53 protein-coding genes, 1 tRNA gene and 5 pseudogenes (2 of these 59 cut by a window edge) are annotated in these 57,671 nt (G+C 31.0%); 27 read left to right on the plus strand and 32 right to left on the minus strand.

Features of this window, described 5'->3' with window-relative positions; translation table 11 throughout:
• The 6 genes from Q4528_RS01555 to Q4528_RS01580 form a co-directional block, all read right to left on the minus strand.
• Nucleotides 1-999, minus strand: partial view of a polysaccharide biosynthesis C-terminal domain-containing protein gene (locus Q4528_RS01555; protein ID WP_046466922.1) — the 5' portion only. The gene continues 138 nt to the left of window position 1, outside the view; the window shows 999 of its 1,137 coding nt (coding positions 1-999); it begins with the start codon at nt 997-999; its stop codon lies beyond the left edge, outside the window.
• Nucleotides 1,000-1,024: 25 nt separating this feature from the next.
• Nucleotides 1,025-2,047 (minus strand): SDR family NAD(P)-dependent oxidoreductase, encoded by a 1,023-nt coding sequence (locus Q4528_RS01560; RefSeq protein ID WP_046466921.1) that lies wholly within the window; start codon nt 2,045-2,047, stop codon nt 1,025-1,027.
• Between the two features lie 161 nt (nt 2,048-2,208).
• Nucleotides 2,209-2,976: a tyrosine-protein phosphatase gene (locus Q4528_RS01565; protein ID WP_017637272.1), complete on the minus strand. Its 768-nt coding sequence runs from the start codon at nt 2,974-2,976 to the stop codon at nt 2,209-2,211.
• Nucleotides 2,973-3,665, minus strand: coding sequence for a polysaccharide biosynthesis tyrosine autokinase (locus Q4528_RS01570; protein ID WP_017637273.1), 693 nt, complete (start codon nt 3,663-3,665; stop codon nt 2,973-2,975). Before Q4528_RS01570 ends, Q4528_RS01565 begins: the two co-directional genes overlap by 4 nt.
• A gap of 11 nt (nt 3,666-3,676) precedes the next feature.
• Nucleotides 3,677-4,348 (minus strand): Wzz/FepE/Etk N-terminal domain-containing protein, encoded by a 672-nt coding sequence (locus Q4528_RS01575; RefSeq protein WP_017637274.1) that lies wholly within the window; start codon nt 4,346-4,348, stop codon nt 3,677-3,679.
• A 306-nt stretch (nt 4,349-4,654) separates the two neighbouring features.
• Nucleotides 4,655-5,821, minus strand: coding sequence for an MFS transporter (locus Q4528_RS01580; protein WP_303520289.1), 1,167 nt, complete (start codon nt 5,819-5,821; stop codon nt 4,655-4,657).
• 386 nt (nt 5,822-6,207) lie between these two features.
• Between Q4528_RS01580 and Q4528_RS01585 the strand changes: the two genes are divergently transcribed.
• Entirely contained in the window at nt 6,208-6,351 is a 144-nt protein-coding gene (locus tag Q4528_RS01585; protein WP_017637276.1) for a hypothetical protein, read from the plus strand.
• A gap of 115 nt (nt 6,352-6,466) precedes the next feature.
• Nucleotides 6,467-6,556 (plus strand) — tRNA-Ile (locus Q4528_RS01590).
• A 110-nt stretch (nt 6,557-6,666) separates the two neighbouring features.
• Here Q4528_RS01590 and Q4528_RS01595 read toward each other — a convergent pair.
• Together Q4528_RS01595 and lip are read right to left on the minus strand one after the other, a co-directional pair.
• Entirely contained in the window at nt 6,667-7,005 is a 339-nt protein-coding gene (locus Q4528_RS01595; protein WP_017637277.1) for a hypothetical protein, read from the minus strand.
• A gap of 300 nt (nt 7,006-7,305) precedes the next feature.
• A complete protein-coding gene (gene lip / locus Q4528_RS01600) occupies nt 7,306-9,492 on the minus strand; it encodes a YSIRK-targeted triacylglycerol lipase (protein WP_072291844.1) in 2,187 nt (728 codons plus the stop codon).
• A 385-nt stretch (nt 9,493-9,877) separates the two neighbouring features.
• Between lip and Q4528_RS01605 the strand changes: the two genes are divergently transcribed.
• Nucleotides 9,878-12,136: an ATP-binding cassette domain-containing protein gene (locus Q4528_RS01605; protein ID WP_072291843.1), complete on the plus strand. Its 2,259-nt coding sequence runs from the start codon at nt 9,878-9,880 to the stop codon at nt 12,134-12,136.
• Between the two features lie 363 nt (nt 12,137-12,499).
• Nucleotides 12,500-14,065, plus strand: a complete 1,566-nt coding sequence (locus tag Q4528_RS01610; RefSeq protein ID WP_017637280.1) for a YfcC family protein — start codon at nt 12,500-12,502, stop codon at nt 14,063-14,065.
• A 55-nt stretch (nt 14,066-14,120) separates the two neighbouring features.
• On the opposite strand, the gene Q4528_RS01615 is transcribed toward Q4528_RS01610, so the two are convergent.
• Together Q4528_RS01615 and Q4528_RS01620 are read right to left on the minus strand one after the other, a co-directional pair.
• On the minus strand, nt 14,121-14,933 hold the full coding sequence (locus Q4528_RS01615) for an alpha/beta hydrolase (protein WP_017637281.1): 813 nt from the start codon (nt 14,931-14,933) through the stop codon (nt 14,121-14,123).
• A 54-nt stretch (nt 14,934-14,987) separates the two neighbouring features.
• A complete protein-coding gene (locus Q4528_RS01620) occupies nt 14,988-15,515 on the minus strand; it encodes a VOC family protein (protein ID WP_046467192.1) in 528 nt (175 codons plus the stop codon).
• A gap of 223 nt (nt 15,516-15,738) precedes the next feature.
• Between Q4528_RS01620 and Q4528_RS01625 the strand changes: the two genes are divergently transcribed.
• A complete protein-coding gene (locus Q4528_RS01625; RefSeq protein WP_017637283.1) occupies nt 15,739-16,254 on the plus strand; it encodes a YceI family protein in 516 nt (171 codons plus the stop codon).
• A 112-nt stretch (nt 16,255-16,366) separates the two neighbouring features.
• On the opposite strand, the pseudogene Q4528_RS01630 reads toward Q4528_RS01625, so the two are convergent.
• The 3 genes and pseudogenes from Q4528_RS01630 to Q4528_RS01640 all read right to left on the minus strand — a co-directional run bounded on the left by Q4528_RS01630 (nt 16,367) and on the right by Q4528_RS01640 (nt 19,388).
• A pseudogene (locus Q4528_RS01630) lies at nt 16,367-17,775 on the minus strand (DHA2 family efflux MFS transporter permease subunit).
• Nucleotides 17,776-17,936: 161 nt separating this feature from the next.
• Nucleotides 17,937-18,386: a MarR family winged helix-turn-helix transcriptional regulator gene (locus Q4528_RS01635; protein WP_017637285.1), complete on the minus strand. Its 450-nt coding sequence runs from the start codon at nt 18,384-18,386 to the stop codon at nt 17,937-17,939.
• A 30-nt stretch (nt 18,387-18,416) separates the two neighbouring features.
• On the minus strand, nt 18,417-19,388 hold the full coding sequence (locus Q4528_RS01640; protein ID WP_046467393.1) for an SMP-30/gluconolactonase/LRE family protein: 972 nt from the start codon (nt 19,386-19,388) through the stop codon (nt 18,417-18,419).
• 269 nt (nt 19,389-19,657) lie between these two features.
• Here Q4528_RS01640 and trhO point away from each other — a divergent pair, with 269 nt between their 5' ends.
• Nucleotides 19,658-20,620, plus strand: coding sequence for an oxygen-dependent tRNA uridine(34) hydroxylase TrhO (trhO, locus tag Q4528_RS01645; RefSeq protein WP_029056208.1), 963 nt, complete (start codon nt 19,658-19,660; stop codon nt 20,618-20,620).
• 127 nt (nt 20,621-20,747) lie between these two features.
• Nucleotides 20,748-21,728, plus strand: coding sequence for a choloylglycine hydrolase family protein (locus Q4528_RS01650; RefSeq protein WP_046467194.1), 981 nt, complete (start codon nt 20,748-20,750; stop codon nt 21,726-21,728).
• A 75-nt stretch (nt 21,729-21,803) separates the two neighbouring features.
• Here the strand turns inward: Q4528_RS01650 and Q4528_RS01655 are convergent, their stop codons facing one another.
• Both Q4528_RS01655 and Q4528_RS01660 read right to left on the minus strand, forming a co-directional pair.
• Nucleotides 21,804-23,177 carry an MFS transporter gene (locus Q4528_RS01655; protein ID WP_017637288.1) on the minus strand — a complete coding sequence of 458 codons (1,374 nt, stop codon included), beginning with the start codon at nt 23,175-23,177 and terminating at the stop codon, nt 21,804-21,806.
• A gap of 158 nt (nt 23,178-23,335) precedes the next feature.
• Nucleotides 23,336-24,526, minus strand: coding sequence for an NADH-dependent flavin oxidoreductase (locus Q4528_RS01660; RefSeq protein WP_303520297.1), 1,191 nt, complete (start codon nt 24,524-24,526; stop codon nt 23,336-23,338).
• Nucleotides 24,527-24,769: 243 nt separating this feature from the next.
• Here Q4528_RS01660 and Q4528_RS01665 point away from each other — a divergent pair, with 243 nt between their 5' ends.
• The 6 genes from Q4528_RS01665 (at nt 24,770) to pcp (ending at nt 29,742) form a co-directional block, all read left to right on the plus strand.
• Nucleotides 24,770-25,774 (plus strand): LLM class flavin-dependent oxidoreductase, encoded by a 1,005-nt coding sequence (locus Q4528_RS01665; protein WP_046467196.1) that lies wholly within the window; start codon nt 24,770-24,772, stop codon nt 25,772-25,774.
• Nucleotides 25,775-25,795: 21 nt separating this feature from the next.
• Nucleotides 25,796-26,128 carry a glycine cleavage system H family protein gene (locus Q4528_RS01670; protein ID WP_029056213.1) on the plus strand — a complete coding sequence of 111 codons (333 nt, stop codon included), beginning with the start codon at nt 25,796-25,798 and terminating at the stop codon, nt 26,126-26,128.
• On the plus strand, nt 26,129-26,926 hold the full coding sequence (locus Q4528_RS01675; RefSeq protein ID WP_046467197.1) for a protein-ADP-ribose hydrolase: 798 nt from the start codon (nt 26,129-26,131) through the stop codon (nt 26,924-26,926).
• The gene (locus tag Q4528_RS01680) at nt 26,913-27,803 is read left to right on the plus strand and encodes an SIR2 family NAD-dependent protein deacylase (protein ID WP_017637293.1); all 891 of its coding nucleotides are present in this window, start codon (nt 26,913-26,915) and stop codon (nt 27,801-27,803) included. Before Q4528_RS01675 ends, Q4528_RS01680 begins: the two co-directional genes overlap by 14 nt.
• 11 nt (nt 27,804-27,814) lie before the next feature.
• Nucleotides 27,815-28,837 (plus strand): lipoate--protein ligase, encoded by a 1,023-nt coding sequence (gene lplA, locus Q4528_RS01685; protein ID WP_070452902.1) that lies wholly within the window; start codon nt 27,815-27,817, stop codon nt 28,835-28,837.
• Between the two features lie 266 nt (nt 28,838-29,103).
• Nucleotides 29,104-29,742: a pyroglutamyl-peptidase I gene (gene pcp, locus Q4528_RS01690; RefSeq protein WP_046467199.1), complete on the plus strand. Its 639-nt coding sequence runs from the start codon at nt 29,104-29,106 to the stop codon at nt 29,740-29,742.
• A gap of 58 nt (nt 29,743-29,800) precedes the next feature.
• Here the strand turns inward: pcp and Q4528_RS01695 are convergent, their stop codons facing one another.
• Nucleotides 29,801-30,361, minus strand: coding sequence for a tubby C-terminal domain-like protein (locus Q4528_RS01695; protein WP_046467200.1), 561 nt, complete (start codon nt 30,359-30,361; stop codon nt 29,801-29,803).
• A 162-nt stretch (nt 30,362-30,523) separates the two neighbouring features.
• On the opposite strand from Q4528_RS01695, the gene Q4528_RS01700 reads away from it, so the two are divergent.
• Complete coding sequence (locus Q4528_RS01700; protein ID WP_303520299.1) at nt 30,524-30,991, plus strand: bacillithiol transferase BstA; 468 nt, start codon at nt 30,524-30,526, stop codon at nt 30,989-30,991.
• Nucleotides 30,992-31,165: 174 nt separating this feature from the next.
• Nucleotides 31,166-32,584 carry an anion permease gene (locus tag Q4528_RS01705; RefSeq protein WP_017637302.1) on the plus strand — a complete coding sequence of 473 codons (1,419 nt, stop codon included), beginning with the start codon at nt 31,166-31,168 and terminating at the stop codon, nt 32,582-32,584.
• 63 nt (nt 32,585-32,647) lie between these two features.
• On the opposite strand, the gene rarD is transcribed toward Q4528_RS01705, so the two are convergent.
• Nucleotides 32,648-33,550: an EamA family transporter RarD gene (gene rarD / locus Q4528_RS01710; protein WP_046467202.1), complete on the minus strand. Its 903-nt coding sequence runs from the start codon at nt 33,548-33,550 to the stop codon at nt 32,648-32,650.
• A gap of 153 nt (nt 33,551-33,703) precedes the next feature.
• Complete coding sequence (locus tag Q4528_RS01715) at nt 33,704-33,910, minus strand: zinc ribbon domain-containing protein (RefSeq protein ID WP_046467203.1); 207 nt, start codon at nt 33,908-33,910, stop codon at nt 33,704-33,706.
• Nucleotides 33,911-34,154: 244 nt separating this feature from the next.
• On the opposite strand from Q4528_RS01715, the pseudogene Q4528_RS01720 reads away from it, so the two are divergent.
• Nucleotides 34,155-35,162 (plus strand): annotated as a pseudogene (locus tag Q4528_RS01720) (HoxN/HupN/NixA family nickel/cobalt transporter).
• 71 nt (nt 35,163-35,233) lie between these two features.
• On the plus strand, nt 35,234-36,091 hold the full coding sequence (locus Q4528_RS01725; protein WP_303520303.1) for an SDR family oxidoreductase: 858 nt from the start codon (nt 35,234-35,236) through the stop codon (nt 36,089-36,091).
• A 351-nt stretch (nt 36,092-36,442) separates the two neighbouring features.
• On the opposite strand, the gene Q4528_RS01730 is transcribed toward Q4528_RS01725, so the two are convergent.
• Complete coding sequence (locus tag Q4528_RS01730; RefSeq protein WP_046467204.1) at nt 36,443-37,468, minus strand: SDR family oxidoreductase; 1,026 nt, start codon at nt 37,466-37,468, stop codon at nt 36,443-36,445.
• A 201-nt stretch (nt 37,469-37,669) separates the two neighbouring features.
• Between Q4528_RS01730 and Q4528_RS01735 the strand changes: the two genes are divergently transcribed.
• The 4 genes from Q4528_RS01735 to Q4528_RS01750 all read left to right on the plus strand — a co-directional run bounded on the left by Q4528_RS01735 (nt 37,670) and on the right by Q4528_RS01750 (nt 40,544).
• Nucleotides 37,670-38,719, plus strand: a complete 1,050-nt coding sequence (locus Q4528_RS01735) for an ABC transporter permease (protein ID WP_046467205.1) — start codon at nt 37,670-37,672, stop codon at nt 38,717-38,719.
• 15 nt (nt 38,720-38,734) lie between these two features.
• Nucleotides 38,735-39,397, plus strand: coding sequence for an ABC transporter ATP-binding protein (locus Q4528_RS01740; protein ID WP_017637309.1), 663 nt, complete (start codon nt 38,735-38,737; stop codon nt 39,395-39,397).
• A gap of 251 nt (nt 39,398-39,648) precedes the next feature.
• The gene (locus Q4528_RS01745; protein WP_046467206.1) at nt 39,649-39,999 is read left to right on the plus strand and encodes a DUF4064 domain-containing protein; all 351 of its coding nucleotides are present in this window, start codon (nt 39,649-39,651) and stop codon (nt 39,997-39,999) included.
• A 185-nt stretch (nt 40,000-40,184) separates the two neighbouring features.
• On the plus strand, nt 40,185-40,544 hold the full coding sequence (locus tag Q4528_RS01750) for a hypothetical protein (RefSeq protein WP_303520306.1): 360 nt from the start codon (nt 40,185-40,187) through the stop codon (nt 40,542-40,544).
• A gap of 72 nt (nt 40,545-40,616) precedes the next feature.
• Here Q4528_RS01750 and Q4528_RS01755 read toward each other — a convergent pair whose 3' ends face one another.
• From Q4528_RS01755 to Q4528_RS01800, 10 genes and pseudogenes are all read right to left on the minus strand, one after another.
• A complete protein-coding gene (locus Q4528_RS01755) occupies nt 40,617-42,311 on the minus strand; it encodes an ABC-ATPase domain-containing protein (protein ID WP_046467208.1) in 1,695 nt (564 codons plus the stop codon).
• A gap of 185 nt (nt 42,312-42,496) precedes the next feature.
• Nucleotides 42,497-43,274 (minus strand): annotated as a pseudogene (locus tag Q4528_RS01760) (tandem-type lipoprotein).
• Nucleotides 43,275-43,287: 13 nt separating this feature from the next.
• Complete coding sequence (locus Q4528_RS01765) at nt 43,288-43,902, minus strand: DUF5080 family protein (protein WP_303520307.1); 615 nt, start codon at nt 43,900-43,902, stop codon at nt 43,288-43,290.
• Nucleotides 43,903-43,950: 48 nt separating this feature from the next.
• Nucleotides 43,951-44,580 carry a DUF5079 family protein gene (locus Q4528_RS01770; protein WP_046467211.1) on the minus strand — a complete coding sequence of 210 codons (630 nt, stop codon included), beginning with the start codon at nt 44,578-44,580 and terminating at the stop codon, nt 43,951-43,953.
• Nucleotides 44,581-44,692: 112 nt separating this feature from the next.
• Nucleotides 44,693-45,273 (minus strand): annotated as a pseudogene (locus Q4528_RS01775) (DUF5079 family protein).
• A 54-nt stretch (nt 45,274-45,327) separates the two neighbouring features.
• A complete protein-coding gene (locus Q4528_RS01780) occupies nt 45,328-45,990 on the minus strand; it encodes a DUF5079 family protein (RefSeq protein ID WP_046467212.1) in 663 nt (220 codons plus the stop codon).
• Between the two features lie 221 nt (nt 45,991-46,211).
• The gene (locus Q4528_RS01785; RefSeq protein ID WP_046467213.1) at nt 46,212-46,604 is read right to left on the minus strand and encodes a DUF5084 family protein; all 393 of its coding nucleotides are present in this window, start codon (nt 46,602-46,604) and stop codon (nt 46,212-46,214) included.
• A 1-nt stretch (nt 46,605) separates the two neighbouring features.
• Nucleotides 46,606-46,995: a DUF4064 domain-containing protein gene (locus tag Q4528_RS01790; protein ID WP_046467214.1), complete on the minus strand. Its 390-nt coding sequence runs from the start codon at nt 46,993-46,995 to the stop codon at nt 46,606-46,608.
• Nucleotides 46,996-47,013: 18 nt separating this feature from the next.
• Nucleotides 47,014-47,388, minus strand: coding sequence for a cystatin-like fold lipoprotein (locus Q4528_RS01795; RefSeq protein ID WP_046467215.1), 375 nt, complete (start codon nt 47,386-47,388; stop codon nt 47,014-47,016).
• A 308-nt stretch (nt 47,389-47,696) separates the two neighbouring features.
• Complete coding sequence (locus Q4528_RS01800; RefSeq protein WP_046467217.1) at nt 47,697-48,155, minus strand: DUF1433 domain-containing protein; 459 nt, start codon at nt 48,153-48,155, stop codon at nt 47,697-47,699.
• Nucleotides 48,156-48,585: 430 nt separating this feature from the next.
• On the opposite strand from Q4528_RS01800, the gene Q4528_RS01805 reads away from it, so the two are divergent.
• The 6 genes from Q4528_RS01805 to Q4528_RS01830 all read left to right on the plus strand — a co-directional run bounded on the left by Q4528_RS01805 (nt 48,586) and on the right by Q4528_RS01830 (nt 54,651).
• Nucleotides 48,586-49,197 (plus strand): DUF5067 domain-containing protein, encoded by a 612-nt coding sequence (locus Q4528_RS01805; RefSeq protein ID WP_070452852.1) that lies wholly within the window; start codon nt 48,586-48,588, stop codon nt 49,195-49,197.
• 102 nt (nt 49,198-49,299) lie between these two features.
• Entirely contained in the window at nt 49,300-50,850 is a 1,551-nt protein-coding gene (locus Q4528_RS01810) for a DUF6583 family protein (protein ID WP_303520311.1), read from the plus strand.
• A gap of 79 nt (nt 50,851-50,929) precedes the next feature.
• Complete coding sequence (locus tag Q4528_RS01815; protein WP_046467220.1) at nt 50,930-52,096, plus strand: ABC transporter permease; 1,167 nt, start codon at nt 50,930-50,932, stop codon at nt 52,094-52,096.
• The gene (locus Q4528_RS01820; protein WP_046467221.1) at nt 52,093-53,013 is read left to right on the plus strand and encodes an ABC transporter permease; all 921 of its coding nucleotides are present in this window, start codon (nt 52,093-52,095) and stop codon (nt 53,011-53,013) included. The genes Q4528_RS01815 and Q4528_RS01820 overlap by 4 nt, the downstream gene beginning before the upstream one ends.
• A gap of 15 nt (nt 53,014-53,028) precedes the next feature.
• Entirely contained in the window at nt 53,029-53,703 is a 675-nt protein-coding gene (locus Q4528_RS01825) for an ABC transporter ATP-binding protein (RefSeq protein WP_046467222.1), read from the plus strand.
• 24 nt (nt 53,704-53,727) lie between these two features.
• A complete protein-coding gene (locus tag Q4528_RS01830) occupies nt 53,728-54,651 on the plus strand; it encodes a hypothetical protein (protein WP_046467223.1) in 924 nt (307 codons plus the stop codon).
• Between the two features lie 119 nt (nt 54,652-54,770).
• Here the strand turns inward: Q4528_RS01830 and Q4528_RS01835 are convergent, their stop codons facing one another.
• The 3 genes and pseudogenes from Q4528_RS01835 to Q4528_RS01845 all read right to left on the minus strand — a co-directional run.
• The gene (locus Q4528_RS01835) at nt 54,771-55,400 is read right to left on the minus strand and encodes a putative bacteriocin export ABC transporter (RefSeq protein WP_046467224.1); all 630 of its coding nucleotides are present in this window, start codon (nt 55,398-55,400) and stop codon (nt 54,771-54,773) included.
• A pseudogene (locus Q4528_RS01840) lies at nt 55,397-55,669 on the minus strand (YxeA family protein); the annotation flags it as partial. The gene Q4528_RS01835 and the pseudogene Q4528_RS01840, both read right to left, overlap by 4 nt.
• A 537-nt stretch (nt 55,670-56,206) precedes the next feature.
• Nucleotides 56,207-57,671, minus strand: the 3' portion of a protein-coding gene (locus Q4528_RS01845; RefSeq protein WP_231577506.1) for a glycosyltransferase. 44 nt of this gene lie beyond the right edge of the window; only the last 1,465 of its 1,509 coding nucleotides appear in the window; its start codon lies off the right edge, out of view — the gene reads right to left on this strand; it ends in the stop codon at nt 56,207-56,209.

Consider the following 57,671-nt stretch of genomic DNA (forward strand, 5'->3'; position numbering starts at 1 on the left):
ATCCGAAGACACTACATATTCAATAATTTGTTTGCTATCAGGTAATCGAAAGCGAATGATACCTTTCCCAGCTACGACTAAAAATTTTTCATTTTTAGTATGATGCCAATGATTTCCTTTAACTATACCTGGCTTAGAAACATTAACAGAAATTTGTCCTCGATCTGACGTTTTAAATATTTCTGTAAATGAACCTCTGTCATCTTTATGCATATGCAATGGATAGCCGAATGCATTATCAGGTAAATAACTTAAATATGTGCTGTATAACGCCTTTTCAAAAGGATCTTCTAAATAAGGAAGCGACAATGTTTCTCTCATTTTTTTGAAACGTCGTAATAACTGTTCAATTTGACCTAACGTTTTACGATGTACATTGGGTACAATTGCAAATTCTGCTTGCTTCGTTGGATGGCCATTAATCGCTCTTATTAATTCACGAATAACATCATCAATATAATTCAATTTAAGTTCTTTAGTTGAATCAGTGACATGGATAGGTTTATTTCGAGCAATGTTATAACAAAATGTCGCAACCACTGAGTTATAATTAGGCTTACACCACTTACCAAATAAATTTGGCAACCTGTATATAATAACTTCATTTCCATGGACTTGTTTAAATTGTTGTAGTAACAATTCTGCTTGTAATTTACTTCTTCCATAATGATTATCTAATTCTGCTTGTATTGACGATGTAAATATAATCGATGGTCTTTTTTTATTTTTACTAACGATTTGTAACCAGTCTGAAAGTTGATTCACATTACATTTATTAAATATATCTTGTCTCTGTGTATCACTTATATCTTTTGTGGAATTAAAGCGATTCAAAGCAGCTAAATGAACGATAATATCAGCATTTAATAGATATTGTTCTACTAATTTGGAGTTAGTTTCACGAGATATTTCATAGACTTGATATTGACTATAATTTCTCAATTCAATACAAAGGTTTCGTCCTATAAATCCTTTCGCACCAGTTACTACAATATTCATTCTTAATGTTCCTTCCCTGCAGTTGTTATTGAGTCTGATATACTTTTAATTCATTTCTTACATACTCTAAAGTTAATAATTTTTCTTTAATTTCTGCTACATTTAGTCTTTGTGTATTATTAGAATTATATTCATAAATTGTTTTGTCATGATGTTGTCCTTCATCAAAGTACTTATCATAATTTAGGTTACGTGCGTCTACAGGTATTCTGAAATATTCTCCTAAATCCTCGCAGCGTGCATATTCTTCTTTAGTTAACAAAGTTTCTGCCTCTTTTTCTCCATGCCTTGTACCTATAATTTGGATATCATTATTTGCCTCAAACAATTCTAATAAAGCTTGTGCTAAGTCTTGAATTGTACAACTAGGTGATTTTTGAACCATAATATCCCCATTTTCAGCATGTTTAAAAGCATAAATAACAAGTTCAACAGCTTCGTCCAAGCTCATTAAAAATCGAGTCATTAAGGGATTTGTAATTGGTAACGGCTCTCCTGCTTTAATTTTTTCAATGAATAAAGGAATAACTGAGCCACGTGAAGCCATGACGTTACCATATCTTGTTCCACATATAACAGTTGCTAACGGGTCGACCTTTCTCGATTGAGCGACAAATGTTTTCTCCATTAATGCTTTAGACATGCCCATAGCATTAATCGGATACGCTGCCTTATCTGTAGATAAACAAATAACCTTTTTTATTTTGTGATTGATAGCACTTTGTAACATATTAGCAGTACCTAAAATGTTTGTTTTCACCGCTTCTAATGGAAAGAATTCACATGAAGGAACTTGCTTTAATGCTGCTGCATGAAAGACAAAATCAACACCATTCATAGCTAATTCAATACTGGATAAATCACGTACATCTCCAATATAGAATTTTAATTTTTCACTTTTGTATTGTTTTCTTAAATCATCTTGTTTCTTTTCATCTCTTGAAAATATTCTAATTTCTTTAATACCGGTGTTAAGCAACCTTTGAAGAACAGCGTTTCCAAAAGATCCAGTACCACCCGTGATTAGTATCACTTTATCTTTAAACATAATAAAAAATCTCCTATTTATAAGAATATTCTGACTAATAATCTTAAAATGACTTCCACCATTATCCATTCACAGATCCATAGATTCATTTGACTACGAAATAATAACATTTAGTATTTTGAATGTTATTATTCAGAGGTGATACACAACCATTTCTTTTATTAAAACCATTTTAAAAATCGTTTAATTGTTTCCGGTTTACATGGTCTATCTGAATATATCACTTCGTTATTTACAATTGCTTTAGCATTTTGAATCATTTCTTCTATTTCATTACGATATGATGATAGCTTTCGCTCATTAAATAATCCATTTAATGCGAAGGGGCGTTGTTCTATAGAATGTGCATCCGAAGCAATAAAGTGAGCTAGATGACAGTCAATTAAACGTATAGATAACCTTTGAATATTTTTACCAAATTGACCTAATAACGAATCTGCTGTCAATTGACTCAACGCACCATTGCAAATTAACTCGTATAAGATACATGGATTTTTAGCAATCATTTTATTCCTTTCAGGATGAGCTATGATAGGTATGTAACCTCTGGTTTGTAATTCAAAAAATAAACGTTTGGTAAAATGAGGAACTTCTCCAAAAGGAAATTCAATTAATAAATATCGAGATCTATTTAATCCTTGAATACTACCCTCTTCAATACCCTGTATAATTTCATCAGTTATTCTTATTTCCTGACCTGGATAAAACTCAATCCCTAATGATTTAATTTCAGGTAATTGTTTTAATTCCGCTAATTTAAGTGACGTTTGTTGAAAGCTATTTTGATATTTAGGATGTAAATGATGTGGCGTAGCGATGATGCAAGTAATTCCTTCTTGTTTTGCTTGTTTAAGCAATTGGATCATTGCTTCTTTTGATTGTGGGCCATCATCCATATTAACCAATATATGGTTATGAATATCAATCATGATTTGTCATCTCCGTAGTAAGCATAATATTTAGAGTTCTTCTCTTGAGGTGCTTTATTTAATACGATACCAATAATTTTTGAACCACTTTTTTCAAGTAATTGTTTACCTTTCTTAACTTCTTCTTTATTATTTGATTCAACGTTAACGACATATACTGCATGTTGCGTATAGTTAGAAAATAATTGTGCATCTGTGACTACATTTACGGGTGGCGTATCAATAATGACAAAATTATATTTTTCCGAAATATGATCAAACATATTTTTAAACGATCTTGAGGTAATGAGTTCTGAAGGATTTGGCGGAATAGGTCCTGACGTAAGTACATCCAATCCTTCAATGTGAGTAGATTGAATCGCACTTTCATAATCTGACCATTTAAGTAATAAACTAGACAATCCTTCATTATTAGGCAACTTAAAAAGATAGTGCTGTGTCGGTTTACGCATATCACCGTCAATAAGTATCGTTTTATAACCAGCTTGGGCAAATGAAATTGCAAGATTAGCAGATGTGGTTGATTTACCAGACCCTGGTCCATCTGACGTAACGACAACACTCTTAATAGGATCATCTGCACTTGCAAATAAAATATTTGAGCGAATACCTCTAAATTTTTCACTAATAGGAGATTTCGGTTGTTCATTAACAATTAATTTGGGATATTTTCTTCTTACATTTGACATTGTACTTCCTCTTATACTTTAAATTTTTGTATGACACCTAAAACTGGTAACTGCAATTCATCTAAAACATCTTGTTCAGTTTTAATGCGTCTATCTAAAATATGTTTTAAATAAATGATAAGCAATGTTAAACCTAAAGCCGCAAGACCAGTAAGAAGCATATTATTAGTTATATTCGGTGCTACTTTATTCTCAGTATCGCTCGCTTTAGATAATACAGATACATTATCTACATCCATAATATCGGGCACTTCTTTAGCAAAAACTTTTGCAACTTTATTTGCTATCTTCGCCGATACCTTGGCATTTTCTGTCACTATAGAAACATTAATAATTTGAGAATTCGATTGATTCGTCACTTTTACAAATGAACTTAATTCCTTAACATCGTATTTATAGTCTAGTTCTTTTGAAACTCTCTCAAGTATCCTTGGACTTTTAATTATTTCTGCATATGTATTAACTGACTGCAAACTATTTTGCACATTATTTGGGTTTACGACATTGTTCTCAATTTGTTTCTGATTAACTAAGATCTGTGTCGAAGCCGCGTATTTCGGGGTTACGAATAATGATGTAAAAATTGCACTTAAAATCATAAAGATAACAGGGATGGTGATAAGTTTTTTAATATTTTTACGTAATACTTTGAAAATGCGACTTAAGTCTACCTTTCCTTCCATCATAGGCCTCCTCAATTAGACGTACTATCATTGCTGTGTTGAAGCGCTATTTCGACTATTTGTTCTATTTATAAAATTGTGCCAACGCCCACTATTATAAAATGAATTTTATAATAAATATATCTAATTTTATTATATCATGTTTTTGAGCGATATATATTCAAAAAATGTATTATTAGGTCTCTTTTTTTCGAATAATTCGTATCATTTTCTCTAAGCCATAAAATATGTGAATCAATTTATACTCAGTTCTATCTTATATAAATAAAACACCTACTCGATACAACTTCGAGTAGGTGATCTCACTTAATTATGAAATTGTATATGTTTTTTCTCATAAAAATGGTTCACTGTATTGAGTAAAATACCTAAAATAATGATGCTTCCTGAAATAAACGTAATCGTCAAATAAGGTAAACCTATAGATAGTAAAATTGATCCTAATATAGCTCCAATAAAATTAGCAACGTTAAATATAGATGCAGCTAATGTACTTGCAAGTAATGGTGCTTCTTGAGCACTTAAAATAATTTTACTATTAAGCAATGGTGTTGTTCCAAATGTACCAAAACCAAATAAAAAGCAGATTAAAAATGCTAATATCGCATAATGCACGAATGTTACAAATAAAATGATTGTGATAAATAGCAATAAGAAAGTATAGAATAAATATTTAGTTAATGCATGTTCTGGTACACTTCCTGTGACTAAATTGCCTATTACCCCACCGAGACCAAATAAAAATAAACATATTGTTAAGCCGACGATTTTGAATGGTGCAAACTCATGTATCATTGGTTCCATAAATGTATATGTTGTAAATACACCTGAGTAACCAAAGACAATGATTGCTATAATGATTAAGATGTGAGGATTTTTGAATACTGTTAATTCTTTAGAAATATTTACTTCTGAACTTAATGATACATGTGGCGTGAATTTCATCATGCCTAGCATTGTTATGACAGCTAACATAATCATAATGCCAAAAACAACTCTCCAATTTGCTAATCCACCTAAAAATGATCCAAATGGTACGCCTATCATTACTGCTATAGTCAATCCAGCTTGCACTAAGGCAATGGCTTGTGGTTTTTTAGCAGGTGGTGCAACTGCTGCTACACTCATACAAACACCAAAGAAAGGTGCATGCATTGCCGCAGACAATACTCTAGATAATAATAATACATAAAAATTAGGTGCTAACATTCCTATTACATTACTAATAACAAATATCGCTACGAGAAGAGGTAATAGTCGATGTGCATGTACTTTCATAGTAGAAATTCGCATGAAAGGACCTATTACTGCAACACTAATGGCATAAACACTTACTAATAAGCCTGCACTTGAAATAGATACACGCATATCATTGGATATTTGAGTTAATAATCCTGTTACGACATACTCAGCCATTCCTACAGTAAATGTACCTAACATAAATATGAAAAACATCATTTTATTTTCTCTCATCACTGCTTCCCCCTTTAATCGTTTCGTTAAAAAATCAACATGCGTGATATATTACAAAAAAATTGGAGGTACGTGAAGAAGGAAATTGATATTTTTTTAAATACTCCAAGCGAGTTCTCATAAGCTTTCATTTTATTTTCATTATATTAAAATTAAGACAATTTTTAATTAAGCATTCTAAAGCATCATCTTTAAAAAATCATAATTCTTCTCTCTGAATTACTTTGCATTATAATGTATATTTTTTAAAATTGACGATTATGTGACACTAAGTAATTTTTACTACATACTAAATAAGCAGGATTATTCATTTAATATACAGTAATATGTATAAACGTTATAATATAAGAAAATATATTAGGAATTATTGTATAGGAGGTATAACATTGGGAAACCAACGTAAAGATCAAGATGAAAAAGTAATTGATCAAGAAGATAAGAAGTATAAGCAATCGTTTTGGGCAGATGTATTGAGCTTTATCCCCGAAATAATGAGTGGTATTGCCCGTGTTATTCGTTCTTTATTTTAAAAAAATTGGAGTTGATACCTTGAAATTTACTTATTTTTTACAAAAACTTAATTTTTTCACCATTTGTCTTTACAAATCGTTTAAATTATTATATACTAGTTTCTGTTATTGATTTGGAGGGATACTCAAGTCTGGCTTAAGAGGCCAATCATTTATGATTGGTAGGAGCTTTTAGCTCGCGTTGGTTCAAATCCTTCTCCCTCCGCTACTTATATTAAAGCAAGTTCTTCATTGAAGAACTTGCTTTTTTTATTACCTAATTAATTAACGAGGAGTATCGAATAAATCGATACTCCTTATTTGGTATATTTAAATTTATTTATGAGGATGGAATGTTTTTTGTGGTGTATAAATTGTAACACCATATTTATCTGCAATTCTTTGTGTTTCTTTATTAATTAATTGATTATATTCTTTTACTGAAACTTCACTCGCTTTAGGTAATCTACTTTCTAATTCTTGATATTGTTTTTCAGTCATACCTTTAGGAGCAATACCACCATATGGGCGTTCACCTTGTTTTGTTTGTTGTGTATGTTCTACTTTGTTAGTATCTTGCTTTTGAACTGAGCTTGCATCCGCCACACTAGATACTCCTGCCATAGCAATTGTTCCAGCCAATACAGATCCTGCTAACATTGTCATCTTTTTCATTGTTAAAATCTCCTTCCAAAGTGAATAATTAACTACATACTCATCATAACAATTTTTTAATTTTAAATCATTTATTTTTATAATTTTTACATAAATTTAACTTTTATATTTTACTATAGTCACTATTAATTTTTAAATATAAAAGAGCACCTAACAAATATATTAAATTTTGTTAGGCGCATTTTTAAACTTTTTTATTTAAATAATTCTTTTAACACTTTGAATAATGAACCGATTAATTGGAAGAAGTCTCCAGACATATCGCATTCTCCTTTCTTTATTTTCTATATAATTACTTATTTAAGCATGTGCCTTTTCCTCTGATGTTAGTTTTTCACTTTCTACTAAATCAGCTGCTAAGCCATGCCAGAATTGTTGTAATTCTTCTCTAGTTCTCACTGTATCAGAGCTATCTTGTCCGACAAAGTCAACGTGGTCCCAATCGTGTCTTGTTGGTGTTACTTGCCAAATGCCCTTTTGATTTTTATCTGTAGCATTTGTATATTTTTGATTAAATGGGTGTTGTGAAGAAATAACTGATACAAGGCCATCATTTTCACGCCATTCTTTTTCAGTTGCTTTACCAATTACGTTACCAGTTAAAGTAAACGGCAAGAACATATTTAAATCTGCTTTTTGTCTACCAAATAATCCTTTATGCGTTGCTTCACCTGTATATGTTTTATAGACAATGTTTGGATTTAATGATGTTTTACGGTTTAAATCTGTAGCACCATCTCTAGTTAAATCGTATAACCCGCTATCTTGTGATTTCCATAATTTAGAATTTTTAACACGTTTAACATAGTCAATGTATGATTCGTTAGGCTTTTGTTTTAAGCCCCATTGAGATAATCCGAAATCCACTCTTGAGTCTTTATTACCAAATGCTTTACCTATATCATAAACCACTTGTCTTACAACCGCTTCATTTCCGATTAAATCAGATGCATGTGTACCATTATGTGGCGTTCCTAACGTTGTAATTGAAGATACCATGTTATCATTATTACCTTTATACAATGGAGAGATGTTACCGCCATGTTTCTTCTGATAATCAATTTCTTCTTGATTACCATTTCTTAGTAGTTCTTCAAGTTGACGAATCGTTTGACCACCCATACTATGTCCAACTAAATGAACTTTTTGACCATGTTGCCAATCTTTATAAACACCTTCGTACGTTTTACCATAGCGGTCATGACCATATTTCGCAGCGTGAGCAGCACCGTAGTCTACACGACCACCTTTAATATAATAGTAAAGTTCTACTGCTCTATCATAGTTACTACCAAAAGCACTGATACTTGCTTCGTACGATTTATAACCATTTTCTTCTAAGTCTTGGCGAATATTCATTTTGTCGCCACCCCAATAGTGTGAAAGTACTGCTGGGTTAATATCATCTGTAAAACCATTGAATCCATGTACTAGAATAATTGGATCATGGTTTTTATATTGATCCTGTTTAGCCTTCTTGTTTGTTTGATCTTTATTAGCAACCGTGGCATTATTTTTAGATTTATTGTTTAAGGTTGCTACTGAATTTGATTTTAAAGCTTTCAAACCATCTTTTTCTTCTTTATCTTTTTTACTTGGATTATCTTTTGATAGTGTAGTAGTACCATTTTCTAATTCATCTAAAGAAATAGCTTGTTTCTTTTGTTTTGTTGATTTAGAGGCATCTGTTTGATTTAATCCTTTATTATCTTTCGAAGCAGTTTGTTGAGCAGTTACTTTATTTTGTGGCTGTGTTGTTTTACCTACTCTACTGAATTCTGGATCCACTTGCTTCTCTTTATCTGCTTTGTTGTATTCCGGATCCACTTCTTTATCTTTGTCTGCTTTGTTGTATTCCGGATCTACTTGCTTCTCTTTATCTGCTTTGTTGTATTCCGGATCTACTTCTTTATCTTTGTCCGCCTTGTTGTATTCCGGATCTACTTGCTTCTCTTTGTCCGCCTTGTTGTATTCCGGATCTATTTGCTTCTCTTTGTCTGCTTTGTTATATTCCGGATCTACTTCTTTTTCTTTGTCTGCTTTGTTGTATTCCGGATCCACTTGCTTCTCTTTGTCTGCTTTGTTGTATTCCGAATCTACTTCTTTTTCTTTGTCTGCTTTGTTATATTCTGGGTCGACTTCTTTGTCTACGCTTTGTTCATTTGTATTATTATTTTTTAACTCAACAGATGATTCATTATGTAAATTTGATTTTACTTCTTCATTTTTATTATTATTCTGTACTTCAACATTATCATTATTATTTTTTGATTCACTAGATTGATTTAATTGTTCATCTTTAACATCATTCCCATGTTGTTCCCCAATAGATTGTGCTTGTTTAGCTTCAGAATCTAGATTTCCCTGATCTTGATTTTCAGCTGCTTGTGCAGAACCGCCACCGATAAATAATAAGGCTGCAATTAAAATCGATGATGTTCCTACGCTAAATTTACGAATACTATATTTATTTTCTCTATTTTTCATATTCAGCACCTCTATTTTATTTTTAATTTTCAAATCAATTCTATGTTACTAGATAAATAAATTAATGATTGCACGTGGTAAAAATTCAAATAGTTTAGTAAACCAAGCTTTCATAATGACCATCCTTTCTCATTTAATAGTAAGCGCTTTCAAAAGTATTAAAATAAAAAATACTTTTTACATTAAAACCAACACTTACTTTAACTGGTTATTTATTAAAATGTTACGAATTTTTGTACAAAAAGTCAATCATCAATTCCAATTTTATATAATTTTTATTTTTTAACTAGATATACTTTATATATTAATAGTTAATCTTAAAATACAAACATTAAACGAGTTGGATAACAATTTTAGGGTAAAGTCGACTAAGAGGTGAAGGCATATGTCAGATATTAAAGTCATTGGCGCCAAACAAAATAATTTAAAGAATATTGATGTTACTATTCCTAAACATCAACTTACAGTTTTTACAGGGAGGTCTGGCTCCGGTAAGTCTTCTTTAGTATTTAATACACTAGCAGCTGAATCTGAGCGTTTACTCAATGAGACCTATTCAAGTTATATACAACATCAATTGAGTCAATTTTCAAAACCTGATGTTGATCAAATTCAAAACTTACCTGTTTCAATGATTATTAATCAAAAACGATTAGGAGGAAATTCTCGTTCCACAGTTGGGACGATTTCTGATATTTATGCATCAGTACGTTTATTATGGTCACGTATAGGAGAACCATTTGTAGGTTATTCTGATGTCTTTTCCTTTAACAATACAAAAGGTATGTGCGAAACTTGTTCAGGATTAGGTTATGTAGAGGATATTGATTTAAATGAATTAATTGATTTTGATAAGTCTTTAAATGAAGATGCTATCAATTTTCCATCTTTCCGACCTGATAGTTGGAGAGGGAAACGTTATTTATATACTGGATTGTTTGATAACGATAAAAAGTTAAAAGATTATACTAAGGAAGAATTAGATACATTTTTATATACTGAACCAACAAAACTTAAAAATCCTCCTTCTAATTGGCCCAGAACCGCAAAATTTGAAGGTTTAATTCATAGGTTCAGACGCTCATTTTTACTAAATGATAATTTTGAGAAAAAGAGATTTGCTAAAGATATAGAACGTGTTGTTCATAAACATGCATGCCCAGATTGTCATGGTAAACGTCTCAATGATAAAGTACTAAGTTGTAAAATTAATGGTATGAATATTGCTGATTTTACTGATTTACAAATTGATGATGCGTTAGACTTTTTACATAAGATTCATTCTACTAAAGCACAAGTAATTATCGAACCGTTAAAAAAACAGCTTGAATCACTTAGTTATGTAGGTCTCAATTATCTAACTTTATCTCGTGAAACCACGTCATTATCTGGTGGTGAATCGCAACGTATCAAACTTATTCGTCATCTCAACAGTCCATTGAGCGATTTAGTTTATATTATTGATGAACCAAGTGTTGGACTGCATCCTGAAGATATTCAACGAATTAATGATTTAATTCAATCTTTAAAAGACAAAGGAAATACAGTACTCGTCGTAGAACATGACCCTGATGTCATTAAAACTGCCGACCATGTTATCGATATTGGGCCATTAGCCGGTAAAGATGGCGGACAAATTACTTTTGAAGGTAGTTACCAAGACTTACTTAAATCTAGTACGAGTACTGGACAAGCGTTGCATCGCTCTCATAATCTAAAAGAAAATATAAGAGTATCATCTGATATGTTAGATATTAAGGATATTTCTAAAAATAATTTACAACATATTACGACTCAATTACCTAAATATGCGATGACTGTTGTTACAGGCGTAGCTGGTTCTGGTAAAAGTTCTTTAATTACAACAGCATTTGAAAAAGATGAGCAAGCTATATTTATCGATCAGAAGCCTGCTCATGCTTCAAACCGTTCGAATCTACTAACTTATTTAAATATCTTTGATGATGTAAGAGCGTTCTTTAGTGAGCAAACTGGCTTAAAGAAAAGTATGTTTAGTTATAATTCAGAAGGTGCATGCCCAGAGTGTCATGGTAAAGGAGTTATTAAAACTGAATTAGCATTTATGCCCGATTTTTCTCAAACATGTGAAATGTGCGGTGGTACAAGATATCGTCCTGAAGTGCTTGAAGCTAAAGTAAATGGCTATTCTATTGCAGATATTTTATCTTTAACAGTTCAAGAAGCTATTGAGAAATTTAAAGATGACAATCATATTGTGCAACCTTTACAAGCCCTAGCCAACACTGGATTGTATTATATGACACTTGGACAGTCCCTTGATACATTGTCTGGTGGTGAAATTCAACGTGTTAAATTAAGTAAATATTTAACAGAAACTGTACATGATGCGATATTTATTTTTGATGAGCCCACTACTGGACTTCATGAAGATGACCTGCCCATTTTAATTGAATGCTTTAACCATTTAATTGAAGAAGGTAATACCGTTATTTTAATTGAACATAATTTAACAATGATGACTCAAGCGGATTGGTTTATAGATATTGGCCCTTATGCTGGCGATAAGGGCGGACAATTACTATATAGTGGTGAGCCAAAAGGATTACTAGATATAGAACAATCCGTAACTGCCAAACATTTGAAAAGATATATTCAATCCTAGTTAGGATATCAATATAACAACCAGTACAATAGTGACATTTACACCCTTGTATTAGGTTGTTATTGTTTTTAATAAGTAATTAGTATACAAACTTCAAACTTACTTATCTTTAAAAAAAGACTTTGTCAGTCATATTAATAATATATTCTTATTCATAATTTCTTATAGTCTCTTACTTTTATACTAAGTTAAAGTCTTATCCTCTATTTTTTACAAATTTTTAAATTTATAAATATTTGCTCATAAATGTTAAATTTTCCTCACTGTTTATCTCTATCCATGTTATGCTTAAATTGTTTGGAATTAAATGCATATTTATTTATAATAATTCATCAATATAGAATTTGGGTAGGAGGAGATTTTATGAAAGCAGAACAAATAAAAAAAGAAAAGCATACATCTTCACCTAAGAGAAAGTTCAAGTTGAAAATGCCTGGTGCCTTTGCAATTTTATTCATTTTAACCATTTTAGCTGTATTAGCAACTTGGATGATTCCAGCAGGTTCGTATTCAAAATTATCTTATGAAGATCACTCATTAAAGGTCGAAAATCCTCAAGGTAAAGTTGAAACACATAAAGCAACACAACAGGAATTAGACAAAATGGGTGTCAAAATTGATATTAATCAGTTCACTTCAGGTGCGATTAATAAGCCTGTTTCTATTCCAAATACTTATGAACGTTTAGATCAACATCCTGCTAAATTAACTGACATTACAAGTAGCATGGTTAACGGAACAATTGAAGCTGCTGATATTATGGTCTTTATACTTATACTAGGTGGTTTAATTGGTGTTGTTCAAGCGAGTGGTGCTTTTGAATCCGGACTTCTCGCGTTGACTCAAAAGACAAAAGGGAGAGAATTTCTTTTAATCTTCTTTGTTTCTATATTAATGGTACTTGGTGGAACACTATGTGGTATAGAAGAAGAAGCTGTAGCCTTCTACCCTATTCTTGTCCCTATCTTTATCGCTATGGGATATGATTCTATTGTTTGTGTAGGAGCTATCTTTTTGGCGAGTTCTATGGGATCAACATTCTCAACAATCAATCCATTTTCAGTGGTTATCGCTTCTAATGCAGCTGGTACAACTTTTGCTGAAGGATTGTACTGGCGTGTTGCCGGTTGTATTATCGGAGCCATGTTTGTTATAGGTTACCTCTATTGGTACTGTAAAAAGATTAAAAAGAACCCTGAAGCCTCATATAGTTATGAAGATAAAGATACATTTAATCAACAATGGTCTGTCATGGAGCATGATAATCAGCAACAAACATTTACTACACGTAAGAAATTAATTTTATTACTATTTGTTATACCCTTCCCTGTGATGGTTTGGGGCGTCATGTCTCAAGGTTGGTGGTTCCCAACTATGGCTTCAGCATTTCTAATATTTACCATTATTATTATGTTCTTAGCTGCGACAGGTCCAAAAGGATTGGGAGAACAAGGTGTTGTAGATGAATTTGTTAAAGGGGCATCAAGTTTAGTAGGTGTCTCACTTATTATAGGGTTAGCACGTGGTATCAATTTAGTATTAAATAACGGAAGAATATCAGATACGATTTTACATTTTTCTTCATCACTTGTTGAAAATATTCAAGGTCCATTATTTGTTATCGCATTACTATTTATCTTTTTCTTCCTAGGATTTATTATTCCATCATCATCTGGACTAGCTGTATTAGCGATGCCTATTTTTGCACCATTAGCCGATACGGTGGGTATTCCTAGATATACGATTGTTACGGCGTATCAATTTGGTCAATATGCAATGTTATTCTTAGCCCCAACCGGTTTAGTCATGGCTACATTACAAATGCTTAACATGCGTTATTCTCATTGGTTCCGTTTCGTTTGGCCAGTGGTTGTCTTTGTACTTGTATTCGGTGGTGGCATGTTAGTAACTCAAGTTTTATTACATTAACTATATTTTATGAAAAGGGATAATACATCGCCATTGATGTATTATCCCTTTAACTCTATTTATTAATTTCACGTGTTAACCACTCAACAATTTCCCGGAAAATATTTTTATTATATGATGACTCATTAAATATTTCATGTTGAAGGCCGTCATAAATGTGTATTGATTTATGTTTAGAACCAATTTCATTATACAATTCTAGTGAATCTTGATAACTTACTAATCCATCATCTTTGCCATGCAAGATCAATATCGGTTCAGTAAAATATGCTGCATTTTCTTTCAATATCTTAACACCATCTAATAACGTATAAATTAAACCCATTGATATATCTTCAGCAATTAAATCATCCGTCTCATATATTTGAACTACTTCTTCATCAGAACATAAGCCTTCTCCTAATTCATTAGGTATATACATATCATAAGGGTGATTACTATCAAGGTCTCCAAACAAATTTAAATGATTCCTCGTTAACGCTCCAGAAGTAATAATACCATCAACAAGCCCAGGATGCTTCGTTCCATATAGAGTAACTGCATAACCACCCATACTATGACCAATCAAATAAATGTTACCTGGACAATTTTCCATCACACATTGTACGGTTGCATCCAAATCTTCAATAATTTCATTTTCATTATTATAATATACAGGTTTTCCTTCTGAACGACCATGCCCTCGTTGATCATAACGAATAACATTAAATTGATTATCGTTCAAAAAAGCCGCCAACTCATCATATCTATCAAGATACTCTGCTAAACCATGTACTATAATGACATTAGCTTTTGAGTTATTAACCGTGTTAATTTTACCGTACAAATTTGTACCATCTGCTGATTGTATATATTTTATAAAATTCATGGTCATCGACCCCTTTATATTATTAATACCCCTTTTTCGAACAATCATAACTCATCACTTAATTTCGTTCGGAATGTAAACTTCTGATTCACTATCAGGAGGATAATAATATCCGTTAGGAATCGTTTGTAATTCAATTAAACTGCCCCATGGTGTTTTGATATAAACTGTTTGATTATCGTTCGTATCTTCATAACGTGTATTTAAATGTGGTTCTGAAATTGGCTCGCCACCAGCAGATTTAACTTGTTTTACAGCATGCTCAAAGTCATCTACATAAAAAGATATGTGCGTATAGCCAATATCTTGCAATGTCTCTGCTTGACGTTGTGTTGCATCTTTAAACTCAAATAGTTCAATATTAGGTCCATTTCCAAATACCATCATTCGTTTTTTAATAATTTTGGCACCGTGTTGTAGTCCTAAGACACGTTCAACAAATTCTCCTTCTCTAGGGTTGTCGTATTTTGTTTGGCTATCATAAGCAATTTTTCCATCTAAACCTTCTTTAAAAAACTGTGTTGCTTCTTCAATATCAGGAACAGTAAGTCCAATATGATTAATACCTCTTGAAATTGTCATATTTAAACACCTCTTTACTTTTATTTTTCCCGTATTTTAATTTTTCTACTTTTTTATTCTTATCATTTGACACTTTTTGTTAATAAATATACTTTTAAAGTAGAAAAAGCCTAAAACTTTTAGATATTTAAGCATTAAAAAGTTTGCTTTTCTAAAAATAGTGTAGTATATTATTTATATCAAGTACAAATGATATATTAAAAAGAAAACGGAGGAGTTAATTATGACTCAATTTACATTCGATAGCGTACACAGTTCTTTAGAATTCCAAATCAAACACTTAATGGTATCAAAAGTTAAAGGAACATTTGATCAATTTGACGTAAATGTTGAAGGCGACATTAACGACTTAAGTTCTTTAAAAGCAACAGTAACAATCGATCCAAAATCAATCAATACTGCTAATGAAGATCGCGACAATCACTTAAAATCAGGAGATTTCTTCGGTACTGACGAATTCGACAAAATCACTTTCGTAACTAAAGAAATCAGCGAAAACAGTGTTGTTGGTGACTTAACTATTAAAGGTGAAACTCATGAAGAAAAATTTGACGTTGAATTCAATGGCGTAAGTAAAAACCCTATGAACGGCGAACAAGTTACTGGTTTCATCGTAACTGGTAAAATTAACAGAGAACAATACGGGATCAACTTCAACCAAGCATTAGAAACTGGTGGCGTAATGTTAGGTAAAGACGTTAAATTCGAAGCTTCAGCAGAATTCAGCGTACAAGACTAATTTAAATATATTTTTTTAAAACGTCTGGGTATAAACCTAGACGTTTTTTTATTTTATAACTAAAAAGGTTTGCACACTTAAATTAGTATACAAACCTTAATACTTATTTTTCTTAATTATCTACCTTTGGCTTTTTAACAAATAATGAACAAATTAAACCAATGAATGCTAAGACTACTAAATACCAGAATGCTTTTTCTGCTCCATGTGCTATTAATATTGTTTCTGATATTTTTTCATGAGTTTCTGAAAAATGTTTCATTGCAATAGTATATATTGTAATAGCAATTGTGGTACCAGCTGAACCAGCCACTTGTATTAATGTAGTAATCGTTGCAGAACCATCCGGGTATAATTCTTTTGGTAACTGATTTAGTGCATTTGTTTGAGCAGGCATCATAATCATTGTTATTCCTATAAACATTAACATGAAATTACAGATAATCACCCAAACTGGTGTATGCGCTGATATGGTAAAAGCGAAGATTAACATAGAAATAAATAAAATAACAAAACCAAATATACCAAATATTTTCGCCCCAAATTTATCAAATAATTGACCTATTATAGGGGACAAAATTAAATTCATAATATTGCCTGGTAATAAGATAAGGCCTGCCATAATAGCGCTAAACATTAACGATCCCTTGATATATATCGGTAGAATAATACCTGATCCTAGAATACATAATATAACAAGAAAAACCATAAGAGCCCCTAAATTAAACATGCCATATTTAAATACTCTTAAATTTAACATTGGAGATTTAAGTGTAAATTGACGTCTAACAAAGACTATTAATGCAAGAATACCAATCAACAACGGTCCCCAAACAACTATATTCATGAATGGTTGTTCTGCCATCATATTTAATCCAAAAATTATTCCAGAAAATCCAATTGTCGATAAAATAATAGATAATATATCAATTTTCGGTTTCGTAATTTCTGAAACATTCTCTACTTTATTGATAGCTATAATTAAAATAACGACATATAATACTGCACTAATCCAAAAAATATAGTGCCAACTAAGAGATGAAATGATGATACCAGCAATAGTTGGTCCTAAAGCTGGTCCTGCAGTCATTACAAGTCCCATAATCCCCATAACTACCCCTCTTTTTTCAATGGGGAATATAAGCATTAACACTGTAACCATTAACGGCAGAATAATTCCAGTACCTAACGCTTGGACAATACGACCTAATAGTAAAAAGGAAAATGCAGGTGCTATTGCAGCAATTACAACCCCTATAAGAGATAATATGATACCTGATATTATCAATTTTTTGTGCTAAACCATTTAGTTAAATAGACAGATACGGGTACCATACATGCCATCGTTAATAAATATCCTGTAGTCAACCATTGGGCTAAAACAGCACTAACATGGTAATCGCTCATTACATTTGTTAATGCCATGTTTAATGCTGTTTCACTAAACATTCCCATAAATCCACCTATCATTAATACAAAAGCAAACATTTTGGGACTTTTTACTTTTACTTGAGTCGTCATTCTATACCTCTTCCCTTATAACATTCTTTTTTTAAAGCATTAGCACTAACTTTAGCAAATGCGTTTCAATTTTGTCAACTTAGTTGACAAAAATAAGGCATAAAATAACTGTTGAACTACAATCTGTGTAAATTCAACAGTTTAATTAACAAAAGATATATTCAGTTATTTTTAAACTCCTTTAAGTTCCAATCTTCACTTAAAAGTTTCTTTAAGGTTTTCATATTTTCAGTACCAAGTTGTTTTTCAATATGCGATTCTAATTGTTGATTAATTTTTAAATACTGTTCATAACATTTTTCTCCATATTTTGTGAGCTGTACACTTTTCTCTTTTTTATTACCTTCTACATCTTTTATAACAGCTATTTCTTTATCTTGTAATTTATTTACAACTTTATGAATGGCTTGACGTGATAAATTCACTGATTGATTTAATTCTACAAAACTTAATTGCTTTTTATAAATTCTAAAAATAACGTACCACTCAGAACTTGATAATTTGCTATCAGTTATTTCTTGATTCGTTAAGTCTTCAACTATCCCTCTTAAATGGCTATGGCGCTCACTTATTAAATCAACAAAATCTAATTTTTCATAGTCTTCATACATATTTTTCACCCGTTAACTTAATCTATTTTCTTATTGAAATTGATAACTGTCATGGCCTTTTGCGAATCCATTAACTGTATACAACATAGAACCGCCACCCATTTCTATATCATTCGCACATATGATTAATTGATTTGTACCAGGGATAAATTGAGGGTGTGTAGAACGTAACATATGACCTTCATCTCGACCTGGCATTAATATTTGTCCAATCGGATAGCCTTTTTTATTAAATACTAATACTCTACCTTGCCCATACATTGCTACATATAAATTATCATCACTATCTATACAACATGAGTCTGGTCCTTCATGACCTGTGAAATAATATGGAATCGTCGCGCCAAATGGTGCAATCGTCACTCCATCTTCTTCTAAGTCTATTCGATGTAGACGATTAGTAGTTGTTTCAGTTACCCAAAGAGTGCGCTCGTCAGTACTTAAAGCAATACCATTAGCAACACTAATATTTTGTATCACAGGTGTTACATGTTGAAAATCTGGTGATACGTAATATACACCGCCTTGAGGATTAGTTGAATACCCTCTAAAATCTGTAAAATAAAATCCACCTTTACTATCAAACACCATATCATCAATACAATATTCAGTAGTTAATTCAGCAATAATTTCTTCAAACTGTTCCCCTTTTTCAGTAGTAGCAAATATTCCGCCAGTTGATTTGAAATCACCTAAATAACAAATAAACAAGCGACCATCTTTATGAATTTTAATTGCTGCTGGATTGTCTTTTTCTGATTGGAATGGAGGTGTTACTTCTTTAGATTCGGGATTTACTTTAAAAATATTACCTTTAAAAACATCTAGTAAAAATAATTGACCATCACGATCAAACTGTAGTCCTTCAAGTTGTAGTCCTTTATCGGAAATTTCTACCCATGGTTCAGCCGTAATTGTTTGAAGTTCACTTTCAGAAACAATCGGTGCGACACTTGCTGATTTTCCTTCATATTTTAATGTTGGTAATCCATTTTGTTCCATATCCATACCCCTTCTTTCTTTAATATTAATCACTCCTATTTTATCTGAAATTATTTTTAAAGTCATTGAATGGCTAACTCATTTTAAAATTTAATATATAAAATAATACATAATCATTTTTAATTTATAAGCTGAGATATTGAATCATTTGCTAATTTTGGTACAATATTATAATGGTATAAAAAAATGCACAGACATTAACGAAACAAATGATAAATAATCATATATGATGTAGAAATAATTAGATTAATATTTAGAGGAGAATAAGAATGGATTATAGAGTACTTTTATATTATAAATATACAACTATTGATGACCCCGAAACTTTTGCAGCTGAACATTTAGAGTTTTGTAAAAACAATAACTTAAAAGGTCGTATTTTAGTATCTACAGAAGGTATTAACGGTACATTATCAGGTACAAAAGAAGATACTGATAAATATATGGAACATATGCATGCAGACGAACGTTTTAAAGATATGACATTCAAAGTTGATGAAGCTGAAGGTCATGCTTTCAAAAAAATGCACGTACGTCCTAGAAAAGAAATCGTTGCACTTGATTTAGAAGACGATGTAGATCCACGTGAAACAACTGGTAAATATTACTCACCTAAAGAATTTAAAGAAGCACTTGAAGATGAAAATACAGTCATCTTAGATGCTAGAAATGACTATGAATTTGATTTAGGACACTTCCGTGGTGCAGTACGTCCAGATATTACACGTTTCAGAGACTTACCAGATTGGATTCGTGAAAACAAAGATCAATTAGATGGTAAAAACATCGTGACATATTGTACTGGTGGTATTCGTTGCGAAAAATTCTCTGGTTGGTTAGTTAAAGAAGGCTTTGAAAACGTAGGTCAATTACATGGCGGTATCGCTACTTACGGTAAAGATCCTGAAACTAAAGGCCAATATTGGGATGGCAAAATGTACGTTTTCGATGAACGTATTAGTGTAGATGTTAACCAAGTTGAAAAAACGGTTGTCGGTAAAGAACATTTTGATGGCACACCTTGTGAACGTTACATTAATTGTGCAAATCCAGAATGTAATAAACAAATTCTTGTTTCAGAAGAAAACGAAGAAAAATATTTAGGCGCTTGTTCATATGATTGCGCTAAACATGAACGTAACCGTTATGTAGCAACTCATGACATTAGTGATGAAGAATGGAATCGTCGTTTAGAAAACTTTAAAGACGTACCAGAACACGCTCACGCATAAATAATTATTGATTGGACCCATTAAAAAAAATGTGGTCCTTTTTTATTTTGCAAGTTCATTGAATTAAATGTTTATCAAGAATATAATTGATAATAGTTATCAATTAAAAGATGTGGAGGTTTGCTTAATGTGTACTGGTTTTACGTTTCAGTCTTATCAAAATGAGACTATTTTAGGTCGAACAATGGATTATGATTGGCCTTTAACAGGTCATCCAGCAATACTGCCTCGTCATTATACTTGGGAGTCTCGCGCTGATTATCAAGGTACTACTTTATATGGTTTTGTAGGCACAGGAAGTGACATGGAAGGCTTTATGTTTGGTGATGGCATGAATGAACATGGTCTTGCTATTTCTACACAATACGACAGAGATTATTGCACCTACGCTTCAGAAATACTAGACGATTATATTAATATTTCTCAAAATGATGTATTAATTTGGGTACTTGGATATCATCAAACGATTGAAGAACTCATTCAACATACAAGCAAAGTTAATGTCGTCGCCGTAACACTTAATGATATTAATGACGTCCCACCGCTTCATTATCATGTATCCGACGCAACTGGACGTTCTGCAGAAATCACTTTTGAAGACGGACGTATGGTAGTTCGTGATAATCCAATTGGCGTATTAACGAATCATCCAGACTTAAATTGGCATTATGAGAATCTCAAACAATATATTAATATCACACCTTATCAACCACAATCTCAATTAACCAATGGAGCTACATTACAACCTTTAGGAGCAGAAAGCGGTACACACGGCTTACCTGGTGGTTATACATCAACTGAAAGATTTGTCCGTGCTGCTTATTTAACACGTCATCTTAAACCATCACCAAACGATAATCCTATCTTAGATGCTTTTAGAATTTTAGACACAGTGAGCATTCCAAAAGGAGCTGTGCGTCCTAAAGGCAGTGATTTTTACTATACGCTATATCAAACTGTATTTAATTTAAGTACTAAAACGATGTACGTCAAATACTATCAATCTAATCAAATTTTAGAATTACAGCTCAATGAAGATCTTTTAAATCAACATGATTTAATCATTTATGAACCCATACAAGGCATTTCAACAACGTCTTTAAATTAATATATAGCATATATAAAGGCAGTACTGATACGTTTTAATTTGTATCAATACTGCCTAATTTATTATTATTTGTTATTATGCTTTTACATTTTTTGGAATAAGTATGAACGCAGAAATAACACCTAATACCATCATAACTGCACCTGTTAAGAATGAAATCGATGCAGCAGTGGCAACTGGATAAAATTGCGAACAAACAGTAAAGATTGTGGTGTTAATTGCAACACCAAATGCCATACCAAGCGTTGCTCCCATTTTATATAAACCAGTGGCAAAACTTACTTTATCATCAGGCATATTAAATACTGCAACAGTTAGACCAGGTGTAGCAACTAAGCCGTTACCAATGGCACATATCACAAACGCTACCACTACTACTCCAACATACCAATGTGGCACAAAGAACGTCATACTAATTAAAATGATTCCTAATGTTGGGAATAGTGGACCGGCAATTAACATACTTTTACCACCGAAACGTTTAATCGCAAGCTCACCGAAACGAATCATCAGTATCGCCATAATTGTATAAGGTACGATGACTAATCCCGTTTGTGCTTCGTTTAAGCCAAGTTGTTGTTGAGCATAGCCGTTAAATACAACTGTTGTACCTGTACCAGTATTAACAACAAAGTTATTAATCGTTGCTCCTAAAAATGATTTATTTTTTATAATTGAAAAGTCAATAAACGGTACTGTCTTTTTCTTTTCATAAAAATAAAATATTAATAATGCAATGACAATAATAACGACAAGTGTGATTGTGAATTTCCCAATGCCGTATGTATATCCTTGAGTCATTAGAATCATCAATGCCGCGATAAATATGCCAAACAACACCATACCAACATAATCAAATGGTTGATGATTACGTTCTTCTCGAGGTGCTTCTTGTTTATTTCGTAATATTATTAAAGCAATGATTGATAACACGATAGAAACTATAAATATAGATTGCCAGCCTAAGTGACCAGATAACCATCCACCCACATATGATGTAAGTCCTATACCACCTACCGTTGCAATCATTAAATAGCTATATGCTTTACGTAATTGTTGTCCTTTAAAATGATCTGTAACTAACCCTATCGTCGACGGTAATAAAATCGCCGCTGATAAACCTTGAAATGCACGTCCAATAATTAAAAACGCAGTAATATGCGTACTAATCAGACTTAAACAACCAATAATACTAAATAATAGGCCTAATTTCGTCATTCTTAAGTTTCCTATTTTATCGGCAACATCCCCTGCACAAACCATAAATATACCAGTTACAAAGCCTACTAGACTGATAGATAAGTTTTTAGTTGCATCCGTTGTATCAAATGTTTGTTGCACACTAGAACCTATATTGATAAACGATTGTGCGAACATCCAATATGTTAACACTGCAAAGCACGCAGCTAATACGAGACTGCCATCAAATTTATTTACCTTGATAGACACATTTGTCACTCCTTATATTTTAAATGAGAATTATTATCAATTAAGACATAAGTTATTATAGCATGCTTCACTCTCATTAAACATATCTTTTTTATCATTTTTAAAGGTATAAATAACTTGATTACGATATTTATACCTTTTCATCTCATCATGTAAGATTATTCATCATAGTTTTGTTCTAATTTGCGAAGCTCATCGCGAGTTTGTTTTTTTAATCCTTCTCCATAATCCATCATTTTCACTATATCTTTGAATGCAGCATGTGGTATCGCTAATGCATCGAATTCTTCCGGTTGTACGTGTAAATTGATTTGTTCAGGGTGACCTTCTTTTAACTTACTAACAAAATCTGGCTCAGTCACAAATGGTGATGACATACCTACCATATCTGCATTTTGTAATGCGTCTAAAGCTGTTTCAACGGAATTAATACCACCACTAGCAATCATAGGAATTCTACCATTTAAATGTTCATAGACAACTTGATTCACACGTCGTCCAAAGTTCTCGCCAGGTGTACGTGTCGTATTTTGATATATATGACGTCCCCAACTTGCGATAGCTAAATATTGTATATCAGCAACTTCCATTACCCAGTCTAGATGTTGATTAAATTCATCTACCGTGTAGCCTAAGTCACTACCACGTGTTTCTTCAGGAGTAGCCCGATAACCTAATATAAAACCTTCAGGCGCTTCTTCATCTATCACTTGTTGCACAGCTGACATCACTTCTAAACAAAATCGTGTACGGTTTTCCAGTGAATCTACACCATATTTATCATGACGTTGATTGGAAAAGGTAGAAAGGAATGTTTGTAGTAACAATCGTTGTGCTATAGAAATTTCAACACCATCAAAGCCCACTTGAATTGCTCTTGAAGTCGCATCTGCATATTGTTGAATGACCTCTTGAATTTTTTCTTGTGACATTTCTAATACTTCATGTTTGATGGGTGAATGTAATGTCATAGGACTTGGACCATATACTTGTCCGTAATTAAGAATAGCTTGATTCGAAAAACGTCCTGCATGAGCTAATTGTATAATTGCTTTGTTGCCTTCTTTTTTCATTGCTTGAGCAACTTTTTTCAAACCTGGAATACATGCATCATCCTGAATGTTAAATCCATATTCAAATAGTTGACCATAAGGTTCAATGTACGCAGCACCCGTCACTTGTAATGCTGCCGAATGTGCACGTCTTTCAGCATATCGTAAGTCTTCATCGGTGATATGTCCTTCTTTCGTTGATGAATTAGTTGTCATCGGTGATAAAACAAATCGATTGTTAAGTTGTAAACCATTAGGTAATTGAATAGGTTGTAACAATGCTGAGTAATCTTCCATGTCGTATCCTCTTCTTTCGTTCACATTTATTAAACTCAACGTATCACTAACATGCCCAATAATCAATTTAAGAAATTGTGTCACCCATTAATATGATTTTTATATTTTAACTATGGCGCTTTTAGTACGAATATACTTTAACAATTATTTTTTATTTTTTAATCCAAAAATTTAACAAATTAGGGCAATGACAGTTACAATAAGGATGGGTATATAAAACGGAAGTAAGATGGAGATGAGTCTTTGGTGGAACTAAGTATTCTTGATTATGCAATGATTGATGAAGGAAAAAATGCACAACAAGCTTTAGATGATACAGTCCGATTAGCTAAACTGGCTGATAAATTAAATTACAAACGTTTTTGGATTACAGAACATCACAATGTGCCTGCCTTTGCATGTAGTAGTCCAGAACTATTAATCATGCAATTGTTAGGACAAACATCACATATTAAGTTAGGGTCTGGTGGCGTAATGCTTCCACACTATAGTCCTTATAAAGTGGCCGAAAACTTTCGTATGTTAGAAAATTTTTATCCTAATCGTGTCGACTTAGGTATTGGTAATAATGTGGGGACGCCTATAGTCAAACGTGCTATGGATGAAGATAAAGCTGATTATCTAGATTATCAACAAAGCATTATCGATATCAGACAATATATAACGGATCAAACAGCGGAACAACGTTTTCCATCTATTATTGCACAACCACAAATTTCACATCATTCAGATATGTGGTTACTAGCTATGAGTCAACGTTCAGCTAAGATGGCAGCAGAACAAGGTATGGGCTTTGTCTTAGGTACATTTTTATTACCTAACGAAACTGCTATTCAATCAAGTAAGTTAAGTATTCAAACGTACCATGATCACTTTCAAACAACATCATTACAAATGGAACCAAGAGTCATCATCACTGTTTTCACTATCGTTACTGATACAGAAGAACAAGCTTACAACTTACAACAAGCTTTAGATGTCTGGTTATTAGGAAAGGAAAACTTTTCAGAGTTCGACAAATTCCCTTCTCCTGAAACAGCAGCAGCATATCAATTATCCGACCGTGACCGAACACGAATACAAGATACACATGCTTCGATATTAGCTGGTACAATTGATACTGTTAAACCAAAACTAGATAAAATGGTTGAAGATTTTAATGCAGATGAAGTGTTAATTGTTCCACTTTTACCAGGTATTGATAATCGTTGCCGTACTATCGAATTACTAGCACAAGCATATTTATAAATATTGAAAGGAAGATGCAAAATGGCTAAATTAGCAAATTATATCAAAGTTGAAAAAGAAGGAAATCAATACGTGTACTATATGACTCCAGAATTACAAGATGACGTAGGTACTGTTGGTTATGTAGAATTCATGTCTCCAGATAAAGTCGAGAAAAATGATGAAATTGTAAGTATTGAAGCTTCTAAAACAGTATTAGATGTTCAATCACCTCTTGCAGGAACAATTGTTGAGCGTAACACTAAAGCAGAAGATGAACCTGCTATCTTAAATTCTGAAAAACCTGAAGACAATTGGTTAGTTAAATTAGAAGATGTTGACGAAGACGCATTCAATGCATTACCAGAGGCATAAATGATACAGACACAACAAGAGCGACTACATTATCTCATTCAATATCTGTGGCAAGAAGCACATGGTGATAAGTCTTTAAACATACCTTCTAATGAACAAGACCAATGGGAATTATTTAGAGGATTAGTAAATGTACGATCACCTAAACCAATTGACGATGAATTCCTTAAGATACAAGACGCGTATTTAAGCACTTTAAACAATGAAAATCCGGTTAACATCGATGAGTTATCACCTATTTTAGGAAACAATATTTATTTATGGCAAGGTGACATTACTCGTCTTAAGGTAGATGGTATTGTGAATGCTGCAAACAGTCGTTTATTAGGCTGTATGCAAGCAAATCATAACTGTATAGACAATATCATTCACACTAAAGCAGGTGTTCAACTTCGTTTAGCATGTCATGATATTATCGAAGAACAAGGTCGTAAGGAAGGCATGGGCAAAGCCAAAATAACGTCTGCTTATAATCTTCCATCACAGTATGTGTTGCATACAGTTGGGCCTCAAGTTCGTAAATTGCCTGTTTCTCAAATGAATAAAGATTTGCTGGCTAATAGTTATCTTAATTGTTTAAAATTAGCTGACCAATACGACATGAAACATATCGCTTTCTGTTGTATATCTACCGGTGTTTTTGGTTTTCCTCAACAGGAAGCGTGTGATATTGCTATTGAAACAGTTTTAGATTATTTAAAAGAATCTCAGTCATCGTTAAAAGTTGTATTCAACGTCTTTACTAATGAAGACCATGCATTATATAAGGAGGCGCTTAGTCATTATGAATCAAACTAATTGGAAAGCGCTCCAACTTGCTCAAAGCGAAGCATCACAATCAAGCATTTTAGCACAAGCCATCGATGAAGCCGATGCAGTGGTTATCGGTATCGGTGCGGGTATGTCCGCATCAGATGGTTTTACATATGTTGGAGAACGTTTCACGTCTAATTTTCCTGATTTTATCGAAAAATATAACTTCTTCGATATGCTTCAAGCCAGTTTATATCCGTATGGTAGCTGGCAAGAATATTGGGCGTTTGAAAGTCGCTTTGTCAAACTCAATTATTTAGATCAACCAGTCGGTGCTTCTTATGTAGCACTTAAAAATATATTAAAAGATAAAGACTACCACATCATTACAACAAACGCCGATAATGCTTTTCTCGTAGCTAATTATGATTTAAATAAAGTATTTCATATTCAAGGTGAATATATTTTATGGCAATGTAGTCAACACTGCCATGCACAGACTTATCGTGATGATGATGCCATTCGTGAAATGGTAGCCAAACAAGAAGATATGAAAATTCCTTGGGAACTTATTCCTCATTGTCCTAAATGTGATGCCCCTATGGAAATTAATAAACGTAAAGCAGAAGTTGGCATGGTAGAAGATGCAGATTTCCATGCACAACTAGACCGTTATAATGCTTTCCTTGAAGCACATCAAACGGGTAAAGTATTGTATTTAGAAATTGGTATCGGCTATACGACACCTCAATTTGTGAAACATCCATTCCAACGCATGACACGTCAAAACCCAGACGCTATTTTCATGACTTTAAATAAAAAGGCTTATCGCATTCCAAATACAATTAAAGATAAAACAATTCATTTAACTGAAGATATTTCGACATTAATTACAGATGCACAACAAAAATTAACAACTTAGGAGCTAAAAATATGTATTTAATTGAACCTATTCGAAACGGCGAATACATTGCTGATGGCGCCGTAAATCTTGCGATGCAAGTATATGTAAACCAAAACATTTTCTTAGATGAAGACATTCTATTACCTTATTATTGCAAACCTAAAATAGAGATTGGACGTTTTCAAAATACTGCTGTTGAGTTAAACCAAGACTATGTTGATGATAATAATATTAAAGTCGTACGTAGAGATACTGGTGGTGGCGCTGTTTACGTAGATGAAGGCGCAGTGAATGTATGTTGTATTTTAGAACAAGACACATCTATCTATGGAGACTTTCAAAGATTTTACCGTCCAGCGATTGAAGCATTACATAATTTAGGTGCTACTGATGTTATTCAAAGTGGACGTAATGATTTAGCACTCAATGGTAAAAAAGTTTCTGGTGCGGCAATGACTGTTATTAACAAACGTATTTATGGTGGCTATTCATTACTATTAGATGTTGATTATGAAGCAATGGTTAAATCACTTAACCCTAATCGTAAAAAGATTGAATCAAAAGGTATTCAATCCGTGCGCGCTCGTGTAGGTAACATAAGGGACTCACTTTCACCAGAATATCAAAATATCACGATTCAAGACTTTAAAGATCTTATCATTACGCAATTAATGGGTATAGATGATATCAAAGATGCCAAACGTTATGAATTAACAGATGAAGATTGGGCTGGTATTGATCAATTAGTAGCTGAAAAATATGATAATTGGGAATGGAACTATGGTCGTTCTCCACGTTATGAATATAATCGTAACGACCGCTTCGCATGTGGCACGATTGATATTTCTCTATCAATTGCCGGAAATCGTATAGAAGGATGCAGTATCTTTGGTGATTTCTTCGGTCAAGGTGATATTAAGGATGTAGAAGACCAATTGATTGGTACTCGCATGGTCAAAAGTGATTTACTCGATTGTCTTAACAATATTGATTTAAACTTCTATTTCGGTAAAGTAACCGCAGAAGAATTAGTCACATTAATATTGAGTTAGAATTAATAAAATTTTTTCAAAGGCATAAGTCCAAAATAAAAGCCAGTAAATGAACTATTGTTAAATTCATTTACTGGCTTATTTATAATACTACGTAACAACATGTGTTTTTAAATGAAAAGTACTTTTCTATTTTCAAAAATTATAAACTATAACTGTTTCTTAAGATGTTGTTCTAATTTTTTGTCTGATTTATTTTTAATAAATATTACTAACTCATGTTATGATTTATTAAAATAACTACGTCGATTGGATGGGATATTTTTATGAAAATATTGGTCACTGGATTTGATCCGTTTGAGGGTAATGAAATGAATCCTTCTTGGGAGGCTGTCAAACAATTATCTTCTCAAATCGGGGAGCATGACATCACTAAAATAGAGATTCCTACTGTATTTCATAAAGCTATTGAGGTCATTGAGCAAAAATTAAACTCAGAGCACTATGATGCTGTCGTTGCTATTGGGCAAGCTGGAGGACGCGCAGAAATCACGCCTGAACGTATTGGAATTAATATTGATGATGCGCGAATTGCAGATAACGATGGGAACCAACCTATAGATATACCTATACGAAAAAATGGAGCTGCCGCTTACTTCTCAAATTTACCTGTTAAACGTATGACAGAAAGTATAAAAAATAATGGAATCCCCGCCAAACTTTCGAATACTGCAGGAACATTTGTATGTAATCATATCTTGTATCAATTAGGATATTTAAATGCGACACAATACCCTAATTTATTATTTGGATTTATCCATGTCCCTTATTTACCAGAGCAGGTTACTGACAAACCTGGCACACCTTCCATGTCTTTAAATACAATTGTTCAAGGATTAACCGCTGCTATTAAAACTATCGACCATTTACCTGATTTAAAAGCAGCTTTAGGCGAAACACATTAGTTTCATATATAAGAAAAAACCGGAAATGAAAAGCACATTCATTTCCGGTTTTGCTATTTTATATTGTAGGTGGTCCTAACAATGACCATGCTTTTTGATGTCTAACATGATTATCAGCAAAAATATGAAGCATAGCGATACATAATAAAGTATGTTCTTGGAAAAATGAATCTTTGCCCGCTCGAACTTCTGCATAGTCTCCTACTTGCTTCCAACTTGCAATATCTGTATCTAATTTCGCATCTTTAATATGTGCATTTTGATTTTCATCGGCATAAATATTCAATATCCTATCATTGAGTTTAATAATGCCATACGTATCTTTACTTCCACTACTCTTTTTATCAAACAATACTTTTTGTTGCGTATTATCGTGATAGTAATCCAATGCAAAATGCTTACTATCTATCATGGATTTAGCATTTGCTTTAATTATCACATTACCCTCATGATTACGAACTTCATATTTTCTAAAACGTAACGACAACGTTAAAATACTGATTAACCTTTGTATTGGGTTATTATAAACTTTTCGAATATAAGCTATGTCTTGATTAGTTTCATCATATACAACAGATGCTTTGGTTGAAAAAGGATTCCTTTTTTTATACTTATACATCAAGTTACCACCTTATAATTCTATTTTAGCTACTTTTCTTAATATCATCTTACTATAAATCTCCTACAACTGTACAAGCTTCTAATGCATACAACTTATTAATTACGGGTAAACATTACTAGAATAATAAGTATACTTTTTATACAAAGGAGAATAACTAATATGACTAACACAGTATATGATGTAATAGATACAGGTGTTCACTATTTATTAAATATGTACGAAGATTGGAAAATTGAAGACGTATTAGATAAAGATAGCGACGTATTCCCTAATAATTTACATTGGCAATTGGGTCATGTATTAACTGTTTTTGAAAATGCATTATCTAAAGGTGACCAAAATGTCGTAGATTTAGATCTTTATAGAAAACTATTTGCGCCAGATTCTAAACCTGCAGATTGGTCTAACATTGACGGTGACGTTCCTGACATAGACAGTATCTTAAATGATATTAAAACAATTCCTGAACGTGCCAGAAAATTAACAGATGAACAATTAGCTATAGAACTAGAGCAACCGATTGCTGGTTTCTCAACTGTTGAAGGTTTATTAATGTTAAATACCATCCATATTCCGCTTCATGCTGGTAAAATGGAAGAAATGGCACGTGTATTAAAAAACAACTAAATTAGACTAAATTTAAGCTGATTTCACAATGGTGTGAAATCAGTTTTTAACGTTTTAGGCATATGTGCTATATCACTTATCAATTAAATTTAAAATCCCTCTGTACATTAATTTCAATTAGGATTATTCTGATGTTGTACATATGAATTCTCTACAGAAAGAAGGACACTTATTGTGGAAAACTCAGTAAAATATAAAAAATTCATTTTACCAATTGTTGTTGGTTTACTGATTTGGGCTTTAACCCCTCTTAAGCCTGACTCATTAGATACACAAGCTTGGTATATGTTTGCGATATTTGTCGCTACGATTATCGCATGTATCACTCAACCTATGCCAATTGGTGCAGTATCAATCATTGGTTTTACATTAACTGTATTAGTTGGCGTAGTCGATATTAAGACGGCTGTGCAAGGCTTTGGGAATACGAGTATATGGCTGATTGCGATGGCTTTCTTCATTTCTAGAGGTTTTGTCAAAACTGGGTTAGGTCGTCGAATTGCACTACAATTCGTAAAATTATTTGGTAAAAAGACGCTTGGTCTAGCATATTCACTTGTAGGTGTTGATTTAATATTAGCTCCGGCAACTCCAAGTAATACTGCTCGTGCTGGTGGCATCATGTTCCCTATTATTAAATCCCTTTCAGAATCATTTGGCTCAACACCAAAAGATGGCACAGAAAGAAAAATGGGTGCTTTCCTGATTTTCACTGAATTCCAAGGAAATCTGATTACTGCTGCAATGTTCTTAACCGCAATGGCTGGGAATCCTCTTGCACAAAACTTAGCTGAAAAAACTGCTCATGTACATATAACATGGATGAATTGGTTTTTAGCAGCACTTGTTCCTGGATTAGTTTCACTCATTGTAGTGCCATTTATTATTTATAAAATGTACCCACCTACAGTCAAAGAAACACCAAATGCTAAAAATTGGGCAGAAAACGAACTAGCAAAAATGGGTTCAGTTTCTCTTGCTGAAAAATTTATGGCAGCTATCTTTGTCATTGCATTAGTGTTATGGATGATAGGAAGTTTTATTAATTTAGATGCTACATTAACAGCATTTATTGCTTTAGGCTTACTTTTACTTACAGGTGTCTTAACTTGGAAAGATGTATTAAATGAAACAGGGGCATGGAATACATTGGTTTGGTTCTCAGTACTTGTATTAATGGCTGATCAATTAAACCAACTTGGATTCATCCCATGGTTAAGTAAAGTAATTGCTCAAAGTTTACATGGCTTAAGTTGGCCAATTGTTATTGTGTTATTAATACTGTTCTTCTTCTACTCACATTATTTATTCGCAAGTTCAACTGCACATGTGAGTGCAATGTATGCAGCATTATTAGGTGTTGCCGTAGCAGCCGGAGCACCACCATTATTCAGTGCATTGATTCTTGGTTTCTTCGGTAACTTAATGGCTTCAACAACACATTATAGTAGTGGTCCTGCACCAATTCTTTTCGGTTCTGGTTACATTACACAAAAACGTTGGTGGACAATGAACATCGTATTAGGCTTTGTTTACTTCATTATATGGATTGGTTTAGGTTCATTATGGATGAAAGTTTTAGGTATATTTTAATCCTTTAAAATAAAGAAAAGTCATCACCTTACTCACTCGAAATAGTGTTAAGGTGATGACTTTTTATTTATTAATTGGTCTTCTTTTCATTTTTAAATATTGAGAGATACTATATAAAATAATACCTATCCATATAAAGACAAATGTAATGAGTTGATGAACATCAAATGGTTCATTAAACAAGAATATGCCTAGAACAAACATAATCGTTGGTCCAACATATTGTATAAATCCTGTTAAAGATAATGGGATACGTTTAGCTCCCGCAGAAAATAAAATTAAAGGGATTGCTGTAATGGCACCTGAAAACAGTAACCAGAATGAAGACATATTCATACCAAACGTTAATTGATGTTGTTGCCATAAATAACCTACATAAATTAGTCCTGCAGGTGCAGTAACAATACACTCTACCGCAATACTACTAATCGCATCGATATGAACAACCTTTTTAAGTAGTCCATAAATACCAAATGAGAATGCTAACATGAGTGAAACAACTGGAAATTCTCCAACTTTCAATGTCATATAAAGTACGCCGATAAATGCGAATAAAATGGCTAGCCATTCAAATTTATTGAATCTCTCTTTTAAGAAAATCAATGCTAATAAAATACTCACTAACGGATTAATGTAATAGCCTAAACTAGACTGTAATACGTGGCCGTTTGTAACTGCCCATATAAATGTACCCCAGTTAACTGTAATAACATAGCCAGCAACAATAATTGCTAAAAGTTGTATCGGATGTGATACTAACTGATTCACATCTCTCATAAAGGATTCTCTTTGATGCTTTCCGACAGCTAAGATAAATACCATAAATATCGCCGAAAAAATGATTCTAAAAGCTAAAATTTCAAACGCACCGATTTGATCGATCAATTCCCAATAAATCGGTAAAATTCCCCATAATACATATGCGCCTAACGCGAAAAATATCCCTTTTTTATATTCGTTACTCATCAAAGTCCTCCCTTCACTCTTTTAAATAGTAATAATATCAGTCTACTAATAATCACCTAGAAAAAACAATAGTTTGTTTACATAAAAAATAGCGTGTATAAATATCGTACACGCTACTCAAATATCATATTTAATTTACCCTGTTCTCTAAATTTAACCGAAGAATAAATCAACGATATCCATTTTATTATTTTTAGTATCTTTATAAAACCCATTATAACCACAGTTTTTACAAGTAATTGTTTTAAAATTATTATGCTGTAAATCAAATACTTTAGACAGACCTGAGCCTGTTGCAGAAAGTGTACCTTCTTCTACTTCAGTATGACCACATTTAACACAACCATTTTGTTCAGCCATTTCTCATCTCTCCCTTATTTAAAATGTTTATCAATATTACAATACCTATCGATATAATTAATTAAACGTATAGTTAATTGATAGGTATCATTTAATGGATAAAATATTTAACCAATCATTAAATTATATGTATTTTTTCCATAACAATTTTGTTATACGAATCAATTTTTCTTTGAGGTTAGTATAAAACAGAGTATTATTAATTTATTCTGTGTATTAGAAAGAAGGTACTATTTTGAAATATATGAATCGACAATCATTAAGTTGGTTACCATACATAAGCATTGTTATTATACTTCATATCATAGGATTTAGTTTTTTATGGTTTGCAGGTAAAGATCACCATATTTTATTTGGCATGGGAATATTGGCATATACATTAGGTTTACGTCATGCCTTCGATGCTGATCATATTGCAGCAATTGATAATACTGTTAGAAAGTTAATTCAACAGAAACGTGATCCAGTAGGTGTTGGATTTTACTTCTCAATTGGACATTCAACTGTTGTATTTTTAATGGCAGTTTTACTAGGTATTTCCGTAAAATGGGCTAAAAGCGAGCTACCACATTTCCAAGAGATTGGTGGCACAATTGGTACTTTAGTATCAGGATTTTTCCTAGTTTTAATTGGCGTATGAAACCTTATAATCCTAGTGTCTTTAGTTCAACTGTTTATGAAATTACGAAAACAAAAAGGCGTTAATGACGAAGAAATCAATGATTTATTAGAATCTCGAGGATTTATTACAAGATTTGTTGGCCCTTATTTTAAAGTCATTAGTCGAAGTTGGCATGTATTACCATTAGGATTTTTATTTGGTTTAGGCTTTGATACTGCTAGTGAGATTGCATTACTTGCTTTATCATCAGGTGCTTCTCAACAAGCTATTTCATTTATTGGTATTTTGTCATTACCTATTTTATTTGCAGCAGGTATGAGTTTATTAGACACATTAGATGGTGTCGTTATGAAATCAGCGTATAATTGGGCATTTTTCAATCCTATCCGTAAAATTTATTACAATATTACGATTACGACTATTTCAGTAATTGCTGCATTAATCATTGGTTTAATCGAATTATTACAAATCATGGCTGACAAATTTAAATTATCTGGAGGCTTCTGGTCATTTATTGAATCTATACAATTTGATTATTTAGGCTATATTTTAGTCGCATTATTCTTAATCACATGGTTAATTTCTACATTGATTTGGAAATTTGGTAAAGTTGAACAACGTTGGTCTTAAATCTTTGCGATTCTATCAATAACAAAGTAAACTAAGTTCAATTAAAAAATAGAAACTTGGGGTATTTATTCATGAATCAAAAAGTAGCATTAATTACTGGCGCATCAACTGGATTAGGATTTGAAACATCTATTTTATTAGCTAAAAATGGTTATAAAGTATATGCAACAATGCGTAATCTTGAAAAGCAAGAGGATTTAATTAACAAAGCACAAGAATTAAACTTAGATATATATACTAAACATTTAGATGTCACTAATGTAGATAATATTAATCGAGTTGTGAATGATATTGTTGAAACTGAAGGTCGCATTGATATTCTTGTAAATAATGCAGGTGCAGGTTTTGTCAAAACAACAGAACTCGCTACTGATGAAGAAATTATGTGGCAAGTGAATTTAAATTTAATGGGTGTTATTCGTATGACTAAAGCAGTATTACCTACTATGAGAAGTCAAAGAGATGGTCGTATTATTAACATTTCTTCTGTAGGTGGTTTAGTTGGGCAACCGTTTAATGAAATATACTGTGCAACGAAGTTTGGTGTAGAAGGATACACTGAATCTATGGCGAGTTATGTTCAACCTAAATTTAATATTAAGTTTACCGTTATTGAACCTGGTGGCATTCAATCAGAGTTCACGAATAATGTGATGTCACAACTTCAGTCTACGGGTGGTCTTAAAGACGACGAATACAAACCAATTCTTGATAAATATTTAGGTGGTTTGAAGGAAAATTACGGAACAGGATCTTCTCAAACATCTGAAGAGGTTGCAGAAGTTATCCTTAAAACATTAGAAATGAATGAGCCACCAATTCGTAAACGTACTTCTGAATGGTCAGAAACATTTACTCAATTAAAAACAAAAGCCGATCCAGATGGTAAAGAACAACAACAACGTGTTGTTAAATTACTTGGGAAATAAAAAACAGAGAGGCTAGGACATATATCCAAAATAATAGCACTAAGATAATTTATTTTAATCATCTTAGTGCTTTCTTTATATCCAATACTTCGTATTGTATGGCTTCGCATTCCTAGGGTACAGTTTCAGCCAGAAATGCTACACAGATAAATCTGTGAGAATTTCTAAGGTCTTCAACTAGTACTGTTCCCTTAGGAGTCTTGCCATAAATACTACGTATTTGTACATAATTTTATATTAAAATACTAAAAAATAATGAAAAGGATAATTTCTATATTACTTCAATAGAAATTATCTTTTTTCACTTGTCTAAGAACTTTATCTTTCGGTTACTCTTTTTCTTCGTCTTAATTAAAATAAGTTATATTTCGACATGCTATCTACAGCTTCTAGTACTGCATCTTCTTGTGAACCAATCGGACGCCAACCAAGAATAGATTTAGCTCGTTCATTACTTATATTTCTATTCATATTTAATAGTAATTTACCCTCTTTAGCTTCTTTGTTGAAATAAGCACCAATATTAATTGCAAAGTTAGGTAAAGTTTTAGTTGATACCTTTTCTGAAAGTTCAGGACGTTTATTTTTCACTAATTTAGCAATTTCTGCTAAGGTAATTTGACCATCTGCAGAAGCAATAAATCGTTTACCATTAGCATCGTCTGATTTCATTGCTAGAACGTGTAAACGAGCAACGTCTCTGACATCAACTACATTTAAAGGTACATTTGGCACACGTTTCATTGATCCATTCATAATGTTTTTAATCATATCAAAGCTACCAGAGACATGGGAATCCATTGATTTCCCTAACACAGCAACTGGATTAATCGTCGCAAATTCAATTTGGTTGTCTTTATTATTAACAAAATCCCAAGCTGCTTTTTCAGCTAATAGTTTTGATTTTTCATAAGCAGAAAGACCTGGTTCATCTTGATTTGTCCAATTTTCTTCAGTTGTAATAGTTGATTTATCTTTGTTACTGAATCCTACTGCACCAAAGTTAGATGTCATAACTACTTTTTTAACATTTTCTTTTTCAGCTGCTCTTAAGATACGTTGAATACCTTCTATCGCTGGTCGAATGACTTCACTTTCATCTTCAGGAATTTCGAAAAATACTGGAGAAGCCACACTTAATACGTATTTACATCCACGCATTACTTCATTCCAATGTTCATCTTTAGAAAGATCTGCTTCAGCAAATTCTAATTTATCAGTATTGATATGGTTATTTTGCAATGTTTTGATTACTTGTTGTTTTTTATCTAATTTACGTACAGTTGTACGTACTTCATAGCCGTCTTTTAATAATTCAGAAATGATACGCATACCTAAAAATCCAGTACCGCCTGTTACTAATACTTTATCATTCATAATTTAACCTCCTCAGGTTATCCATTTGAGATTTTAGTATAACAGTTTAAAAATCTATCAACTAACTAATTATATGTTAAATACCTAAATATCAATATTTTTATTTTTTCTCATCATCTAAACTTATACTTCATACTAAAAAATGGTATCTTTAAGAAATAAAGGTGATGGAACTAATGTATAAAAGGAGGTTAAGTATGTATGTTCTTAGCTTGGAATGAAATTAAAAGAAATAAACTCAAATTTAGCTTAATTATTGGGATCCTAGTACTCATAAGTTATTTATTATTTTTACTATCTGGCTTAGCCAATGGTTTAATTAAAATGAATACAGAAGGCATTGAAAAGTGGCATGCAAATGCTATTATTTTGAACAAAGATGCTAATCAAACTGTTGAACAATCAGTATTTGATCGATCTAAAGTAAGCGATGACTTTAAAGATGCAACACCATTAAAACAACAAGGCGTTATTGTTTCAAATGATAATAAAGAAGAAAATGCTTTACTCTTTGGTGTTACTTCAGATTCATTTTTAATACCCAAATTAGTTGATGGTAATAAAGTTAATAAAACAAATGAGGTAATCATAGATCAAACGCTTAAAGATAAAGGTTTTAAAATTGGTGATACATTGTCATTATCCCAATCAGATGAAAAATTAAAAGTTGTTGGTGTCTCAGAAAGTGCGAAATATAATGCATCTCCTGTTATTTTTTCCAACAACAAAACTATAGAAAAGATTAATCCAGCTTTATCTAAAAATCAAACAAATGCCGTTGTAGTTAAAGATAAAAATTGGAAAAATCATAAGTTAGATAGTGAACTTGAAGGGGTTTCAATTGATCAATTTATTGAAAATCTACCGGGTTATAAAGCTCAAAATATGACACTTAATTTTATGATTTCTTTCTTATTTGTGATTTCAGCAACTGTGATCGGCGTCTTTTTATATGTTATGACGCTTCAAAAAACGCAGTTATTTGGCGTATTAAAAGCACAAGGGTTTACGAATGGATATTTGGCAAAGATGGTGCTTGCTCAAACATTTATATTATCACTCATTGGTACTGCAATTGGACTCGCACTCACACTATTAACGAGTACTATTTTACCAGATGCTGTTCCTATACAATTTAATATGGTTACATTATTAATTTTTGGCTTAGTACTTATCATTATTTCATTATTAGGCAGTCTATTTTCAGTATTATCTATTAGAAAAATCGATCCACTAAAAGCTATTGGATAGAAAGGAGTGTGTGCTTTGTTAGAGTTCAAAGGAGTTACAAAATCTTTCAAAGATGGTAATCATATTATTGAAGCAGTTAAACCGACTGATTTGAAATTTAACCAAGGTGAATTAATCGCAATTGTTGGCCCATCTGGTTCTGGTAAGAGTACATTTTTAACTATGGCTGGCGCGTTACAAACACCAACATCTGGTGAGATATGGATTAACGGTGACAATATTACTAAATTAAAGCAAAAAGCATTATCACGAATCAGAATTAAAGAAATTGGATTTATTTTACAATCGACTAATTTAGTACCTTTTTTAACGGTAAAGCAGCAATTTCAGTTATTAAAAAAATATAAAAGAGACACACTTAATAAAGAAGAATACCAAACATTGTTGGAACAATTGGGATTAGTTGAAATAGAAAATCAATTGCCGAGCGAAATATCAGGTGGACAAAAACAACGTGTCGCTATAGCTAAAGCGATATTTACAGACCCATCACTCATTTTAGCTGATGAGCCAACCGCTTCACTCGATACTGATAACGCTATGGCCGTCATGAAAATATTAGAAAACCAAACAAAACAACGAAACAAAACATGTATCATCGTTACACACGACGAACGTCTCACACAATTTTGCGATAAAGTTTATCATATGAAAGACGGCGTGTTAAAAGAGCAATGATTTAAAATCACATTTTTTATAACGTAATAGTTAGAGTTAGTTAATGATTTAATACTTTTTTTTTTTGGAGTTACATTATCACCCATCATTAAAGAAGTTGTTCTCGTCTTTAAAGTGAGAACAACTTCTTTTTGTTTATTAATTTGTTTCGTAAAGAATTTTTGATTTTAATAAAAATAGTTGTAACAAAACTATTTATTTTATTTTTTATATAGGATATATTAATAGTATGCATAAAATGAGGTGAATTAATGAATAATTATCAATTTGAAAGACAAACAAATCGAGTAGCCGAAATGGTATTGGGTATTATGGGAAGTATTTTTGGTATGCTTGGTGGACTATTTGCAATAATGGTTGGTAGTATTGGCAATGAATTTGAAGCATCTGATAGTGGTCAAGTTTATGGTTTAGGCGTAGCTGTCATACTCACTTGTATCATTACATTAATCTTAAGCTGTATCATCAATAAGAAAAGAGTATTAATGGGTGTTCTTTTAATTATTGGTGGAATTTTAAATTTTGTTTTCATCAGCTTCTTTGGTATCTTATCAGGTATTTTAATTTTAGTTGCTGGTATTTTAGCATTAATAAGAAAGTAATATTTTTAACCTTCATTCAGTATTGGATGAAGGTTATTTTTATTTAATGTCATTTGTCATCAATATCATTGAGGAGAAATTTTTATTTTTTGATATAACCGCCTCTCCACAACTCATTTTATAAATAAAATCAATAATTTTGTGATATTATTTTTATAATAAGTGATATAGTAAGGGGTGGTCATGTGAGAAGAGATGAATTGAAACCTTTTCGGAATAAATCAGTAGTTGTTACTGGTAGGCTTGAATATATTGGATATAAAAATAAATTAGATCGTGATTTACCATATAAACGAAATGTACGAATTTTACTCAAAGATGTTCAAATTAATGGCATTTCAATAGATCATTTATGGCTTTTCGAACGTCAAAAGTATTTTAAAATAGGTTTTTCACTTCTCTATAAAAGAGTAAAATTCAGAGCTATGGTTGTGCCTTATTTAAAACTTGGTGAGCGATTTTATATAGAAGATTATGGCATTCAAAGAAAAAGTACGCTCATGACAGAAGAAGAATACAATGAAAATAAACCATTCAAAAGATAATCGATGATACATAAACAATGCGCATGCTATCATGGTACATAACGTACAATATGATACATGCGCATGTTGTTATTACTTCACATTCAACCCACGATAACGGTTTAATGTCCCTATGAGTTCTTGTTTACGAGGTAATGCTAAATTACCTGGATGCCCTTGATGATGTGATACTGCTTCTAGCCCTTTTTGTTCAATAAGTTGATATACATCATCAACGATATCATTGATTGTCTTGTCGTTACCTAACTCATGTTGTTGGATATAATCAATCATCATCGCGAGTCTGTTCGTCTGACTATCATCTACTAATTGTTCTAAGCCATTAATATCAATCGTTTCTTTGCCATACATGACTGCATGTTGTCCTTTAGCTTTAAGTCGACTATCTTTTCCTTTTTTATTAAAACTATTTTTAAGAGGGATACGAGACGGAATTTCACCAAATGTCTTATGAGAAGTATCTTCACGTTCATATCCTACCGTTTGTGCAATTTTTTTAGCTTCTTCAGTAACATCTTTCAGTACATATTCATCCATCATTAATACTTGATCAGCGACTTCAAAGTAGTCACCAGAACCTCCAACGATTAAAATAGTTGATACATCATAGTCATCGTATAGCGGTTTTACTCGATTTGAAAATGGAGTAATCGGTTCTTTCTCAGGTGCAATTAACTTTTGCATGCGTCCATCGCGAATCATAAAATTCGTTGCCGATGTATCTTCATCAATTAATAATACTTTAGTACGTGCTTCTAATGCTTCCATCACGTTGGTCGCTTGTGACGTACTACCACTTGCATTATCAGTTGAAAATTGACTTGTATCTTTCTTACCAGGTAAGTGATCAATAAACGGTTGAATATTCACTTTTTCTACACTTCTACCGTCTTCTGCACGTATTTTCATCGCACTATTATTTGTAATTACATACTCACGACCATCGCCATCAATATGATCGTAAGCACCTCGTTCGAGTGCTTGTAATAAAGTGGACTTACCATGATAGCCACCACCAACGATTAAAGTAATACCTTTTGGAATTCCCATACCTACAACAGGCTTACCATATGGTACCTCCATTGTTATTTCACATGATTTTGGACTGGTAAATGCAATAGCTTGAGACATCGGCCAATCTGATACGCCATTTTTTCTAGGTAATATGGAATCATTAGCGACAAATGCGATTAAGTTTTGTTGATCTAGTTGTTGTCTAATATATGTTTGATTGAGTTTCAATTCAATTTGGTGTTTTAAAGCTTGTTGATCCATATGTTGGTATTTGAGCGCTTGATCAACGACTTGTGGTAACACTTGAGTCGTTGTTGATGCTGCAGCTTTCCCTAAAATTTTACGTCCTGTAGCAGGTAGACCTACCTCTAGACGTACCTCTATGACGTCAGCATTAATAACTACAGATGTGCGTTGAAGCATCTCTTGATCACAACGATCGATAAAGATTTTATGTTGTCCTTTTGCTTTTGATAATATGCTTTTTAATTTTCGAGCTACATTTCTTGTTAAAAAGTCAGCAACTGCAATACGTTTATCTTTTGTATCTAAAAAGTCAGCGGGTATGCCAACTACTTTTCTATCTATAATTAGTCTCATTTTTGAGGGCGATGCAAAAGGATCTACTTGGACATGGTCGATGGCTAATCGAAAGTCATCAAATTGATACATCCCTTTTGTACGTTTATAAGCACCATATTTTTGTCCATCTAGTTGAGTTAACATCTTTTTTAATTCTTGTGCTTGTTTCATTAATTATTCTCCTTAAGAACATGACATCTATCTGTACACATTACCCGTTAAGCATTTTCAATTAAACGTTCAATCATCAATATAAAAAGCCATTTTTAGCATAATATTAAACAGTGGAATATACAAAATAGCCCCCAACACCATTGTTTATAATAAAGGTATCGGACGCTATTCGAGTGGTTTGTTTAATTTTTCGTTGGTTGATATTCAATAGAATCTGTAAAATATATATTATTTTTCTTACCTTCTTCAAAAGTATATTCTATTGACTGATCTCCTATAGAATCTCCGCTTAATTCCCCTGTACCTTTCATAGTAAATTTAGGTGCTTTTTTTGTTGGTACTTTATATATTTCTCTAATTTTTTTCACATTAAAATCGCTATTTGATAGTTGGTACTTTGCTGAATAACTAGGAACCTCTGGATTATATTCAATATTACCATTTTTATATTTCTTTAAATCTTTAAAGTTTGCATATTGAGCGAAAAATTTAAAATGTTCAATTTTGTTTTTCAATTTTTTTATCTTGGATTTCCTTATTAATAATAATTTTATTATTTTTTAATTTAATTGGGACTTTAATCTCCTTCTGTTTAAGTCTCCCATTTTTATCATCATAAACTTTTTCAATATTGTATGATCCTTGGGTTTCTTTAGTATTTCTATTCATGTAAATAACCATGCCTTCTGATACTAATTCACCACCATCCTTTTCAACATTCATTGTTGATTGTATTATCCACTCACCTTTATCATCTTTATCAAACTCTTCATCTCGATATCCTTCTTTGTCATATAGGTCTTCTAAATTTTTGATTGGATACATGTTCAACGTTTTCGCAAAACTGTCTTTGATTTCATTTTCTTTTTTGAGTTTCCATGAATAATAAATCCCAACTATAATGAGTACAATTGCTAAAGGTACGAGAATAACTAACAACCATTTTTTCGATATATTCATATCTTCACCTATCTTATCTTTGTATTAGTAATATCATTATGAAAATAAATAACCATATCGACATCAGTAATGGTCTTATAGATATGAGTCTCCATCGTCCTTTTATTATTCTTAAAATGGTATCTATGATTATGTAAATAACAAATATTGCGATAAAAATAAAGAGTATGATAATGTTGCCAAATGCAAAATCTTCTTTATATTGTGATGAAGCTTTAATAGACATCGTTATCATAAATATCAACGACATCACTAATGATATTATGCCTTTATATTTATCTATTTCTAAATTAATTTTCATACTTTCAATTTTGTCATATTTCTGTTGTGTAATCATGCTATCTGATGACTTCGTCAACTCTTGAATCTTTACTTTTAGAGGTCTAGACCATAACCCCCTTACACCCATAATTCCATACAACAGCACACCTATATTTAATATGAGCATCAAGTTTTCAAACTGGTTTGCACTTTCTTCTTTTATAAAAATTACAGGAATTAAATATAAAATAAGGGCTATAATATAGGTTATTATTGGCAATACTTTAAGCCCTCCTGAATGCATTACAGATGTAAAATGCACTAAATAAAATAAGCCAAATACAATAATAATCAACAATATATCCATCGTGTTTAATCTTCCTCCACACAATTAAAATATGATTCATTTACTCTACTAAGAATCATTAACTTCGTTATATACTTCACCATAGAGCATATAAAAACTAGTAACCATAAAATTACACGCAAAAATAAATAGTAGTGATAATAAAAATATAAAATGTGATTCTGCAATATTTGGAATAATAAAATATTCCACAATTTTTTGAATATATATCAATGAAGCTAAACCCTTCAGGATAATGATAGCTATAACCTTATTTCCTTTTAACCAATTGGGGGAAAATCTCATTAATAGTACACTTAATATATGAGTAGTAGAACAAAATAATAATGTCATAATTCCAAAATACCAATAATTATCCAGATAATAATGATGCTCGGCAGCCACAAAAAAGTACATATTATAAAATGTCATATATACAATATAAACACTTAATATATTAATTATTAAATAACGCTTTGCTCTTTTTACGGGTTGCGTCATTTTTTTCTCTAAGAATTGTAATAAACCTATAATATTAACTATAATTGCTATTATAGTTGTTATTATTAGGTAAATCGGTGTATTCTCTATAGTCAAATCAAATTTATATTGTAAACATGAAAAAAATATAAAAATTAATGAAAATATATTTAAAAATTGAATTGCCGGTTTTCTCAATCTATTTAATGATTCTTCCACTATATCTACTCCTTTGTATAGTAAAAACATTGTACTCTAATAGAATTATATAAAATTATTAATTTTATGATTTATTCAAATCAGTATATACTCTTCCATATAATAAATAGTATTAAGAAACTAAAAAGTTACAAGTAAAAATCAAGATAATAGATACAATAAATACAAAATGAGAATCAGCAATATTAGGAACTATTATATATTCAATGATTTTTTGAACGTATATTAATGATGCAATAACCTTAGTGTTAGAATGACTATAACCTTATCTACTTTTAACCAATTTGGATAAAAGCTCATCAAAATTAGACTTAGAATATGGAGTGTACTGCATACAAATAAAGTAATGAACCCAACATACCAATACTTATCTAAATAATAATGATGTTCAGCTGCTACAAAAAAATATAAATTATAAACTGTTATATAAGTAAAATAGCAAGTTAAAATATTAACTATTAAATATCTTCTTGCTTGTTTTGTAGGATTAGTTATTTTACTTTCGAACATTTGTAATAATCCTAATATATTGATTACAAGCCCAATTGCTGTCGTAATCAATAAATATTTAGGGGTATTTTCAAATGTAAGATCATAATGATATTGAATAGCTGACGCTAATATAAACAATATTGATAACACGTTCATTACTTGTATAGATGGCTTTCTCAACTGTTTTAATGATTCTTCCAATTTTAATTTAACTCCATTTCAACTATATTTGGCATTATTAATAAGCCTGAGCCATTAATTATCGTGTTTATCTCTTTTTTTATCTTTACTTATTTTATTAACATCGGTTAACACTCTTCCATATAATAAATAGTATTGACTCACTAGTAAATTACTAACAAAAATCATAAACATACTTAATATGATTAAAAAATGTGATTCTGCAACATTAGGAATCATTATGTATTCTATAATCTTTTGAACATAAAAAGTACATGCTATTATTTTTAATATTATAATCCACATTGTTTTATCGCCTTTGAACCAATGAGGAGTATTGCCCATTAACAAAAGACTACATATATGTGCACAACTGCATATAAAAAGAAAAACAAAACCAACAATCCAAAATCTAGTTAAATCATATTTATTTTCTTCAGCCATAAAAAAATAAAGATTATAAAATGATAAGTACGTAAAATAACTAGTCAAAATCCCTACTATTAAATATCTTTTTGCTTTCTTTAAAGGATTAGCAGTATTTTTTTCAAATAACTGTAAAAGCCCTAATAGTATGACTATTATTTCAATTAAAGTCGTAATAATTAAGTATATTGGGGTAGTTTCCATAGTCAAACTATAAAAATATTGTGTTGTTGATAATAAAATCATTAATAATGAAATAAAATTCATTACCTGAATAGTAGGTTTACGTAATTGTTTTAGACTTTCTTCCATCTTACCTTCTCCTCTAAAGAATAAATTCTTTTATTTGCCACTTACTTATTTAAATTTGAAATATACTATTTCAACTCTTTTCAAATCAATTATTTAATAATTGTAATTCTCATTAATTTTATTATATTTATAAAAATTGAGAGTAAACAATATTTAGTTGTTTAGTCTCAAAATTCAAAGAAAATAATATAATTTTGTCTCAATATTTTACAAATTCAAGTTTATTGATTTAATCTGCTTCTTTGTATTTTAAAAACTATCCCAGTTCCTATAGAGAACAAGATAATAGCAAATATGAATAGTGTTAAACCAAAAATACCAAAGTTTTGTCCATACAATTGAACCCCAATATTTTTAAACACATCGTTCATTACAAAATAAAATAGAATAGTCATAAATATAAATACGACATATGTTCCAATAATTGATAAATATATTGTTGGTTTAGATATAGATTCAAGTGCTTTTGTGTTTTTATGAGGTGTATAAACAAATAACCACATAAGATTTAATGCTAACATTCCAAAACTACCAACACACAAAATAAATCCATAGACACTAGTTAAACTCAATATGCCTGCAATTGTTAAAAGTACCCACCATGCATATTTCATACTAATACACTTCTTTATTTGATTTTTTATAGCTTAATATTGAAATTCCACTTATTAACCAAGCAATAAAAGTTAATAAATTAGCACTGATAATTGCTCCAATAATATGTAAAACCCCGCTCACTTTATTGTTCACAAATATCTTTTTCATAGCAATAATACCTAATAAATCCGAAACTGAAGAAATAACAAAGAAAATAGCAAATATAGTAACAAATGTTGCTTGAGCAGTTTCTGGACTTTGAACAGTCTGTTCACCATTCACTGTTGTAGTTAATTCCGGATGCATCACACCTGTTGCTGAAAGTATTAAAAACAATAAAAATAATAAAGTTAAAAAGCTTTGTATTATTACCCCAATTAAAGATGTCACTTTGATTAATTTTTCCATTTTTCTACTCCTTTAAATTTATTTTACTTTGATATTTTTATAGTCAGGCTTATGATCTTTAACATATGTTTTTGCATCGAAGTGCTCTTTATAATATATTTTGTCATCTTTAAATACATAAGGTACAAAAAACAGATTACCACTATTTTTGAATGCTTTATAGCCTATTATAATAAGTTTTCCATCATCATATACATAGGAATTCACTTTATCTTTATCAAATTCTGGTATAAATTCATCATCCTTTTTAACCATTTCTTTATGAGTTTCTTGCTGAATTTCCATAATTTTATTTATTTTACTTTGATATTTGTTTTTCTCTTGATTATCACTACAACCACTATTCAATATACTTATCAATATAACTAAAACACCTAAAATAATTTTTTTCATTATCTTCTCCTTAAAAATCATATTTTTAAATTAATTGTACTAGGCAAATTGAAATTATATTTACAAAAAACAATAGAAAACTCGCTATTATATGTACTGAAATGAAAAACTTTAGATATTTATGTTTAATATATTTTAATGAAAAAGATAATATAAAACTGCCCAAGACAACAATTGCTGATGCAATAGGCGTCCAATATGGAAATAATCCCCAAACAAAAACAATCAACATACTACATACAGTTATCAGTATTACGAAACTGCTCATTATTGTTGATAGAATAGCAATAAGCATTAATGTCTTGCGCTTAGTTATTCTCTTCATGTTGTTCACCTTCCGATTGTATTTTTCTTAAGGCATCATTCACAGAATTGGCATTTCTTTCTTTTAATATCTCTTTTACAGATTTTATCTTTCTATTTGCTTTCTGCTTTTTTAGATTACCGTTTAAAATATAATCTTCTCCATTAAATTTTGGATTATAGTTACCACATTCAGCATCATAGCTTAATTCTTTATTTTTATCTCCATTAATACGGACGATAATATTGTAACTTCCTAGCGGGGAATCACTATTACTCTTATATACTGTTGTGCTATTAATATTTTTAAAATTATATTTTAAAAACAATTCAATCCGTTTTTCTTCTTTCTGGATATATTGATGTTGGAAATATAAATGAGTACATAATGCGCCTATAAAAATGATAATTTCAACGAGAACCAAAACAGCAAATATTCTCAGTATTAATGCGAAACTTTTCATATTTATCCCCCTGAAGTATTACCTCATAATTAGATATTCCCAAAATTTTTAAACCATTCTAGCTAACAACTAAAGTCATTAATCTCATTAAATGATTCACTTAATGAACGTTCCTTTTATTTTATAAATTTTATCTAGCAATGACTCAATTCCATTACCCAAAATTGAATTTAATGCTATTGAATGCACTGTATTTAAATTTAAAATAAAAAACATTATATTTTAAAATATAACTAATTATTTTAGTTTTATTCATTCAGTCTATCAATATATTTTAACGTAAATATTTTTAAAATAAAGTATTACTTTAGTAACAATTAAATGATATACTAATTACCATAAATATTCGTTATTTTATTATTCATTTAATATTAATAAGTGAATATTTTCATTACATACTATTTATTTTATAATATTGGGAGGTTTAATTATGAAAAAATTACTAGCGTTACTATTTGCGTCAGTATTAGTATTAGCCGCATGTGGTGATAAGGATGATTCTTCTAAAGATTCATCAAGTAACAATTCTTCTAACAAATCATCAGAAAGTAAAAAGGATTCAGGTGATACAGATTCTGTAAAAGTTGATTCTTCTTCAGATGATAAAAAGAAATCTGATTCTTCTTTCAAAGATGATAAATTATCAAGTAAAAACTTTGATGTTGAAATTTTAGACACTCAAATTGTCGATGCAAGCAAATATGCAGACGATGATAAACCAAATATTGCTATTGTTTATGGTGTTAAAAAGAAAACTGACAAAGAAGATGTAACAGCATCATCAGCATTTGATATGAGTTTTGAAGCATATCAAGATTCTAAAGATGTTAAGAGAGAATTAAAAACTGGGGACGCTTACGATAGCGAATTAGATAGAAAATACGGTGAAAACGGTACTGATGAAATTAATAAAGGCGGTAAAGTTAAAGCTGTTAAGTTCTATAAATTAAAAGATACAAAAACACCTGTGACATTACAAGTTAAAGATCCAGATGACTACAGCAATGATAACCTTGCTAAAAAAGAAATCAAGTTAAAATAATACCAGTAAAGTGACTGAATAAATTGCTCGCAATTATTTAGTCACTTTTGCTAAATATAGCTATTTTTAATTGGGATAACGTACATTTTGGGAGGATATACAATGTCGAAAAAATTAAAAATCATTTTACCCATAGTAATTGGACTATTACTAGTACTAGGAATTGCTTGGGGTGTTTATGCTTTTATTACGAATACACCAAAAAATTCATATTTATTAAGCGAAAAGAAAACCGCTAAGAACTTAGATTCATATATTAATGATCGTTTCAAAAATGAAATGAAATTCCAAGAAAAATATAATGATAATTCTTTCTTATCTAAATTTGAAGTTACTGCAGATGCACCTAAAGATTACATAGAAGACTTAGGTTTGCCCAAATCCGTAGTCGATGGTTCAAAAATTAAAGGTACTGTAGGACACGATCCAGAAAGTAAAAAGAGTATCGTCAATATAGCACCTACTCTAGTTGATGAAGAAATTGGTAAGTTTCAAGCTAGTGCAGACGATAAAAATCAATATTATGAATCACCTTTCTTCAAAGGTGTTTATAGTGTTAAAAATAATGAAATCATTGATACTTTAGCTGAAATACAAGGAACAGACGCTTCAAAACTTAAAGAACAAGGCTATTCAAATGTAAACTTCAATTTGAATAATCAACTTGGTGTTCTACATACTCGTCAAGACGATATTGATAAAGTAACAAAACGATATACTGATTTAATCACTGATAAATTGGATGATGATGATTTCAAAAAAGGTGATAAAGAAAAAGTGAAAATTGATGGGGAAACTAAGAAAATCAAACCAGTTACTTTATCAATTAGTAGAGAAAAAGCTAAGAAGATAACAGTAGCAGTTTTGAAAAAAGCAAAAGATGATAAAGAGTTATTGAGACTTTCAAATATGAATGAAAAAGAATACAACAAATCAATTAAAGATGCTTTGAAAGATGCTAAAGACGCACAAGATAAAGATTTCCCTAAAATTAAATCAACTATCTATCAGGAAAAACATCAAATTCTCAAACGTGATATCACAATTACTGATTCCGATGATAAAAAGATGAACATCAAAGGTACAAATAAAATTGATGATAACCTAAAAGTGAATTATAAAGTAACAGGAAATGATAATTCATTTGAAATTAAAGGCTCTTCTAAAAAGAAAGATGATAAGTACAAAGATCAATATACATTAACTAGTAGCATCGATTATGACCGCTATTCACTCGATATCGATAACAAAGAGACTCAAAATGACTCAAAACGTAAAGATGCTGGTACATTAACGATTGATGATGGTACAGATAATTATGATATCGACTATGAAAACAACTTAGACACAGACGCGAAGAACAACCAACAAAAACAAAAGTTAAATGTTGAATTCAAGCTAGATGGCGAACCAATTAATATTATTATTAATGCCAATACTAAACTTAAAGAAAAAATTAAGTTCAATACTGACGGTGCAAAAGACTTCAACGCATTATCTAAAAAAGACAAAGAAAAATTAAGTAAAGAAATGGAGAAAAAAGGTAAGGATACATTTAAAAAAGTAGAAAAAAATTGGATGACTAATTTCAATTATTTTTGTGTATTTAATGTATTTTTAAATATGTTGGCTAATCGCCCCTTATCCATGTAAATATTCAAGGACAAATCAGCAAGCATAAGGGGTGGGACAGTTGTCCTACCCTCTTTATATTATTATTAGGAGTGGTTATTTGAATTCATTAAAGTTGTTTCATATTTACCACTCTTTTTTATTAAAAAAGTGGTACTTATTTGTGTATTTACTATTAATCATAATTGCACTTATTGTCACTTTAACTACTATTCAACATATCAATAAAAATGAATCTAAGTTTACTATTGGCATTGTAGATAAAGATCAATCCAAAGAAACACAACTTATTTTAGGATCTGTTGGTAAAGGTAGCAATTTAGGAAAGAATGTATCATTGAAAAAATATAATGAAAATGAAGCACATCAATTATTAAAACAACAAAAATTACAAGGTTATTTTGTCTTTGATAAGGGTATGACAAAAGTTTTTTATAAAAATGGTAGGCTTCCTATTTCAGTTTATACATATGACAAACAATCCACTAAAAGTGTAGTGATAAATCAACTCACCCATTCAGTATATGACCGTCTAATGCACTCTATGGGAGGAATACTAAGTTTTTCACATCTTGCTGACAAACCATCAGACCAAGATACATTAATGACTATGACAGACATGTTGTTTACCGGACTTAATCGTACTGGTTCCTTTGATTATGAATCTATCCATATTTATGACACTGGAAGTTATTATGTTGTTACTGGCTATCTATTTTCCATATTTGTTCTTTGTTTATCACTTTTCACCGTTTTGAAAATGAATCAAGAATCAGCACTTAAAGAACGTTTACAAATGTTTCATTTTTCTTTTGAAAAGTTAACACTTGTACGTGGATTCATCTCTTGGTTTTATACCTTGTTGTGGTCAGCAATAGGTTTTGTTTGGATTCAATCTGCTTTGCATAGTGCTTTCAGAACATATAATTGGCCTACGGTAGCCATCCAATTAGTATATTTGGTCACGATTTTGGTCTTATGTCTCATCATTATTGATTTAGTATCAAAATCTTGGTTGAATTTACTCCTAAAAGTTAGTCTAAGCATACTCATTATTGGATTTTCAGGGATTACTATTCCTACTATTTTCTTCCAACATATATTGAATGATGTTTTAATTAACCAACCGTTTAGTTTAGTAACGAATCAAATGCTAGAAATTACTTTAAACAACTATATTTTAGATTCACATCCAGCGTTCTATTTTAGTTTAATTGTATTAATTTTAGCATTGCTAATCATACTTGCTTGGAGGTATCGTCGATGAAACCGTATATCCAACTCGTTATTAAAAAGCAATGGTTCGCTTATTTTATATTTATTTTGACGATTATGCTGGCATTAGGTGCATTATGGATAGCTCACAAATCTGCAAGTCAAACGTTTAAAATTCCAATTGCAGTCCAAGATATGAGTCACAGTAAATCATCTAAACAACTGATTCATCAAATGGATTCAAGTCCATACGTAGAAATTCAATATTTATCTAAAGACGATTTTTATATTGATGACTTGGTTAAGAAAAAAGAAGTTATGGTAAGTCTGCAAATCCCCAAAGATTTCAATAGTAAACTAAAAAACAATAATTTAAAATCCTCAATCCCTTTGTATGGACGAGATGATTTTATTGGTAGTATAGCTGTCGAAATTGTGAGTCGTTCTTTATATGAACAACAGATACCATATATCATTCAAGAACACTTAGACGATATGAATCAAACAAAATCTCACTCAGATATCCAAAATCAATATTATAAAGATACACCTAAATCACAATTAACAACGCATTCTATAACTCAAAACGCAAATCAATCTATCTCCATTGGTGTTGTATTTGCATGTGTCATCATGGTTAGTGCCATTCAAATTTTATTACATCAGCGTCTCAAACAAAACGCACCATTACAGCGACTTTTCCTAACTAATCATAGTCAACTTAAACTTTATAGTACGTATGTCGTTACACATGTTTTTATTTTAATAATTATACTCATTGGCATTAGCTTAGTTATTCATCAACCATTAAGCATATTCTTTTATTTAAAATCATTAATCATATTAGTTATTTACGAATTAGGCATTGCTTTATTACTATTTAAAATTAATGTACTGAGTCATCGTATTTTTATGGCTATTGTCTATGCCATTGTTATGAGTGTCATTTATCTATGGATTCAATTGTAAAGGAGTGTGAACTAGATGATAAACATTAATGACGTAAGTAAAAGTTATAGAAATAAACATATTTTCGATAAACTCAATATGCAAATTCAAGATAATCAAATTACTATTTTATTAGGAGAAAATGGTGCTGGGAAATCAACTTTATTACGTTTAATTGCTGGTATTGAAAAGGTAGATTCTGGTTCCATACAATATTTTAACCAAACACTAACTAAACGTCATATTAGAGATATGGTCGGTTATGTTCCACAAGATATCGCACTTTTTGAACATATGACAGTTAATGAAAATATTAACTTTTTCAAGTCACTGTGTAATAATCCTGTATCAGAAGAGACAATACAAGATTATTTATCACAGTTAAATTTTAAAGAAACTAAAGTTAAAGTTTCCAATTTATCAGGTGGTAATAAACGTAAAATTAATATTTTAATTGGATTGCTCAGTAATCCTCATATTTTAATACTTGATGAACCAACCGTTGGAATTAATCTTGAGTCAAGATATGATATACACCGCCTATTAGAGCAATTAAAATCACATTGTTTAATTATCATGACTACACATCATTTAGACGAAGTAGAAGTTTTAGCAGATGAAATTAAACTTATTGGACAAAACCCGTTTTATCAAGAAATGCTTGAAGATAAACATTGGCACTATGAAAAATATAATAATGCATTAACTTAAAACATAGTTAAAGGAGAACTTATTATGAAAAAATTAATTAGTGTATTTATTTTAGCCTTAGTATTATGTTTAGCAGGTTGTAGCAATAGTAATAATGATAAAGATTCACATAAAAATGAGGAGAAAAAATCAGAATCTAAAGCTAAAAGTAAAAGTGAACGTTTTAAAGAATACGATGACAATAGTGAAGCGTATGAAGAAGCTAAGAAAAAATATAGTAAACAAAAACCAATCTCTATGCTTAATAAACTAGATCCAATTATGACAGATAAAACTTTCACTAATAAAAAAGGAATGCAAGGTTGGAAAGATTATAAGAAATTAATGGATAAAGTAAAGCTTGCTGATTATAAATATACTAAAGAATCTAAGGGTTCTTCATTAAGTGATGTTGATGCATTTTTCAAAGATAAAAAAGATGTAAAACGTCAAAAAATGGATGCTGGCGAAGATGGTATTAAGCAAGTTAATTATTGGTATGTCACTGGATCTGGCAAAAAAGTTGGCAACACAAATTACCCGGAATATTATACTGAAATCATGACTAAATATAAAGAAGGTAAACTTGTTTATGCTTCTGTTGAACCAGGTCTATACCATGTAAGTTTCAGCGATGCTGTAGAAAATAAAGATTTCACTAAAGTTAAAAATCTAAAGCAATTATTAAAACTTAACCAATCAAAACCTATACCATATAGTGTAGCTGAAATGAAATATGAAGCACTTCCAGTTACTAATGTGTCAGTATTAGTTAAAGGTGAAAAGGACAAAGACGAAAAATCCGCTTCTAACTATTTAGCTTATTTTAATTTCTCACCTGTTAAATATGATAAAGATAAAAATCATGAAGTAGTGAGTGTTAATGGCGCTCCGTTTGAAAGTGCACAAGCAGACTTTGGTAACTATGCTTATGTTGCTATGAAAGAGGCACTCAAAGAAGCATTATAAAAATAAAAATATCCTCAACTTGTTTTAACAGAATCCCTTATAACTAATACGATCATTAGTTCTGAGAGGTTTGTTTTTCAAGTTGAGGATTTTCTTTAATCATTAGAAATATTTTTAAATTATGCTAATTTCGTTAAATCAATCACTTCATCGCATTGGGAAGCGATATTCATATCATGTGTTGCTATTATTAATATATTATGTTCATCTACTAAGTTGAGTAATAATTGTATAATCAACTGTCCAGTTTCAGGATCTAAGGCTCCTGTAGGTTCATCAGCTAATATAATCGTTGGCTCCTTCAACATCAATCTTATTAAAGCTACGCGTTGTTGTTCGCCACCACTCAAAGTATGAACCTTTCTCTTTTTATTTTCAGTCAGTCCAAATTGACTTAAATACTTCGACTTTAATGCTTCTTTTTCTTTTTTGGACAACTTTTTATAAGCGAGTCCTATGTCTAAATTTTCATCAATAGATAAGTTCTCTACTAAACCATAATTTTGAAATAAATAACCCAGTTGTTCTCTGTAAAATTTAGCATTAAACTTTTGTATTTGGCCATTAAATAATATTTGTTCTTTACCAACTTTTTCAATGCCAGCAATGATGTTTAACAAAGTTGATTTACCACATCCGCTTGTTCCGATTAAAGCGTATGATTTTCCATATTCGAATGTTAGATTAACATCATCAAATATACGATAGTTATCTTTGTGAATTGATAGATGATTCAATTGTATTGTCATTGGGATTTAACCTCTTTTGGCACATTCTCTTCTTTAACATATGTGATTTTTCTTACATATTGTCCTTTATGCGTGACTTTCACATATTCTTTATCAGGGTCATATCCATTAAATGTAAGTTTATAATCCAATTTTTTACCATCTTTGTTGAACACGGAAATATTTTCATAATACTGCGTATCTTTAGGTACTTTAGCATAGTCGTCTTCCATTTTGAGTAATGGATTAACACGGTCAATAATTGGATGATGTACAAAAGTGAATACAAGGAATTAAGCGAAGTTTGTTGAGTTGGATTAAAGACATATATATCTTTATTTATCTTCTTATTTTGATAATTAGTAATCACTTTATATATTGCAATATGTTCTTTTTTAGCAAATTTTGTGATTGTATCAAAAATCTCTTTTTTATTATATTGATGATCCCAGTCAGTGACTTCAACTATATATTTACTACTAGGTAACAATTGTTCATTTTCTTTATATGTATATAAGAATAAAAGTGTTGATATTAATAGTAATACCGTGATGTCTAATATTATCTTAAACCATTTCATGTTGTACCTCTTATGCTGTATCGATGTCTATTTTCATTAATGATTTGCCTTCTTTTGATTATACTGAATATTCCGATAATAATAAACGATTTTTTTACGAAAAAAATGGCCTACCTTTAAGTAAGCCACTTTTTTATATTCTTATATTTCTCTCCATTAAAAAACGCTATCCTTAAATGACCTACCAATGATTGACCATTTCATATACATATTTGTTCTCTTTACATAGAAAGTCATAATAAATACATCATTTGAATACATTTTCAAATTCTTTAATAGATGATTGTCTTAATGGTTCGAAATCGAATTCTTTAATATCATATTGATTATATCTATGTTTGTATAATCCGTTATAAATACCTTTAGCATTATTATCAACAATAATAGCTTGATTTTCTTCTAAGTATTGTATCGTTTCTGGAAGATCTACAGTAATTACATCTGTTTTTAATGCTAATGCCTCATAAACGACTAACCCTAATCCTTCATAATTTGAGGATAAAACGAATGCATCACAATGTGATAATAGTGGGTATGGATTATTCATACCACCTAAAATAACAATGCATTCTCTGGCAGATGAGTTTCGTACTCTATTAATCGTTTTACTTTTTAATGGCCCGTGTGGACAAACTAAAACTAAAAATACATTTTGATTCACTTCATATAAATCTTCAAAGGCTTCGATTAACTTATCGTGTCCTTTTTGGTAGTCGTATCTTCCTATATTTATATACACTTTAACATCTTTATTATAAATAGCATTTAACAGTTTCACTTTAGATATTCTAAAATGATTGTAAAAATCAAATATCGGCTTTTTAGATAATTGATTTTCATTTTCTAATACATACTGATTAATATAATCATTTATTTTATCAAATTGTCCTTCAAACAAATCATTAAATTTAGTTGATAAATCTTTTTCTCTCTTTAACGTTTGATAACTATCTAAAATTAACTTTTTAGCATGAGAAGACAATTTGTGGTTCTGTTTATTCACTTCAATATCTTCCTCAGCTTCATCTTCTTCAATAGTACTTAGTCTATATTGTTCTAATTTTTCATTTAAATCAGGAAATTCAAAGTGAAGTTCATCTTCTTTGTCTTTAAGTTTAGGTAGTATTTCTTTTTCAAATTCTTCAAAAGCTAGCTTATACGCTAAATCTTCATTATCATTAAATATATTTTTCAAGTTATTAACTGATTGGTTAATCATTTCTATTTCTTTATTAACCACATGAGTTAAATAATCACTTACTTTATAATCCATACTTAATTCGACAATTTTATCTAATACTAATTGGAAGTTTATATTTTTCTTATTTTTCACTTCATCTAACAATGTTTGGATATCCTCTTTAAATTGTTCTAGGTACATTTGATTCTTAGATTTATAGGCATTATCATTAAATGAATAATCTACTTTAACACCTTCTAACGAATTAAATAAGCCCTCATTTCCTAGATTACGTGTTCTGTTTTCACCTAAGAAATTATTTACTGTCGTAATTTTGTCGCTAATTCCTTTGATGTTTTTCACTAGATTTTCTTTTAAGTTATTATGCACTAAAACAATTTTATCCACATCTTTGTATGCACCGAATACAATTTTTCGACTGAAATTACTTTTAGCTTTATATTCTTCAAACATATCTGTATGTACCCAAATAGCTGTTTTAGCATCAATATGTCTCATCATTTCTGCCTCT

It is taken from the genome of Staphylococcus pasteuri (assembly GCF_030547725.1).
Taxonomy (GTDB): domain Bacteria; phylum Bacillota; class Bacilli; order Staphylococcales; family Staphylococcaceae; genus Staphylococcus; species Staphylococcus pasteuri.

What these genes read in the sequence shown, in the direction of transcription:
- Q4528_RS01560 (WP_046466921.1), bottom strand. Translation starts at nt 2,047, where the DNA reads ATGTTTAAAGATAAAGTGATACTAATCACGGGTGGTACTGGATCTTTT.
- Q4528_RS01565 (WP_017637272.1), bottom strand. Translation starts at nt 2,976, where the DNA reads ATGATTGATATTCATAACCATATATTGGTTAATATGGATGATGGCCCA.
- Q4528_RS01570 (WP_017637273.1), bottom strand. Translation starts at nt 3,665, where the DNA reads ATGTCAAATGTAAGAAGAAAATATCCCAAATTAATTGTTAATGAACAA.
- Q4528_RS01575 (WP_017637274.1), bottom strand. Translation starts at nt 4,348, where the DNA reads ATGGAAGGAAAGGTAGACTTAAGTCGCATTTTCAAAGTATTACGTAAA.
- Q4528_RS01580 (WP_303520289.1), bottom strand. Translation starts at nt 5,821, where the DNA reads ATGAGAGAAAATAAAATGATGTTTTTCATATTTATGTTAGGTACATTT.
- Q4528_RS01595 (WP_017637277.1), bottom strand. Translation starts at nt 7,005, where the DNA reads ATGAAAAAGATGACAATGTTAGCAGGATCTGTATTGGCTGGAACAATT.
- lip (WP_072291844.1), bottom strand. Translation starts at nt 9,492, where the DNA reads ATGAAAAATAGAGAAAATAAATATAGTATTCGTAAATTTAGCGTAGGA.
- Q4528_RS01605 (WP_072291843.1), top strand. Translation starts at nt 9,878, where the DNA reads ATGTCAGATATTAAAGTCATTGGCGCCAAACAAAATAATTTAAAGAAT.
- Q4528_RS01610 (WP_017637280.1), top strand. Translation starts at nt 12,500, where the DNA reads ATGAAAGCAGAACAAATAAAAAAAGAAAAGCATACATCTTCACCTAAG.
- Q4528_RS01615 (WP_017637281.1), bottom strand. Translation starts at nt 14,933, where the DNA reads ATGAATTTTATAAAATATATACAATCAGCAGATGGTACAAATTTGTAC.
- Q4528_RS01620 (WP_046467192.1), bottom strand. Translation starts at nt 15,515, where the DNA reads ATGACAATTTCAAGAGGTATTAATCATATTGGACTTACTGTTCCTGAT.
- Q4528_RS01625 (WP_017637283.1), top strand. Translation starts at nt 15,739, where the DNA reads ATGACTCAATTTACATTCGATAGCGTACACAGTTCTTTAGAATTCCAA.
- Q4528_RS01635 (WP_017637285.1), bottom strand. Translation starts at nt 18,386, where the DNA reads ATGTATGAAGACTATGAAAAATTAGATTTTGTTGATTTAATAAGTGAG.
- Q4528_RS01640 (WP_046467393.1), bottom strand. Translation starts at nt 19,388, where the DNA reads ATGGAACAAAATGGATTACCAACATTAAAATATGAAGGAAAATCAGCA.
- trhO (WP_029056208.1), top strand. Translation starts at nt 19,658, where the DNA reads ATGGATTATAGAGTACTTTTATATTATAAATATACAACTATTGATGAC.
- Q4528_RS01650 (WP_046467194.1), top strand. Translation starts at nt 20,748, where the DNA reads ATGTGTACTGGTTTTACGTTTCAGTCTTATCAAAATGAGACTATTTTA.
- Q4528_RS01660 (WP_303520297.1), bottom strand. Translation starts at nt 24,526, where the DNA reads ATGGAAGATTACTCAGCATTGTTACAACCTATTCAATTACCTAATGGT.
- Q4528_RS01670 (WP_029056213.1), top strand. Translation starts at nt 25,796, where the DNA reads ATGGCTAAATTAGCAAATTATATCAAAGTTGAAAAAGAAGGAAATCAA.
- Q4528_RS01675 (WP_046467197.1), top strand. Translation starts at nt 26,129, where the DNA reads ATGATACAGACACAACAAGAGCGACTACATTATCTCATTCAATATCTG.
- Q4528_RS01680 (WP_017637293.1), top strand. Translation starts at nt 26,913, where the DNA reads ATGAATCAAACTAATTGGAAAGCGCTCCAACTTGCTCAAAGCGAAGCA.
- lplA (WP_070452902.1), top strand. Translation starts at nt 27,815, where the DNA reads ATGTATTTAATTGAACCTATTCGAAACGGCGAATACATTGCTGATGGC.
- pcp (WP_046467199.1), top strand. Translation starts at nt 29,104, where the DNA reads ATGAAAATATTGGTCACTGGATTTGATCCGTTTGAGGGTAATGAAATG.
- Q4528_RS01695 (WP_046467200.1), bottom strand. Translation starts at nt 30,361, where the DNA reads ATGTATAAGTATAAAAAAAGGAATCCTTTTTCAACCAAAGCATCTGTT.
- Q4528_RS01700 (WP_303520299.1), top strand. Translation starts at nt 30,524, where the DNA reads ATGACTAACACAGTATATGATGTAATAGATACAGGTGTTCACTATTTA.
- rarD (WP_046467202.1), bottom strand. Translation starts at nt 33,550, where the DNA reads ATGAGTAACGAATATAAAAAAGGGATATTTTTCGCGTTAGGCGCATAT.
- Q4528_RS01715 (WP_046467203.1), bottom strand. Translation starts at nt 33,910, where the DNA reads ATGGCTGAACAAAATGGTTGTGTTAAATGTGGTCATACTGAAGTAGAA.
- Q4528_RS01725 (WP_303520303.1), top strand. Translation starts at nt 35,234, where the DNA reads ATGAATCAAAAAGTAGCATTAATTACTGGCGCATCAACTGGATTAGGA.
- Q4528_RS01730 (WP_046467204.1), bottom strand. Translation starts at nt 37,468, where the DNA reads ATGAATGATAAAGTATTAGTAACAGGCGGTACTGGATTTTTAGGTATG.
- Q4528_RS01735 (WP_046467205.1), top strand. Translation starts at nt 37,670, where the DNA reads ATGTTCTTAGCTTGGAATGAAATTAAAAGAAATAAACTCAAATTTAGC.
- Q4528_RS01745 (WP_046467206.1), top strand. Translation starts at nt 39,649, where the DNA reads ATGAATAATTATCAATTTGAAAGACAAACAAATCGAGTAGCCGAAATG.
- Q4528_RS01755 (WP_046467208.1), bottom strand. Translation starts at nt 42,311, where the DNA reads ATGAAACAAGCACAAGAATTAAAAAAGATGTTAACTCAACTAGATGGA.
- Q4528_RS01765 (WP_303520307.1), bottom strand. Translation starts at nt 43,902, where the DNA reads ATGGATATATTGTTGATTATTATTGTATTTGGCTTATTTTATTTAGTG.
- Q4528_RS01780 (WP_046467212.1), bottom strand. Translation starts at nt 45,990, where the DNA reads ATGGAAGAAAGTCTAAAACAATTACGTAAACCTACTATTCAGGTAATG.
- Q4528_RS01785 (WP_046467213.1), bottom strand. Translation starts at nt 46,604, where the DNA reads ATGAAATATGCATGGTGGGTACTTTTAACAATTGCAGGCATATTGAGT.
- Q4528_RS01790 (WP_046467214.1), bottom strand. Translation starts at nt 46,995, where the DNA reads ATGGAAAAATTAATCAAAGTGACATCTTTAATTGGGGTAATAATACAA.
- Q4528_RS01795 (WP_046467215.1), bottom strand. Translation starts at nt 47,388, where the DNA reads ATGAAAAAAATTATTTTAGGTGTTTTAGTTATATTGATAAGTATATTG.
- Q4528_RS01800 (WP_046467217.1), bottom strand. Translation starts at nt 48,155, where the DNA reads ATGAAAAGTTTCGCATTAATACTGAGAATATTTGCTGTTTTGGTTCTC.
- Q4528_RS01805 (WP_070452852.1), top strand. Translation starts at nt 48,586, where the DNA reads ATGAAAAAATTACTAGCGTTACTATTTGCGTCAGTATTAGTATTAGCC.
- Q4528_RS01810 (WP_303520311.1), top strand. Translation starts at nt 49,300, where the DNA reads ATGTCGAAAAAATTAAAAATCATTTTACCCATAGTAATTGGACTATTA.
- Q4528_RS01820 (WP_046467221.1), top strand. Translation starts at nt 52,093, where the DNA reads ATGAAACCGTATATCCAACTCGTTATTAAAAAGCAATGGTTCGCTTAT.
- Q4528_RS01825 (WP_046467222.1), top strand. Translation starts at nt 53,029, where the DNA reads ATGATAAACATTAATGACGTAAGTAAAAGTTATAGAAATAAACATATT.
- Q4528_RS01830 (WP_046467223.1), top strand. Translation starts at nt 53,728, where the DNA reads ATGAAAAAATTAATTAGTGTATTTATTTTAGCCTTAGTATTATGTTTA.
- Q4528_RS01835 (WP_046467224.1), bottom strand. Translation starts at nt 55,400, where the DNA reads ATGACAATACAATTGAATCATCTATCAATTCACAAAGATAACTATCGT.